This window comes from Streptomyces sp. NPDC023481 (assembly GCF_055560195.1).
This window is the reverse complement of sequence record NZ_JBVHJE010000004.1, coordinates 1-55,409: the sequence shown is the minus strand read 5'-3', so window position 1 is coordinate 55,409 and position 55,409 is coordinate 1. Positions and strand designations below refer to the sequence as shown.

The window sequence follows — 55,409 nt, the reverse complement described above, 5'->3', positions numbered from 1 at the left end:
CCGGGAACATCCTGAAGCCCGCCCTCGCCCGCGGCGAGCTGCACATCGTCGGCGCGACCACGCTGGAGGAGTTCCGCCGGATCGAGAAGGACGCGGCGCTGGCCCGCCGCTTCCAGCCGATCCTGGTGCCGGAGCCGACGCCCGAGGACACCATCGAGATCCTGCGCGGCCTTCGCGACCGGTACGAGGCCCACCACCAGGTCCGCTACACCGACGAGGCGCTGCTCGCCGCCGTGGAGTTGTCGGACCGGTATCTCACCGACCGGCGGCTGCCGGACAAGGCGATCGACCTGATCGACCAGGCGGGCGCCCGGGTCCGGCTCGGCGCCCGTACCAAGGGCACGGACGTGCGCGCGATGGAGCGCGAGAGCGAACAGCTGGCCCGTGACAAGGACCAGGCGGTCGCCGACGAGGACTACGAGCAGGCCAAGCAGCTGCGCGACCGGATCGCCGAGCTGAGGCAGCGGATCGCCGAGGCCAGCGGCGGTGAGAAGGCCGACGAGGGGCTGGACCTGGAGGTGACGGCCGAGGCCGTCGCCGAGGTGGTGTCCCGGCAGACCGGCATCCCGGTCAGCCGGCTGACCCAGGAGGAGAAGGAGCGGCTGCTCGGCCTGGAGCAGCACCTGCACCAGCGGGTGGTCGGCCAGGAGGAGGCGGTCGCCGTGGTGTCCGAGGCGGTGCTGCGCTCCCGCGCCGGGCTCGCCAGCCCGCGCCGGCCGATCGGCAGCTTCCTCTTCCTCGGCCCGACCGGTGTCGGCAAGACCGAGCTGGCCCGGGCGCTGGCGGAGGCCCTGTTCGGCAGCGAGGAGCGGATGGTGCGCCTCGACATGAGCGAGTACCAGGAGCGGCACACCGTCTCGCGGCTGGTCGGCGCCCCGCCCGGGTACGTCGGCCACGAGGAGGCCGGTCAGCTCACCGAGGTGGTGCGCCGGCACCCGTACTCGCTGCTCCTGCTGGACGAGGTGGAGAAGGCCCACCCGGACGTCTTCAACATCCTGCTGCAGGTCCTGGACGACGGCCGGCTGACCGACTCCCAGGGCCGGACCGTGGACTTCACCCACACGGTCATCGTGATGACCAGCAACCTGGGCTCGGAGGCGATCACCCGGCGCGGTGCCGGCATCGGGTTCGGTCCGGGCGGCGCGGACGCCGACGAGGAGGCGCGGCGCGAGCAGATCCTGCGGCCGTTGCGCGAGCACTTCCGGCCGGAGTTCCTCAACCGGATCGACGAGATCGTGGTGTTCCGGCAGTTGACGAGTGAACAGCTGCGGCAGATCACGGATCTGCTGCTGGAGGGCACCCGGCGGCTGCTGGACGGGCAGGGCGTGTCGGTGGAGTTCACCGGCGCGGCCGTCGACTGGCTGGCCGAGCGCGGCTACCAGCCGGAGTACGGTGCCCGGCCGCTGCGCCGCACCATCCAGCGCGAGGTCGACAACCAGCTGTCCCGGCTGCTGCTGAACGGCACGGTCACCGAGGGCAGCCGGGTGACGGTGGACGTCAGGGACGGGCGGCTGGACTTCGCCGTCGGGGAAGCCCGGCCGCCCGCACCGGAGTTGTGACACCGCCACGGCCTCCGCACCGGGATGCCGCACCGGATTGTGACCGCCACGGCCCCGCGCCGGGAGGCCGCACCGGAGTGGTGACGGTCACGGCCCCCGTGCCGGGAGGTGTGGCCCCTACCGCTCCGGGTCAACCACCATCGCCGAGCCGCCGCCGCGCCGTACCTTCTCGGCGGCGGCCAGCCACTTCCCGCCCGGCAGCCGCTGCACGCCGGTCGCCGCGCCGATCTCCGGGTTCGGCGTGAAGCGGTGCCCGATGGCCTCCAGCTTCCCCCGCAGGGCGCTGTCGTACAGCGCCGGTTCCAGTTCGGTCCGGGCGGCGTTGCGCTGGCTGGCGCGCGGTGCGGCGATCGCGTCGACCAGCGGCAGATGCCGGTCGAGGAACTCGGTGAGCGTCTGCAGCACGGTGGTGATGATGGTGGCGCCGCCGGGCGAACCGAGCGCCACCACCGGCCTGCCCTGCCGGTCCAGGACGATCGTCGGGGAGATGGAGGACCGCGGGCGCTTGCCCGGGCCCGGCAGGTTCGGGTCGTGCACGGCCGGGTTGGCCGGGGTGAAGGAGAAGTCGGTCAGCTCGTTGTTGAGCAGGAAGCCCCGGCCCGGGACGGTGATGCCGCTGCCGCCGGTCTGCTCGATGGTGAGCGTGTAGGCGACCACGTTGCCCCACTTGTCGGCGACCGTGAGGTGCGTGGTGTTCTGGCCCTCGTAGGTCGTCGGGGCCGCCGTACCGCCCCGGCCGCAGGCCGCCGGGTGGCGCGGGTCGCCGGGCGCGAGCGGGCTGGCGAGCACCGCGTCGTCCTTGATCAGGCAGGCGCGCGAGTCGGCGTACCGCTGGGACAGCAGCTGCCTGGTCGGTACGTCCTCGAAGGCGGGGTCGCCGACCCAGCGCCCGCGGTCGGCGAAGGCGATCCGGCTGGCCTCGATGAAGTGGTGCAGGTACTGCACCTCACTGGCCTTGGACAGGTTCGTCCGTTCCAGGATGTTGAGGGCCTCGCCGACGGTGGTGCCGCCGGAGGACGAGGGCGCGATGGAGTACACGTTCAGACCGCGGTACGACGTCCGGGTGGGCGCCTGGAGTTTGGCGCGGTAGACGGCGAGGTCCTTCTCGGCGAGCTTGCCGGGGCGGGCGTTCCAGCCGGAGGCGGGGTCCACGGGCGGCTTCTCGACGGCCTTGACGATGTCGTCGCCGATATCCCCGCGGTAGAGCGCGCCGACGCCCTTGCGGCCCAGTTCCTCGTAGGTGCGGGCGAGTTCGGGGTTCCTGAGCTTGGAGCCGACGACGGGCAGCTTTCCGCCGGGCAGGAACAGCTTGGCGGTGTCGGGGAAGTAGCGGAACCGGGTCTCGTTGGACGCGGTCTGCGAGCGGAAGGTGTCGTCGACCGTGAAGCCGCCGCGGGCGAGCCGCTCGGCGGGTTTCAGCAGGGTGCCGAGCCGTCGGCTGCCCCACTCGTCCAGCGCCTTCTGCCAGGTGGCGGGCGTGCCCGGGGTGCCGACGCTCAGCCCGCTGCTGACGGCGTCCGCGAAGGCGAGCGGCTTGCCGTTCTCGGTGAACAGGTCCTCGCCGGCGCTCTGCGGTGCGGTCTCGCGGCCGTCGATGGTGTGCACCGAGCGGGTCCGGGCGTCGTAGTAGACGAAGTAGCCGCCTCCGCCGATGCCGGCGGAGTAGGGCTCGGTGACGCCGAGCGCGGCGGCGGTGGCGACGGCCGCGTCCACCGCGTTGCCGCCGCGTTTGAGTACCTCGATGCCGGCGGCGGAGGCGTCCGCGTCGACGCTGGCGACCGCGCCGCCGTAGCCGACGGCCACGGGGACCTTCGCCGGCGCCGCGTGTGCCGGCGCGTTCGCCGTCGCGGCGGGTGGCGCCGCCGCCCCCACCGACACCATGGCGGCCGAGACCGCGAGGACAGCCAGTTTCCGCGTACCAGGACGACCCATCCGTACCTCCCGTCGGGACAGTCCGCGCAGCGTAACCGGATTGCCGGTAATACCGACAGTACCCCTGGGCCCCATGGCCGTCGCCCGCGCCCGGGCCGGAGCCGGGCCCGCTACCATGCGCGGCCATGAACGACGACGTGCGCAACATCGTCCTGGGGGTCATAGCCGCGGGCATCTCCGCCGCGTTGGGCTGGCTCGCCCGCACGTGTCTGTGGCGGCGCGGACTGCGGCGCAAGCAGGCCTTCTTCGGGCTGCCGGACCACTCCGAGTCCCTGCTGGTGGTCAACCGGAACGCGGGCGGGCCGGAACTGGCGGTGATGCGGCACGACGTGTTCGCCCTGCTGGAGCTGTCCGCCCTCATCAAGGACTGCCGCGCGCACGCCCGGGTGGTGGCGCACGACGTGGCACAGCAGGGGGTCGGCGAGCGCACGGAGTTCTGCGTCGGCGGCCCGGCCTCCAACCGCCGGATGGCGGCCCATCTCTCCTCCCTGCTGCCGGGCGTGCGAATGGACGCGGAGGCCGCGGCCGGTCCGGACGTCGGCGCCTTCCGGATCGGCGCGCAGGAGTACCGGATGGACGCGGGCCGCGACGAGTACGTGCTGCTCGCCCGGCTCACCGCGGGCGACCGGCCGGGCACCCGCCCGGTGTTCCTGTTCTGCGGCCAGCGCGCCATCACCAACCAGGCCGCGACCCGCTATCTCGCCCGCGAGCACGAGCGGTTGGCCCGCAGGTACGGTGACGGCTCCTTCGTGCTGCTGCTGAAGGTCGTCAACTCCGAGGCGTACGGCCCCGATGTGGTGGAGCTGGTGGCGGACGTGACGCGGGCGGCGCGGACTCCCCTGCCGGAGGCCGTCACCGGCGCCGGGTGACGCGGGGCGGGCCGGGTGGTGTCGAGTGATGCTTCAACAATCTTTACCCGTACGTAACTTACCGACGGGTTACTTGCGGTAAGAGCGCGCCGTTACCGTCGGGTCACTTTGCACGGACACACGTAAGGAGTGACCCATGGGACAAGGTCGTACCGCTCTGCGCACCTCCGCCGCCGGAGCCGTGTCGGCGGCGCTGATCGCCGGCACCGTGGTCGGCGTGGCACCCGCCGCCGCGGCCGCCCCGGCCATCCGGTTCGTCGACATCGCCGGTGACGGCGGCACCGTACTGAAGGCCAACGTCCTCACGCCCGAGGGCGCCGACGGCACCCGCAGCTACCCGCTCCTCGTGCTGCCCACCAGCTGGGCCCTGCCCCAGGTCGAGTACCTGGCCCAGGCCCAGCAGCTCGCCGACGCCGGGTATGTGGTGCTCACCTACAACGTGCGCGGCTTCTGGCAGTCGGGTGGCGAGATAGAAGTAGCCGGTCCGCCCGATGTGGCGGACGCCTCCAAGGTCATCGACTGGGCCCTGGCCAACACCCCGGCCGACCCCGCCCACGTGGGCATGGCGGGGGTGTCGTACGGCGCCGGGATCAGCCTGCTCACCGCCGCCCACGACAAGCGCGTGAAGGCGGTCGCCGCGCTCAGCGGCTGGGCCGACCTGATCGACTCGATCTACTCCGGGCGCACCCAGCACCTCCAGGCGGCGGCCGTGCTGGACGGCGCGGCCACCCTCACCGGCCGCGAGAGCCCCGAACTGCGCACCATCTTCGACAACCTGTACTCCTCGGACCTGTCGACGGAACAGCAGATGATCGACTGGGGGCGGAAACGTTCCGCCACGACCTACGTCGACCAGCTGAACAGCAACGGCGCCGCCGTCATGCTCGCCAACGCCTGGGGCGACACCGTCTTCCCGGTGAACCAGTACGCCTCCTTCTACGACAAACTGACGGTCCCCAAGCGGCTCGAACTGCGCCCCGGCGACCACGCGACAGCCGAGCTGACCGGCCTGTTCGGGCTGCCCAACGACGTCTGGACGGACACCCGGCGCTGGTTCGACCACTACCTCCGGGGCGCCGACAACGGCGTCGACCGCGAGCAGCCGGTCCGGCTGAAGTCCCGTAGCGCGGGGGGATACGAGGGCTACCCGGACTGGAAGTCGGTCACCGCGACCCGGCGGAAGATCGCCCTGGCGGGCTCCACCACCCTGCACGCGGGCGTCGACTCCGGCGCGGACGGTGGGATCGTCTTCCTCTCCAGCATCCTGGACCAGGTCGCCCACCTGCCGCCCATCGCCTCGATGCCGCTGCTGCCACGCCGTTGGGCGGCCGTGTGGCAGTCGGAGCGGTACGGCGGCACGCAGCGGGTACGCGGCACGGCGAGCCTGCACACCACGCTCACCCCCACCAAGGAGAGCGGCACGCTCATCGCCTACCTGTACGACGTCGGACCCCTCGGCCTCGGAAAACTGGTCACGCACGCGCCGTACACCTGGCACGGGCGGACGCCCGGCGAGCCCTTCGCCGTCGACCTGGACCTGTTCTCCACGGCCTACGACGTCCCCGCCGGGCACCGCCTCGCGCTGGTCGTCGACACGGTCGACCCGCTCTACGCCGAGCACAACCCGTCCGGCGCGCAGCTGACCTTCTCCTCGCCCGTGGACGACCCGTCGTACGTGTCCGTCCCGCTCGGCGAGCAGTGATCTCCGGCTGCCGCCGGACGAGCCTGGCCCGTGTCAACTGCCGCCCCCCTCACGGTCGCGGGGCCGTGGGGGGCACCCCACCCGGCAGCAGCGCCCCCGGCCCGGGTGCGGCGACCGCCACGCCCTTGGTCTTGGGGCTGCGCCGCTCACGCCGGGACACCCAGTCGGCGCACCACGAGAGCAGCGTGCACATCCCGATGCGGATCGGCTCGATCACCATCACCACGGGGATGAACGGCAAATCGTAGTCGAGATCGGCGGCGATGAGCCTCCCGGCATGGAGGAACTCCTCCCGGGCGCTCGACGCGAGGGCCGGTCGGGGGGCGTGGGAGGGGGCGGACGCGGGGCCGACAGGGAGGCGCGGGCGGCCGGTTCGGGGGCCGACAGGAAGGCGCGGGCGGCTGGTGAGGGGGTGGGCAAAGAGGCCGGGGCGGGCCGGTTCGGGGGCCGACAAAGAGGCCCGGGCGGCCGGCGCGGGGGTCGGCAAAGAGGCGCGGGCGGCCGGTTCGAGGGGCGGTAAAGATGCGCGGACGGTTGGCGCGGGGGCCGTCAGGACAGCGCCGGCGGGGCTGGCGCGAGGGTGGGCAGAGAGGCGCGGACGGTTGGCGCGAGGGTCTGGCAGCTGGTGCGGGACGCCGGGGCGGCGTTGTCGGGGTGACCGTCGCCGTGGGCCAACGGGTGCGCGCGACGCGGGGCGTTGCGGCCGGCCGCCTGCCCTCTCCCTCCCGCGGGGGCGTCAGCTCTCGGCGATCTCCGCGTACAGTTGGGACAGTTCGGGGGCGCCGTTCGCCGCCCACTCCTGCCCGGCCGGCACCACCTCCACCACCCGGCCGGAGGCGAGCCGTACGACGGGTTCGCCGTCGGACCGGAGCTCCCAGGCGGCGCCGGGTACGGTGCGCACCACGACCGTGCCCAGGTACAGCCCGGCGTCGTGACCCAGCCCGGGCAGGGTCTCGGGGTCGTCCCGCCAGCGCGGCACCATCTGGTCCAGAGCCTCAAGGGAGGCCGGGGTGTCGTCGAGGCGGACTCCCGCCCGGGCGGCCTGCGAGCGCAGCAGATCGCACTCGGACAGCAGCGCGGCGACCGCCTCCGGGTCGGCGGGCGGCCGCGCGTCACCGTTCTTCTTGTGCCGGTGGTCCCGGAACGGAAGGTGCATGGACCCAGCGTGGCATCACACGTCCAGGTCGACCACCACGGGCGCGTGGTCGGAGGCACCCTTGCCCTTGCGCTCCTCGCGGTCGACGTAGGCGTCCTTGACGGCCTTGGTGAACGGCTGGTTGCCGTACACCAGGTCGATGCGCATGCCGCGGTTCTTCGGGAAGCAGAGCTGGCGGTAGTCCCAGTACGTGAACGGGTGCTCGTACTTCAGCGGGCGCGGCACCACGTCGTCCAGGCCCGCCTCCCGCAGGGCGGCGAGGGCGGCGCGCTCGGCGGCGGTGACGTGGGTGGCGCCCTCGAACGCGGCCGGGTCGAAGACGTCGTCGTCCGTCGGCGCCACGTTGTAGTCCCCCAGGACGGCGAACGGGCGGCTGCCCTGCGCGTCGCCGTACACAGCGGCCTTCAGTGCCTCGAACCACTGGAGCTTGTACGCGTAGTGCGGGTGGCCCACCTCGCGGCCGTTCGGCACGTACACCGACCAGACGCGGACCGGGCCGCAGGTCGCCGACAGGGCTCTGGGCTCGGTCACGCCGTCGTAGCCGGGGTCGCCGGGCAGGCCCTTGACGACGTCCTCCAGGCCGACGCGGGAGAGCACCGCCACGCCGTTCCACCGGCCGGTCGCGTGGACCGCCGCCTCGTAGCCCAGCTCGCGCAGCTGGTCGAACGGGAACTGCTCCTCGGCGATCTTGGCTTCCTGGAGGCAGAGCACGTCCGTGCCGCTGCTCTCCAGCCAGGCCAGCAGCCGGGGAAGGCGGGCGGTGATCGAGTTCACGTTCCAGGTAGCGATGCGCATGCCCCACAACCTACCCGGAGCCTCTGACAACGGGCTCAGAGCTCCGTCCACGCCCCCGGCGCCAGCCGCGCGTGGTCGGTGCCGCCGAGGCGGCCGACGTGGCCGTCGTAGATCGGCCGGGCGAGGTCGGTGAGCAGGGCGTCGTGGACGTCGTAGGCGCGCCGCGGCGCGACCTCGCGGACGTAGTCGATGACCTCGGCGATCTTGCTCCAGGGGGCCATCACGGGCAGCATCAGCGTCTCCACCGGCCGGTCGGGCACGGTGAACGCGTCACCGGGGTGGAAGACCCTGCCGTCGTCGATCAGGTAGCCGACGTTGGTGACGCGCGGGATGTCCGGGTGGATCACCGCGTGCAGCTCGCCGTGGACCTGGACGTCGAAACCGGCGGCGGTGAAGGTGTCACCGTGGCCGACGGTGTGCACACGGCCCGGGAAAGCCGCCGTGAGCCGGTCGGCGACGGACTTCAGCGTCCAGATCCCGGCGGCCGGGTTGTGCTCCATGGCGGCCCGCAGCCGGGACTCGTCGAAGTGGTCCGGGTGCTCGTGCGTGACGAGGATCGCGTCCGCGCCGAACGCGGCGTCCTCCTCGCTGAAGCCGCCCGGGTCGATGACGAGCGTGCGCCCCTCCTTCTCGAGGCGGACGCAGGCGTGGGACTTCTTCGTGAGCTTCATGGCTCCCCATCCTGCCGCCTGCGGCCGCCCGGCGGACGTCACCGGCGCCCGTCACCCGGCGGGCATGTCCCGGCAGGCGTCACTCGGCGGGCATGTCCCGGCAGGCGTCACTCGGCGGGCGTGGTCTCCTCCAGGATGACCTGCCGGGCCACCCGGAACGCGCTGTTCGCGGCGGGTACCCCGCAGTAGACGGCCGCGTGCAGCAGCACTTCCTTGATCTCGTCCGGGGTCAGCCCGTTGCGTAGCGCCGCCCGGGTGTGGACGGCCAGCTCCTCCAGGTGGCCGCCGGCGACCAGCGCGGTGAGCGTGACGCAGCTGCGGGTCCGGCGGTCAAGGCCGGGGCGGTCCCAGACCTCGCCCCAGGCGTAGCGGGTGACGAGGTCCTGGAAGTCCCCGGAGAACCCGTCGGCCTGCGCCAGCACCCGGTCGACGTGCGCGTCGCCGAGCACCTCGCGGCGGACCTTCAGCCCGGTCTCATACCGCTCCGGCGGCCCGGCGGGCCGGTCCGGTACGGCCGCCGGGGCGGCCTCGGCGACCGGTACGGGCTGCGGCGGCGCGGCCAGGACCGCGGCGGCGGGGGCGGTCGGCAACACGCTCTGCCCGGTGTCGAAGGGCTGCTGCCAGGCGGTGGAGAAGTGGTGGACGAGCAGGTCGGTGACGGCGGCGGGCTGCTCGACGGGGACCAGGTGGGAAGCGCCGGGGACGACCGCGAGCCGGGCGTCGGGGATCCCGGCGACCAGGGTACGGGCCTCGGCGGGGCCGGTGACCTGGTCGTCGGAGCCGACCAGCACCAGGGTCGGCACCCCGACCCGGCCCAGCTCGGGCCGTACGTCGAAGGCGGCGAGGGCCTCGCAGGCGGCGATGTAGCAGCCCGGGTCGGTGGTGCGGACCATCTGTACGGCCCACTCGGTGATCGCGGGCTGCGCGGCGGCGAACCCCCCGGTGAACCAGCGGTCGGGCGCCGTCCGGGCGATCGGGTCGAGCCCGTTGGTGCGGACGACCACCCCGCGCTGCCGGAACTCGTCCGCGGTTCCGAACCGGGGCGAGGCCGCGACCAGCGCCAGCGAGGCCACCCGCGCGGGGTGGCGCAGGGCCAGCTCCATGCCGATCGCCCCGCCCAGCGCACAGCCCGCGTAACCGAACCGCTGCACCCCGAGCGCGTCCAGCGTGGCCAGCAGTCGGGCGCTCAGCTCGGCAACCGAACCGGCCGGCTGCGCCGGGGCCCCGCCATGACCGGGCAGATCGAACCGGAGAACCCGCCACTGCCCGGCCAACTCCGGCACCTGGCGGTCCCACATGTGCCATGTGGTACCCAGTGAGGGACCCAAGATCAGGACCGGAGCGTCTTCTGGCCCGTCAAAGCGGTATTGCAGGGTGTTCGGTGGTGTCTCACTCACGCCCCAGACCCTCTCACGTCTCACGACAGCCCCTATGAGCGGGTTCCTGACTGTGGCTGTCTGACCAGGTGAAAGACCTCGCGGGCCGCGTAGCGTTTGAGGCATCGGACGATTTCGCGCCGGGTCTTGCCCTCCTTGATCCGGCGCTCGTAGTAGTCCTGGGTACGCGGGTCGACCCGCAGGCGGGTGAACACGATGCGATGGAGCGCGGCGTTTGCCTGCCGGTCGCCGCCGCGGTTGAGGCGACGGAACTGCCGGCGTCCCGAGGAGCGCTCGACAGGACTGACCCCGCACAGCGCGGCGAACGACGCCTCGCTGTCCAGCCGTTCCGGGTTGTCCCCCACCGTGATCAGCAACGTGACTGCCGTGTCCGGGCCGATGCCCACCACGTCGAGCAGGTGCGGGGCATGGCATTCCACGAGCCGGGCAAGACGAGTCTCCACGTCCCGGATCTGCTCGGAGAGCTGGCCGATCCGGTGAGCCAGCAGACCCAACGTGATCCGAGTGGCCTGCAGCACCGACTCCTCCCCGGCCTCCTCGTGACCGCTCACGTCCGCGAATCGCGCGCAGGTCCGGAGGAGTTCGGCGTTGCCCAGTCCGGCAAGTTCCTCCCGCAAGGCGGGGTCAGCAGTGACGAGGACGGACTTGAGCTGGTTGATGGCCTGGGTGCGGGCTTTGACGGCCGACGCCTTCGTGAGTTTGTACATTCTCGCGATCTGCACCGGCCCGTCGCCCGTTTTGGCCCGGGCGCGGGCTCGCCCGCTCAACACGGCTCGCGCCGCGTTCTGGGCATCGAGCGGATCCGATTTGCCGCGCCGCCGACGATCCGCCTGGTCCATCCAATTCACGTCGAACACGTCCACGCCCTGTGCCAGCAGATAGCGGGACAGGGACGCCCCATAGGAACCGCTCCCCTCCACGCCGGCCCGCCCCACGGTTCCCGACTTCCTGGCCCACTTCAGCAGATCGCGATATCCCGCAGCGGTGGCCGGAAACTCGTCAGTGGCGAGCACCGCCCCCGTCAAGGAGAGCACCGCAGCCACATGGGCGTCCCGGTGCGTGTCCACGCCCAGCACCACCTCCCCCACAGGGCGACAACGGCGGGCCCGCGGAGCAGACGTCGTACTGGACAGTGCCGAACTGCACATGCCCGTTCCCCTTCCGGCCCGATGGCGTATCGCGTTGCCGGTACCGGACCGCGTCGGACGGTCAGAATCGTGAGGACGCCACAACTATCGACAGGCCCCTATCGGGACACACCCGCCGGCCCGGCACCGGCAACGCACCATCCCCGACCTACAGCCGACACCGTGTGATCGAGACACTTCGGTCAGAAATATCATGAGTCAGACCATGGGCCGGGGACAGCACTCGCCCATCCTCCCGCCCCCATCTCGCTCCCGCTCAGGAACCGCAGGACATGCTCAATCCCCTGCACACAACACCCCGAACGTGATCCCGGCCGAGCACAACGGCACACGAAGGTGAACTGCGCGGTCGGGGGTCGCCAGCGGCGAGTTGGGCGCCGACCTCGCCGGCCACCTCAACGGGCCACATCGACAGTCGCCCAGCCCTGCTGTGCCACCGACCCCGACGACCGCACCGCTCAGCTCTCGTCGCACGTCTTCGCGGGCCGGGATTGCCGAGCCCGTAGGCGCATCGGTGGTGTCTGCCTCCGCATCGGCGATCTTGCCGAGCGGCCTCTCCCGCCACCGGTGTGACCGCGCCCATAGCGGGCTTCCGGAACTCGTTCTGGCGTCGCATCGACTCCTGTTGTGGCCGTTCGCCAGGTACGCGTTCTCGTTGGATGAGGGCCAGGTGCCTCGATGCCCGCGCCGCCGTGGCCCCTGCGGTGGCGCGTGCCGCGGGTGCCTGCCCGTCTTCCATGCGTTCACCCAATGCCCGTGCGTCCAGCCCGAAATTGTTCGTCGGCGCCGTGCGGCGTCCTGGAGTTGGGGTGGCCTGGTGATTGCCGCGAGCGGGCTGCGTTGGGTTCTGAGTCTGATGTTCACCGTGCCGGTCCTGTACGGCGTGTGGAGGCTGGTTCTGCCGGGAGCGGGCATCGCGGAGCGGGTGGATCACGCGCTGCACGCGGCCATGGGGGCGTTGATGATCGCGATGGCCTGGCCGTGGGGCATGGACCTGCCGGTCGTGCCGCAGGTCGTGCTGTTCTGTGTGGGCGCGCTGTGGTTCATGGCTGCCGCCCCTTTCCGCACTGAGGGGGCATCACCGGGGCGGGCGGTGCTCGCCGCCTTTCCGCACGTCGTGATGATGGGGGCGATGGCGTGGATGGTGGCGGCGATGGATACGTCCACGACCATGTCCGGCGATGCCGGGGCGAGCGGAATGCATGACATGGCCGGAATGGACATGTCGGGTGGCTCGGGGATCGCCTCCATGAGTCTGACCGGGGTGTGGCCCGTCACGGCGGCGGTGCTTCTCGCGGTCGCCCTGGGGGGTCTTGGACTGACCTGGCTGACCCGTGCACTCGACCGGGCGCGGGACAGGCACGGGGACGGGCGGCATCCGGCGGACGGCCCCGTGACGGAGGCGGGCCACACCGGTGCTCTGGCACCGGCATGTCACGCGGCGATGGCGCTGGGAATGGCGGTCATGTTCGCCCTGCTCGCGTGACGTCACTCGGTCACCGGGGAAGAAACCCGGGGTGCGCCATGCCGGCACGGTGGAGCTTGGAACGGTGATCCTGGTCCGGCTCGCACCCGTCGGCAGCACGCCGCACGAAACCGTCTGCCCGTTGTTTTCCCGGGCTCCGGGTGGGGAGGAAACGGTCGGGCCGACCGGAACGCGGTGGGCGGCACAGCGACGAGGAAACGGGGGTGAGCTGTCGTGCCCGGAACACTCCGCAGGCGGGCGACCTCGGTGGATGGCGCGTGGCCCTGGGAGCCGCCGGTCACCGCTTCGCGAAAATGGTCGGCGGCGGGCGAGTACCTGACCAAGGCGTGGTCCTTGTCCGCGCTCACCACCGTGATGCTCGTCGGCGGATACGCCTGGCTCGGCTCCTTCGTCGACGGGGTGCCGGGGGCCCTCGTCGGGGCCGGCGCGGGGATGGTGACCAGCGGGGTGCTGTACCTGGCGGTGAACCGGGCCGTGTCCGGCCCGCGTGGCCACCGTCCCCTTCCCGGCCCCAGGCGTCCTGGCGCGTGCTGACGAGTGGTCCGCTCTCCCGGCCGCCGAAGCTTGTGTCCGCCGGGCGGCCGAGAAAGGGGATGGATGCGTCAGGCCGCGACCCTTTCGGTGACCTCGTATCCGGCCTCCACGATCGCCGCGCGCACCCGCGTGTCGTCCAGGTCCGTGCCGTCGACGGAGACGGATCCCGCCGTTACGTCGACGTCCACTTCGGTGACACCGGGGATCTGGGAGACCTCCTCGGTGATGCTTGCGGCGCAGTGCTCGCAGCTCATGCCGGTGACGAGGTACTGGTTCCGTGCCATGGCGCAACTCCTGGGTGTCGGTGAGGCGTCCGTACGCCTCCTGGTACGGACGGCACCGGCTCACGTGTTCACCCGGTGCCGTCCCCAAGTGAGTCGTCGCGGATCCGGGGGGAGTTCCCGGACATGGTGCGTGTCACCCCTCAGGAGTATGACCTGCGGCGCCCGCCGTGTTCACCGGGCCGGGGTGGTGTCACGACACGTTCCCCGGCCCAGGGGGCGGTCAGCCGGTGGATGCAGATCCGGGCGTACGGCGACTCCGGAGCGCGCCCACGGCCAGGTCGACTGCGAGGAACGCGGCCAGCGGTATGCCGAACAGGGGAATGACCCAGCCGACCACGGCGACCACGACGATTCCGACGGCGACCGCCCAGGACGGCAGGGCGCGCCAGGCTCCGCGGGCGGGCGGGGCGCCCAGGACGGCACGGCGGTCGGAGCGGGTGGGGCGGCGCTGCCACCACATGCGGTAGCCCCAGACGGTCACGCAGATCAGGCCGGTGGCGAGGAGGGCGAGGAGTATCTGGTTGACGAGGCCGAAGAGGGTGCCCATGTGGGCGTTGATGCCCCAGCGGGTGAGCTTGGCCATCACCGGCCAGTCGGCGAAGGCGATCCGGTCGGTCACATGGTCGGTGGCCGCGTCGACGGCGACACTGTCGCGTCCGACCGGCCAGAGGTTGCGGGTCTGTGTCACGGTCCAGGCGGTGCCGCTGTCCGCGGGTACCGCGATCGACACCGGCCCGTCCACGCCGTCGGCACGGGCCGCCTTCAGGACGCCGTCTATCGCGGCCGGGTCGACGCTCTTCGTGGCGCCGGAGTCTTTCGTGCCGGTCGTCAGGGAGGTGGCCACCGCGGGCGTGTGGGAGTGCAGCGCGTCCAGAGCCTCGCCGAAGTTCGCTCCGGCGTAGCGCGACCATGTCAGGCCGGTGGCCGAGAGGCCCAGCAGGCCGACGGAGAGCCAGAGCCCGGTCGCGGCGTGCCAGCTGCGGGTGCGCCGCACTCCCTTTTTCGCGGTCCTGTCCGGCAGCAGCAGGCGCTGCGCGGTCCGTTTGCCGTGCCGGCGGCGCCACCACAGGACCAGGCCGCCGAGGACGAGGACCCACAGCCAACTGGCCGCGATTTCCGAGTAGTACCGGCCGACGGTCCCGAGGTTCAGGTTGCGGTGCAGGGCGTCCAGCCACGTGGTGAGCGGGGTCTCGGCGTACCAGGTGGTCAGCTGCCCCTTGACCTTGCCCGTGCACGGGTCGACGTAGACGGTGTGGGTCTTCTCGCCGAGTTCGGGCAGGGAGAAGTCCACCTGTGTGGTGTCATCGCCGCTTCCCGGGCGCACGGCGGTCAGCGTGCCCTTCGGATGCTCCGCGCGTGCGGCGGCTATCTGTTCGGACAAGGGCCGGGCGCTGTCGCCGGTGTGGGCGACGTGGAGTTCCTTGCCGTAGACGAGCGAGTCCAGTTGCGGCGTGAAGGTGTACAGCAGGCCGGTGACCGCCGCGACCAGCAGGAACGGCGCCACCATGATCCCGGCGTAGAAGTGCAGCCGTGCCAGCAGGGCGCCGAAGCCCCCCGGTCGCCGGGCGGGGACGGTCGTCGTCGGTTTCGTGGCGGTCGCGGTGGCCGTGGTCTCGGCTCCGTCACCGGCTGGCGCGGGCGGGCTGAGCTTTTCCGAGTCCGTGGATGTCATTGATACCTCGTGCTGGGTGGGCGGTGCGGGGCACACGTGCCGGACGCCCGGCGATCGGACCGCCGTGACGCCGCTCCAGTGGCCCGATTCGGCCGCTGTCTTGAAACAGTCGGATGGAAGGGCGCCCCAGTTCCCGGGCGATCGCTCGAATTTCACCGACGTCGAACCGGTGAGCCCGGAGTGCCGTACCAGCACCGTGCCGACTGGACGGTGGGTGGGCCGTTCTCACATAGTCGTCGAATGGCGCCCGTCGGTTCCCCGGCGTGGCGGGGACAATCCTCACGTGGGACAGTCCGACGTCGGCGCTCCCCGGCACGCCGGCGCCGTGCCACGATGACTGCACCGGGCCACGATGGAATTCGCCTTCCCGAGCGTGGCCCGGCCCGTGCCCGGTGGCCGCCGGCCGTCGGAGCCCGGGCTCCGCGCCGACCCTGTGGACCGGTCGGGGCATCGCCTCGGTACCGGCGATCGCCACCATCCCGTCGGACCGGACTCCCGCCCCGCGGCATACGGGAGTCCGGACGTCAGGTCACCCCCCCGCCGCTCCCTACCGGCGCTCTGCGGCGTCGTGCCGCGCGGGCTGGGAGGAGTCCACCGCCCGTGGCCACACACGGTGGCACGCGCCGGCGTGCGGAGCGGCCGAGGCACGACCGCATCCGTCCATGCGCCGCTTCGCCCCCGATGCCTCTGGTGGACGGCGTCTCCATGGAACCGGTCCGGGCTCGTCGACGACTACTCGGGGAGGCACCGTTGCCGGCTCGGAGAAACGGCCCCGGGAAGCCCCCTTGCCGTCCGTAGCGGGGCACTGGTGTGCGCTGCCATGGCCGACCACCTGACCCTCGGTGTGCTGCTTTTCGAAGACGCCGAAGACCTCGACGTAGTGGGGCCGTGGGAGGTGCTCGGGTTCTGGGCCTCCCACGTCGCGACCGCGTCGGTGCGCGTCCTGGCCGTCGGCCCGTCCGTGGGAGTGGTGCGGGTTTCGAGGGCCTCGGCCTGGTCGCCGACCACGCGCTCGACGGGCGCCGCAGGGAGCGCAGGGAACGACTACTGCAGCGACACCGTACCCGGCCGCACCACCACGGCCAGGACCCTGACCGGGCCGCTGCGTCGGAATTCCAGGGTGAACGGCACGAGATCGCCCGAATGCCACGCGTCCGAAGGCACGGGCACCGTCAGGTCGATCCCGCTCGGCGACATGGCGAGGCTGTCGCCCGCCGCGACGGAGACGGAGCCGGTCTCCGACGGGTAGGCCGCGTTGCCCTGTTTCATGCGATGCCGGGACAGCGTGACGTCGCCGGGGACGTCACGTGCGGTGATCCGGACGAGGGTGTCGGCGGAGCCGCCCTCGTTCGCGATGCGGAAGAACGCCGCCGTCTCCGGGACTCCGGCGGACGGCAGCAGGAGCCGCCCCTGCGTGACGCGGATACGCGCCGGGCTGCCGGCCCTGCCCGTACCGACCCAGGCGGTCAGTCCCGCCAACGCCACACTGCACGCCGCGACGGGCACCAGGACCGCGAGCGTGCCGTCCCGCAACCGCCGCCGGTCGAGGCCGCCCAGCGAGGAGACCCGATCTGTGATCCGCCTCATCGGACACCCACCTTCCCGCCGCGCGTCCCTCCCGTCCCGTGCGCCCGGCCACGGGCCGGTGACGGCTGCCAGGTGCGCAGCCGCAGGCTGTTCGCCACCACGAGCACGGAGCTCACCGACATCGCCGCGGCGGCGACCATGGGATCGAGCAGGCCGACCATGGCCAGCGGCACGGTGACGACGTTGTAGCCGAACGCCCATGCCAGATTGGCCCGGATCGTGCCCAACGTGCGCCGGGCGAGGCGGACCGCGTCGACAAGGGCCTCGATGTCTCCGCGGGCCAGGGTCAGGTCGGCCGCGCCGATGGCCACGTCGGTGCCGCTGCCCATGGCGATGCCCAGGTCGGCGCCGGCGAGTGCTGCGGCGTCGTTCACACCGTCGCCGACCACCGCGACCCTTGCGCCCTCCTGCTTCAGTTCCCGTACGAGGGCTGCCTTGTCCTCGGGGGTGCAGCGGGCGTGCACCTCGTCGATGCCGAGCGCGGCGGCGACGGCCTCGGCAGGCGCCTTGCGGTCGCCGGTGGCCAGCACCGGGCGGATGCCGAGCCGGCGCAGCCGGTCCACCGCCCGGTAGCTGCCGGGGCGCACTATGTCGCCGACGGCGATCAGCGCCTTCGCCCGGCCGTCCACCCGCACCAGAACCGGTGTGTGCGCGGCCTCCTCCGCCGCGGCCAGCGCCTTGGCCAGCGCGCGCGGCAGCTTGCCGTCCGGCGCGCCGACCTCGATCTTCTGGCCATCCACACGGCCGCTGACCCCGTAGCCGGGGATCGCGGCGAAGTCCGTCACCTCCGGCAGTGGTTCGTCCTCCCCCGTACGGCGTGCGTAAGCGGTGATCGCCCGTCCGATGGGGTGCTCGGAGCCCTGCTCCACTGCCCCGGCCAGCCGCACCACCGTCTCCTGCCCGATCGTGCCCGGCAGGGCGGTGACCTTGGCCACCGTCATGTGACCGGTGGTCAGCGTGCCGGTCTTGTCCAGGACGACCGTGTCCACGTGCTGGAGGGCCTCCAGCGTCTGTGGCCCCCTCACCAGCACGCCCAGCTGCGCCCCACGCCCGGTGGCGGCCATCAGGGCGGTCGGTGTCGCCAGCCCCAGCGCGCACGGGCAGGCCACGACGAGAACGGCCACACAGGCGGTGAGGGCCGCCTGCGGATCGGCTCCGGCACCCAGCCAGAACCCGAGCACGGTCACCGCGATGGCGAGGACCACGGGTACGAACGCTCCGGCGACCGCGTCGGCCAGCCGCTGCGCCCGTGCCTTGCCGGCCTGCGCCTCCGTGACGAGGCGGGTGATCCGAGCCAGCTGGGTGTCCGCGCCGACCGCCGTGGCCTCGACGAGAAGCAGTCCACCGGCGTTGACGGCACCACCGACCAGAGCCGAGCCGGGGCTCACTTCCACGGGCTCGCTCTCGCCGGTGACCAGGGACAGATCCACGGCGGAGGTGCCCTGCGTCACCCGCCCGTCGGTGGCGACCCGCTCACCCGGGCGCACCACGAAGACCTGCCCCACGCGCAGCCGCTCGATGGGGATGGACCGCTCGCCGAGCTCGTCGCGTACGGACACCTTCTTGGCCGCCAGCTCGGCGAGCGACCGCAGCGCCGCCCCGGTCCCCCGCCGGGCCCGCCCCTCGAGGAACCGCCCGGTCAGCACGAACAGCGGGACGCTCACGGCCGCTTCCAGATACAGGTGCGCCATGCCCTCCGACGCGGAAGGCAGGAGGCTGAACGACATCCGCATCCCGGGCTCGCCCGCCCCGCCCAGGAACAGCGCGTACACCGACCACGAGAACGACGCCACGACCCCCAGCGAGACCAGGGTGTCCATGGTGGCCGTGGAGTGACGCAGCCCGCGCAGCGCCCTGAGGTGGAAGGGCCAGGCGCTCCACACCGCCACCGGGGCGGCCAGTACGAAACACAGCCACTGCCAGTTGCGGAACTGCAGGGCCGGCGCCATCGACAGCACCAGGACCGGCACGGCCAGCAGCGCGGTGACCGTGATCCGTACCCGCTCGCGCCGGGACTCGGCTTCGTCCTCGTCCGCCGCCTCGGAATCCTCGCCGTCGTCACTCACGGGCAGTGCGGCCTGGTATCCGGCCTGTTCGACCGCGGCGACGAGGGCTTCGGGCGCGACATCGGCCGGGTGGCTGACCCGGGCGAGCCCGGTGGCCAGGTTGACCGTGGCCGTGACGCCTTCCAGCTTGGCGAGCTTCTTCTCCACCCTCCGCACACAGGCCGCGCAGGTCATCCCGCCTACGGTGATGTCGGTGACGACCAGGCTCGCCGTCGGTTCGACCGCCATCACTCACCGCTCCCATGGCTCATCCCGGGCATGTCGTCCATGCCCCCGCCGTTCCCACCGCTCCCGCCGCTGCCCCCGGTTCCTCCGGTGCCGTGCATGCCGGGCGCCACCGGCCCCGCCGCCGACCCGACGGAGTAGGACACCGAGAACAGCAGCACCAGCAGGAGCAGGAATCCGCAGAGTGCGGGAGGCGGCAACAGTCTGCGGCGGGTCACACCGGTAGAGCGGGGTGACAACGGGATATCGGCCATGCCGAGCCTTCCTGGTCGCATCGAACCGTCGTGCAAGTGATGGCAGTAGTAGCCGTACCGTCCCAGTAGTCGGGTCGACGAAGAGTCGAGTTCCGGAATTTAATCGTGACCTGCATCACCATCGCTGGCGCCGTTGACTGAAATTCGCAGAGAAAGGAGCCGCAGGCGGCGGCATCGGTGACGGGACACGGAGGAGTCGGTCAGACAAGGCCGAGTTCTGGCACGCCCTTTGCCGTAGGCCCGAAGAAGACGACCGCTCGGCGCACACCTCACTCGGGCCGAGATCCGCCAGAGCAGCTGCGCACAATGGCGAAGGCGCCGCCGCGGCCAGGCCCAGCACACCCACGATCAACCCGTAACTCCAAGGAGTCGGCTGCGCGCATGAGGCGACATCAGCAAGTACGCCCGAGGCTGACCACGTGCTGCCCGCCGCCGCATAGGTCACTCGGCCCGGATCACCTGGCGATCCGGGCCGACTCCGTACGACCCGTCAGGCCGCTGCCGCCATTGGTGACGAGTGCTCGGCCTCGTCCAGCCACGCGATCAAGGAAGTGCGGGCACGGGCGACCCGCGAGCGCACCGTGCCGATCGGGCAACCGCTGACGAGGGCCGCCTCCGCGTAGGGAAGTCCCACCATCTGGGTGAGGACGAATGCCTCGCGGCGGTCGTCGGGGAGTGTGTCCAGCAGCTCGGTAAGCGCGACGCCCTCGTCGAAGCCTGGCAGGTCGCACGGCTGGGTGCGTTCGGCGGCCGACTCCCAGTCGTCCGTGTCCGACAGGCGGGGGCGGGACGAGCTGTAGCGGATGCTGTCGATGACCGCGCGGCGGGCGATGGAGAGCAGCCACGTCCGGGCCGAGGAACGGCCCTCGAACCGGTGCAGGCTGCCCAGGGCCCGCAGGAAGGTGTCCTGGGTCAGGTCGTCGGCGCTCTGGGGGTCGGCGCCGAGGTACGCCACGTAATGGCGGACGTCTCGGTGCAGGGCGCGTACGAAGAGGTCGACGGCATCGGCGTCACCGCTGCGGGCGGCGAGCGCCCAAGCCGTGATCGAGTCTTCTCTCGAGCTCTCGCTCGACTCTTCGCGCGAGGGAAGCAGGGCAGGAGTGATCACCTGGGATCTGTCCTTCTCGGGAATCAGGCACGCCGGTGTCCGGCCGCCGCACGCCGCAGGGCGGCAGCGGGCGGCACGGTAGAACCGGTGATGGGATGGACGGCCGGGCAGGGAGCGCACGACCGATGCCCGAGGCAGCGAACCGACAGATGGACGGCTGTGGGGGCGGCCTCGGGGAACCGGCTGTCGTCAGGCGACAGCGGTCCCGGTGGGCGGACCCCGATAGGTGATCGCATGGGTGAGGAGCAGGCGGCACGGTGTCCGGTCCGACTCCGCTCGGCGGGCCCGGACGCGCGGCCGTTGCGGCGGCACGGGCAGCCGGAGGAGCAGGCGCAGTGGCGCGAAGAGCCGGCCGGCCATGGCCCGCAGGATGCGGAACGCGGCGCGTTCGCCATACGCGAGCCACAGACCGCACATGAGCGCGGCCAGCAGGTGGGCGACGAGCATGCCGGTCGAGGACATGCCGCCCATGTCATGGCCAAGGGTGCCGGCGGACTCCGCGGAACCCGTGTGGTCCATCGAGCCCATCGAGCCCATGGAGTGCATGGCGGCCATGCCGTGCCCCATGGAGGTCATCCCGTGACCCATGGCGCCCGAACCCGACGGTGAACCGCACAGGAGGTAAGTGAGCCACTGCTGGGCGAGCGACCTCCCGCCGGACGGTGTCGGATGTACGACAGCTTGGGCGAGCGAGAACGACGAGTGGAGCAGGGCCTGGGTGGCCACCGCGACGGAGACGACCAGGAGCGGTCCGCGTTCCCGGGCGGCCAGCCCCCAGGCCATGCCGCCCGTCGCGAGTGCGCCCGTGGCCATGGCCCACCAGGGCACCGCGGTTCCGGACATCATGATGTGGCCCAGGGCGGTGAGCAGCACGGAGACGGCCGCGAACACCGCGGCCCGTACTGTGCGAGAACACCACCCAGCAGTCATGGCGGCCTCATCCTCGCATCCGCGCTTCCATGGTCACCGGGGGGTACGGGAATCGGACTATGCCTCCCTCAACCCGGAACTTGTGACCCAGGCCACATAGTTGGGCCGGAACTCGTCGGAGGTCGAGCCCGACTCCTCTCGAAGCCCCGGAGATTGTCCGGGTGGGGAGGAGGACGTCGGTGACGGCGGACCAGAGGCAGAGTCAGAGTCAGATCCAGACAGTGACGGGAAGCGGCCCGGCACGCGCGACCGGTGCCATGACGGCACTGCTGACCGGCGCCATGGCCTTCTCGATGATGCAGCTGTTCCTGCTCGGCGCGCTCGGACCGCGGCTGGTCGACGACCTGAAGGTGTCGCCGACCGTGCTGGGGCTGACGACGACCGTCGGCTTCGGGGCGGCGGCCGTCCTCTCCCCGGCGGGCGGGCGTGTGGTGGACCGGCTGGGCCCGCGCCGTTGCCTGGTAGCGCTGCTGCTGGTGTCGGCGGTGGCACTGGCGCTGATCGGTTCGGCACCGGGCGCCGGGTTCCTGCTGGCGGCGGTCGCGCTGGGCGGGCTGCCACAGGCGCTGGCGAATCCCGCCACGAACAAGGCGATCCTGGCCGTCGTACCGGCCGAGCGGCGTGGCTCGGTGACCGGGATGAAGCAGTCCGGGGTGCAGCTGGGCGCGTTCGCCGCCGGGCTGCCGCTGGCCGCGCTGGCGGGAGCGGTCGGCTGGCGGGGCGCGGTGTGGACGGCGGCCGCCGCAGCCGTGCCGGCGGCCGTCTGGGCGGCTCGCGCCTTGCCCGCCGACCCGCCGCCGAAGGCCGCGCCCGCCTCGTGGGTGCCGCGAGGCGCCATCGCCTGGCTGGCGGTCTTCTCCCTGCTGCTGGGCTGCGGCATCGCGTCGGTGAACACGTATCTCTCGCTGTACGGCGTGCGGCGGCTCGGGCTCGGGCCGACGGCGGCCGGTGCGCTGGTGGCGGTGCTGGGCATCGCGGGCATTGCCGGGCGGGTGGGCTGGTCGAAGGTGGCGGGGCAGCCGGGCCGGGCGGTGTGGTTGCCGGGCGGGCTGGCCGGTGGTGCTGTGGGGGCTGCGCTGCTGCTGGCGGCCTCGGCGTACGCGCACCCGCTGGCGTGGGGTGCGGCGGTGGCTGTGGGCGTCTTCGCGGTGGCCGCCAACGCGGTCTCGATGGTGCTGGTGATGCAGCGTGCGACGCCCGGCCGGGCCGGGCAGGACTCGGCGCTGGTCTCGGCGGGTTTCTTCGCCGGGTTCGCGATCGGTCCGCCGCTGTTCGGGCTGCTGGCGGACGCCGGGCGGTACGGGACGGGGTGGCTGCTGGTCGCCGGAGAGTTCGCGGGGGCCTGCGTCGTGGCGCTGATGTGGTCGGTGCGTGAGCGGCGTTCGGGCGCGCGGCGATGAGTACGGCCCGTGCGGAGAAGGGCTCGGGCGGGATCGTTCCCCCGCCCTGCCCTGCCGTTCCCGAGTGGGCGGCCCCTGCGCTGGAGACCGTTCTGGAGCGGGCGGCCGTCACCCAGGCCGAGGTAGGCGATCGCTTCCCTCTGTTCGCCGATCCCGGCACCGGCCGGTGGACGACGACGGGGCGCGGCTCGTGGACGGGCGGCTTCTGGGCAGGGCTGCTGTGGCTGCGCGCCCGCTACACAGGGGACGACGGCGCTCGCGAGGCGGCGGCGAAATGCACTCGCCGGCTCGCGAACTGGATACACGCCGACACGGCCGCGCGCGGACTGATCCTCTGGTACGGGACCGCGCTCGCCGACACTCCCGAGGCCGCCGCGCTACGGGACCGCGCGGCCCATGCCTGCCGCGATGCGTATGACGCCGAACTCGGCCTCGTCCCGTGGGGCTCGGCGTTCGGCGGACCCCGCCTCCTGGCCCGCGTGGACGGCGTGCCCGGCATGGTCCCGCTCCTGGCAACGGTGGACGCACAGGCGGCCGAGAGCCATCTGCGTCGCCACCTCGAACTCTGTGTAGGCGAGGGCGCCTTCGGCTGGTCCTGGCGGTACGAGCAGCCTGAGGGCTGGGTCCCGTGCGACGATCCGCCGCCCGGCTGGAGCCGCGGCCGGGCCTGGCTGCTGCTGGCCGCGGCCGACGCCGTACACCGTTTCGGCGCCGCCGATCTGTCGGACGCCGCACGCCACTTGATCCCGGCCCACACCATCCCACCGGCGGACGAGACCCACCCGGGAAGCCCTCTCGACACGTCCGCCGCCGCGATCACCGCAGTGGCCCTGCTCAAGCTCGGCAGACGCGAACGAGCCGTCCAGGTACTGAATGAGCTGGTCCGCACCCATCTCTCGGGCGACGGCCGTCTCCTGGACGGCTGCTACGACCTCACAGCCGGGACGGCGACGCGGCACGAACTGATCTGGGGCGACTTCTTCCTCGCCTACGCGCTCGCCGCGCTCACCGTCCTCCTCGGCACCAATGAAATCTAGGTGGTACGCAGCACCCGGCGCGCGACCGAGGTGATGTGCAGTTCGTCCGGGCCGTCGAGGATGCGGGCCGCTCTGCCGGTGCGGAACAGCGCGGGCAGGGCGGTGTCCGGGCCGAGCCCGGCGGCGCCGTATACCTGGATCGCCGCGTCGGCCACCTGCTGGAGGGTGCGGGCGGCGGCCACCTTGGCCAGGCCCACCTCCACGTGGGCGTCGAGGCCAGCGTCCAGGAGGGCCACGGCCTCGTACACGAGCGGGCGGGTCGTGCGGAGCGCGAGCAGGGATTCGAAGACATGGCGTTGGACGAGTTGGAGGTCTGCGAGCGGGCCTCGGGAGCGGGTGCGGGTCGTCGCGCGTGCGCGCATCAGGTCGAAGGCGCGCCCCGCCTGCCCCAGCCAGCGCAGGCAGCGCAGTGTGCGGCCGAGCTGGAGCCGTTCGGCTGCGACGTCGAGTGCCTTGCCGCGCTCGCCGATCAGGTGGTCGCCGTCGACCACGGCCCGGTCCAGTTCGATCTCCCACTGGCCGCCCGCGCCGAGCACCGGCAGCTCCCGCACCACACGGAAGCCGGGCGAGCTGGTCGGCACCAGGAGCAGCGAGAGTCCCTCGCGGTCCGGCGGTGCGCCCTCCGTGCGGGCCAGGACCGTGACGAGGTCGGCGTCGGCCGCCCCACTGGTGAACCATTTGTGCCCGCTCACCCGCCAGCTCCCATCGTCCCCGGGGGCGGCACGCGTGGTGGTGAGGAAGGGGTCGGTGCCCGGCGTCTCGGGCTCGGTCATGGCGTAGCAGGCGCGTATCTCGCCGGCGACCAGGCGCTCGGCGTACCGCTCTCGGACGGCAGGGCTGCCGTGCCGCCACAGCATCAACACGTCCAGCAGGGGGGCGGAGCCGAGGGCGGCCGGGCCGTGGTCGCTGGCTCCCTCGGCCTCGGCAACATGGGCGTACGACCGCAGCGGCAACCCCTGGCCGCCGAGTTCCGAGGGCAGCGGCAGCGCCCACAGCCCCTCGGCCTTCGCCTCGCTCTGAAGCCTGCGCAGTACGGCGGTCGCTTCCGCGCCGCCTGCGTCCAGCACAGGCTCGCAGGGCGCCACCCGTCTGCGCACGAACTCCGCGACGCGATCCCTCAAGTCCGCCGTGTCCGCAGGGCAGTGGGGCGTACCAGTGATCTCCTCCATGCGGGTCTCCGTCATTTCCTCAAGGTCTGCGGGAACCCCGGCCGCCGGCCGTCCGACTCCCTCTTCCGTGGAACAGGTCGGGGGCGACCGTCCCCGGGTTCCCGCGCGTCAGGAAAGGAGAGGCATGGCAACTCCAGCCACACCGGCCGTCGCGCGGACGGCCGGACCACTCGACGGCCTCCGTCTGGAGCACTCCGGTCCGCCGGGCCCGGCGGACGCTCTCGTCACCGAGCATCTGCGGCTGCTGGGCGCCCGGACGGACGGAGGCTCCGGCAGCCGACTCACCGTCGGCGGACGCGACGTCGGCGGCGTCACCGCCCGCACCACGTGGGGCGAGGCCGCGACCGACGAGGCCACCGTCCAGGCGACCACCGGCATCATGGCCGTGCACGGCCGCCGTGACGGCACCCCGCGCGGCCTCGCCGCCGACTACGCCTCCACCGCCACCGGAGTGCTCGCCGTGCAGGGCCTGCTGGCCGGGCTGCTGGCGCGGGCACGGGGCCTGAACGTCACACAGGTCGAGGTCAGCGTCGAGCGGGTAGGGCTGCTCACGGTCTCCCAGTACCTGGCAGCCGCCGGGGCCGAGGAAGGGGAGGCCACCGAACTCGCCCCGGGCGGACCACCGTTCACATCGGCCGACGGGATCGTCTTCGAGCTGGAGACGCTCGACCCGGGGGTGTGGGCGTCGTTCTGGCGCACCCTCGACGCCCCGGAAGAATCGATACGCCGAGGGTGGCAGCCCTTCCAGTTCCGATACGCCACGGCCTGCGCGCCCTTCCCGCAGACGTTGCACGAGGCGGTGCGGGCAAGCTCCTGGGCGCGGATCCGATACGCCGCCGAGGTGTCCGGCGCCAACGTGTGCCCGTTGCGCTCGCTCGCCGAAAGGGCGGCCGAGTACGACGGTGCGGCGCCTTGGAAGCTGACCCCGCACGACGCGGCGTACACCTCCGGCAGGACCAACCCCCTACCCACCGATGGCCTGCCCCTCGCCGGATTCACCGTCCTCGAAGCCGGGCGGCGCATCCAGGCCCCGCTCGCCGCCCACCTCCTCGGCCTGCTGGGTGCGGAAGTGATCCGGATCGAGCCGCCGGGCGGCGACCCGTTGCGCGGGATGCCGCCCGCCTGCTCCGGCGTCTCGGCACGCTGGCTGGCGCTGAACCGAGGCAAGAAGGCCGTCGAGGTGGACATCAAGTCCGCGGCCGACCGGGAGCGGCTGCGCGAGATGGCCGCCGACGCGGACGTGTTCCTGCACAACTGGGCGCCGGGCACGGCCGCCCGTCTTGGCCTCGACCACGAGCACCTGGCCCGCGCCAACCCCGCGCTCGTCTACGCCTACACCAGCGGCTGGGCGGACCGGCTGCCAGCGGCCCCCATGGGCACCGACTTCATGGTGCAGGCCCGCACCGGGGTGGGCGAGGCGGTGCGGCCCGCCGACGAGCCGCCCGCTCCTTCCCTGATGACGCTGCTGGACGTGCTCGGCGGCCTGCTCGGTGGCGAGGCGATCCTGGCGGGGCTGCTGCTGCGGGAGCGCACCGGCCGCGGCGTACGCGTCGACTCGTCGCTGCTCGGCGCCGCCGACGTACTCACCGCACCCCACCGAACACGCGCCGCGCAGGGGCTCGACCCGCGCCGACCAGCCGGATTCCGCCGCCCGCTGCGCACCGCCGACGGCTGGGTCGCCCTCGCGGATCTGTCCGCGGCCCCCTACGACGTGAGCGAACTGCCCACCGCGCAGGCGCTGGAGCGGCTACGCGACCGCGGCCTGGCTGCCGTCCCGGTCGTCACCGACCTCGCCACCCTGCTCGCCTCCAACTCAGTCAGCCGCGACGCACACGGCGCCCCCGCCGTCCCCGCCCCCTGGAGCTTCGCATGACCGTGGACCTGCACGACCTGCTGCCCGCCGAGCTGCGCCGCACCTGGGCCGTCGACGGCACCTGCCCGGACCTGGACCTCTACAGCCTCTACCGGTCCCGCCAGATCGCCGGCCTGCACCGCACCGCCGTCATCGACGCCAAGGGGGAACTCTGCTACACCGCCCTCGACCGCAAGGCGCGATGTCTGGCCGCCGGTCTGTCCGGGCTCGGCATACGCGCCGGTGACGTGGTCGGCATACAACTCCCGAGCGGCCGGAACGCCGTCATCGCAGACCTCGCATTGGCCGCGCTGGGCGCCATCGCCCTGCCCTTCCCGGTCGGCCGCGGCACACGCGAGGCTGCCTCGCTGCTGGGCCGGGCGGAAGCGGTCGCCGTGATCGCCGTCACCGAGCACCGCGGAAACCACCACGCCGCCGATCTGCTCACCCTCGCCGGTGAACTCCCCACCATGCGCACGGTGGTCGCCGCCGGGCCCGGAGCCCCGGAGGGGACTGTCGCCTTCTCCAGGCTGCTACGCACCGACCCGACGTCCTTCCGCCCGGCACGTCCCGACCCCGACTCCGCCGCCCGCATCCTGGTTTCCTCCGGGTCCGAGGCCGAACCGAAGATGGTGGCGTACTCGCACAACGCGCTGGCCGGCGGGCGCGGCAACTTCCTCGCCTCGCTCATGCTGGACGGACAGCCGCCGCGCTGCCTCTTCCTCGTGCCGCTGGCGTCCGCGTTCGGCAGCAGCGGCACCGCCGTCACGCTCGCCCGGCACGGCGGAACGCTCGTCCTGCTCGACCACTTCACGCCCGAGGCGGCCTTGGACGCGCTCGCCGCACACGAGCCCACCCACGTCCTGGGCGTGCCCACCATGATCCGAATGATGCTCGACCGGATCGCGGAGGGACACCATCCGGCGTTCTCTCCCCCGACGGCGCTCATCGTCGGCGGATCACCGCTCGACGAGGCCACGGCCGAGGAGGCCCGGCGCGTCTTCCGCTGTCCGGTCGTGAACCTGTACGGCTCGGCCGACGGCGTCAACTGCCACACCGGACTGTCCGACCCGCCCCTGCGCGGCGACATGCCGGGCGTCCTCGCCGGCCATCCGGACCCGCTCGTCGCCGACATACGCATCGCCGTCCCCGGCACCCCCGAACTACAGGAGGCGCCGCGCGGCTCGGTCGGCGAGATCGTCGCCCGCGGCCCGATGACCCCGCTGTGCTACGTCGCCGCCCCCGACCTCGACGGCCGCTACCGCACCGCCGACGGCTGGGTCCGCACCGGCGACCTCGGCCTCATCGACGAGGACGGGAACCTGCGGATCGTCGGGCGTCTGAAAGACGTCGTCATCCGGGGCGGGGCCAACATCAGCCCGGCCGAGGTGGAGATCGAGCTGGCGGCACATCCGCTCGTACGGGACGTGGTGTGCGTCGGCGTTTCCGATCCGGTGATGGGCGAGCGGCTGGCGGCCTGCGTCGTGCCGCGAGGCAAGGCGCCGACACTGGCGCAGTTGTGCGCGCACCTGGACGCGCGCGGCCTGGAGCGGCGCAAGCACCCCGAACGCCTGCTGCTCGTACCGGAATTGCCCCTCACCCCGGCAGGCAAGCCGGACCGGGCCCGCCTTCGGGAGCGGTGCTCCGCGCAGGCGCCGGGGCCTCTCGCGCAATCCGTCTGACCCAACGGCAGCGGGCCGCCCGGAATCTCCGGGCGGCCCGCACTCACCTCAGTACGCCCTACGAAGAAGTCATCGCCTTCTTGATGGTCTCGGCGGCGTTCTTGTAGACCGCCAGCAGGTCCAGGTCCTTGCCCGGGTAGTTGACGATCTCCACCTGCCGCGCACCCGAGTCCGGCAGCACCGTCCCCGTCGTCATGTGGACGTTGTCGAAGACGAACGCGGGCTTCTTCTGCTCCAGCTCGGCCAGCTGCTTGGCGGTCACGGCCTGCGGGCCGTACGTGCCGCGCAGCTCCGCGCCCGCCATCTTCGTCGACCAGACGGAGAAGACCTGCGCGACGACGGCCGGCGCCTTGCCGCCCGGCCACGCGGCCTTCAGCTCCTTCTGCAGCGTGCCGTACTCACTCTTGAAGGAGGCATTCCACTTCATGGCGGCGTCCTGGGTGCCGAACAGCTTGCCCAGGCGCGTGACGTCCGCACTCGTGGTGGCCACGTCGTTGTCGAGGTTCATCTCGACCAGCTTCGCGCTCGACCCGGCAGCGTCCTTGATCTTCTTGGCGTACGGTTCGAAGGACGCGTAGAGCACGAAGTCCGCGCCCGCGACCGCGGCGAGGTCGGACGGCTTGGGGTCGTAGTCCGGGGCGTGCTGCACGGACGACGGGACGATGACCTTCACGTCCTTGGCACCGGCGGCCTTGGCGAGGGCTCCCTCCCAGGTGGTGGTGGCTACGACGACGGGGCCACCGCCGTTCTTGTTCGCGGTCTTGCCACCGCTGTCGGCCTTGTCGGAGCCGCAGGCGGTGGCGGTCAGCGCGAGCGCGGTGGTCAGACTCAGTGCGACGAGGGAAGGGACACGGACGATGCGGACGCAGGTGCGCGCCATGAGCGGATTCTCCGTTCGGGGATGAGATGGACGGCCAGGACCAGGACCCCGGCCGTCAGGACGAGCACGGGACCGGGTGGCCAGTCGAGCTTCAGCGCCACGAGGAACCCGGTGAGGTTCACGGCGACGCCGATGCCGACCGCCCAGGCGGTGATGGACTTCAGGGACGTGCCCAGCCGCCGGGCGGCGAGCGCGGGCAACAGCGTCAGCGCGTCGACGAGCAGCGCGCCGGTCAGCTTGATCGCCCCGGCGACGGACACCGCGACGAGCACGAGCAGCAGGAGGGTGAGCCGGTCGACGCGCACCCCGGAGGAGAGGGCGAGTTCGCGGTCGTAGAGCAGCAGCGCGAGGTCGCGGCGGCGCCACCAGAACAGCGCGGGTACGACGACGGCGAGCACGCCCAGCAACCACAGGTCGGAGGTGCCCACCGACAGGATCGAGCCCCACAGCAGCGCGAACGCGCCCTGCGCGTTGACCCCGGAGACGGCCAGGACCAGCAGCGCGGCGGCGATCGCCAGGCTCATCAGCAGGCCCATCGCCCCGGACAGGCCGTCCGGGGTGCGGGCGAGCGGCGCGACACCGGCACCCGCGAGGGCACAGGCGACGAGCGCGCACAGCATCGGATCAAGCCCGGTGAGCAGTCCGACGGCGATGCCGAGCAGAGCGACGTGCATCATGGCGAACCGCACCGGCATGATGTCGAGCCCGACGATCACCACGCCGATCACCGGCAGTCCGGCCGCCGCCAACAGCAGGGCGAGGCCCGCCCGTTGGACGGGTATGAGCTGCAGGAGCGTTCCGAGGTCGGCGGCGGCGAGATTGTTCACCGGGCCTCCCGCAGCTGGCCGGCGGCCATCTCCAGCACCCGGTCGCAGCGGTCGGCCAGCGCACGGTCGTGGGTGACGACCACGACGGTCACCGGCAGCGACAGCAGTACGTCGGCCGCCTCCTCCTGCCCTGCGAAGTCGAGGGCGGCCGTCGGCTCGTCCGCCAGCAGCACCCCCGCCCCGGCGGCGACACACCCGACCGCGCGGGCCAGATACATGCGCTGCAGCTGGCCCCCGGACAGCGTGTGCAGCGGGCGGCCGGTCAGTGGCCCGACGCCGAGCTTGCGCGCCGCCTCCCCCGCTTCGCGCGGCGCCCCACTGCTGGCCAGCAGCTCATCTCCCAGCAGCGGGAAACGGCCCACCGCCGGCTTCTGCGGAATCCACGCGCACGCCCGGCGCCGCCATGCCCACTCGGCCGCCGTACCGGTGCCTCGGCCACCGACCAAGATCTGCCCGTCGGCCTGCCGATGCAGGCCGAGCACGGCACGTATCAGCGTGGTCTTACCCGACCCGTTGGTGCCGGTCAGCGCGACTCGCTCGCCCGCCTCGATGTCGAGGTCCACCCCGCACACGGCCTCGACCCGGCCATGGCGGCACGCGACCTCGCGCATCCGCACATCCAGACCGTCCATCCCACCTCCTGTCCGTTCTCCGAGAGGAGTCGGAAGAAGAGGGCGGTGAGTTCCCGGTCCGCGGACGCATTCTCGCCGCGACGTCCCGGGCTCCTTTCCCGCGTACACCCACATCACGTCATACACAAGTGCGTCACGCGGAACTCTGTGGTCCGCCCAGCCGACCTCCGAGGTGACGGCGTCGGCGTGAACACCCGCACCCGCGGATTCGCACGCCACCCGAGCCCCTTACAGCGCCCGGGAGTTCCCTCATGCACCAGAAGGAGCACAACGTCACCGGCATGAGCTGCGAGCACTGCGCGGCGAGCATCAAGGAAGATCTCGACGACGAGCGGTTGCGCACGGCCATCGTCGAGGCCGGGTACGGCGTCGCCGATCCGGTAGCCGTCTGATCGGACGACGGAGCGCGCAGGAGGCAACCGACCGGCGCCCTGCCGACGGGCTTCCGCCGGCAGGGCGGGCGCGCTACTCGGCCCGGGATCCGGCGGAGCGCCCGCGGACGACGGCGAAGCCCGCCGCTGCCAGGCCCAGCACGCCGACGACCAGCCCGGCGACGCCGAGACCGCGGGCGGTCGAGTCGCTCGCCGAGGCGGTCGGCTTGGCGCTCTCGGAGCTCTTCGAACTCGCGGCCGGGGCGGTCGAAGCGCCGGCTCCGTCCTCCGCGCCCTTGGCGGTGAGCTTGAGGACGGGTGCCGGGTTCTCCGGCTCCTGGCCGCCCTGGGCCTCCTCGATCCAGCGGACGGTCTTGCCGTCGGAGTACGTCTGCAGGGTCTTGAAGGTCAGCTGGTCGACGTCGTCGGGCAGCTGGCCGAAGGCGACGTTGAAGTCCTCGTACTGCCCGGGTGCGATCTTGCCACCGGTGAAGGTGATCTCGGAGGCGGCGTCGGTGATGGTGCCGTCGTCTGTCTTGACGGGGGTCTTGAGCTTGGTGTTGGTGACCTTGGCGGTCCAGCCGTCCTGCGGATGGACCAGGACGCCGAGGACGGGGTGGTCGGTCGGCAGGAAGACCTGGACCTTGGTGGTGGAGGCGTTGTCCTCCTCGTTGGGGACGCGGAAAGTCAGCACGCCGTCCGTGGCGCCCTTGGCGTAGCTGTCGGGGTGGACGGTGACGTGCGCGGAAGCGACGCCCGCGGCGGCGAGGAGCCCGGCGGCGGTGAGGGCGGTGACGGCGCCGGCGCGGCGCAGGGTGGTGCGGGTCCTGGACATGGGTGATGGATCTCCGTACGGATGAGAGAAGGGGATGTCGGGTTCAGATCACGTACGACACGCGTACGACATCCCTGCCGGCGGCCCCCGCCGGTGCACGGCGTACCTCAGCCGTACCTGCCGCAAGGCCCACCGCTCACCGGCGGCCCGACGCACAAGCACTGGCCCGGCCGGCGCGCGCCATGCCTCGCCGGACACCTGCCACCAGGCGGCGAGCCCCGGCACGAACGCGACCGTCCGCCGCAGCAGCGACCACAGTGCCGCCTCGCCGCGCCGCAGCCACCAGGTCAGCAGCAGGGCCGCCCCGACGTGGACGGCGGCGGCGTGCGGCGTCAACGCATGCGCAGAGGGCATCGGCATGCCGTGCATGACCATCGCAGCGTGGTGTGGCTGCACGGCGTGGAAGACAAGGTGCAGCCCGCCCTGGGAAGCCAGAGTCCCCATGCCGATGGCGGCCAGCGACCGCTCACGGCCGCCCCACAGACAGCCCACCGCGAACACCGGCACAAACCCGGCGGCCTGCACCCACACCGGCGGCGCCATGCCCGTTGCCAGGGCATGCCCTCCGGCAGCGAGCAGCACGCACAGCGCGGCAAACACCGCCGCGCGCACGCTCCGCACCACCAGGGACACACTCACGACACCTGATGCTGCCACGCGTCCAAAGGATCTCTCCCCCGGCCCAGGCATACGCATCACCGCCCACGGAGCTGTTGCGTGTTCGACCCGCCTCCTCCTTACGAGTCGGATGCGGGTGCCGTTCAGTTCCCGGCCACCTTGGCGAAATCGAAGCACCGGAAGCACTCCAAGGAGCAGCAGCGCACACCCGCCATCCCCGCGCCCCCTGGATACGTCGGGGTCGCGCGTCCGCCGCATCCGCGCCGGGTATCCCCCGGACAGTCCCCGCGGCACCGGCCCGGACACCGGAGCGCCGCACGCCCATGTCCACGGAGGTGGAGCAGCATGACCGACACCAGCGGGCTGGAGCCCGTGGCCACGTTCTGCGGCAACTGCAACTGCGGCTGTCCCCAGCTATTCGTCGACCCGACCGCCCCCGACGACCGCCGCATCGTCCTGACCGACGACTTCGGCCAGCGCGTCCAGATGAGCGCCGACCAGTTCTCCTCCCTGGTCGACGACGCCAGGAAAGGCAAGCTGGACGGGATCGCCTGATCCATCGCCCCAGGACAAGGCGAAGGCGGCCCGCATCGGCCGACTCCCTGTTCCAGTCGCAGCGCAACGCCGAGGAGTCCCACCGAGTCGGCCGGGCCGTGCATGCGGTCCGGCCGGCCTATGACGTCCACTACCTCGGCCGGCCCCGGCGTTCACAGGCCACTGGGTGCTCCACATCACACCAACGGCGCGGAACTCACCGTTCCGATCAACCGACCGATGAGGTGAGACCCGTACGCCCCGGGAGCAGCGCCCCCGTCCGTCGAACCGCCCACCACCGCCCCACCCCACACGGCCGGCGATTCAGGCGGGTCCGCCCAGGCAGCGGCCCCAGCCAGGACTCGATCGCCGTCGACCCGGCCACTGGCAAGGTCACCGACGTCCTGCGCTTCGCCGACTACCCGATGCCGGCCGAGCTCACCCGGTGGGGCATCGACGCCCACACCGGCACCCTGTTCGGCCTCGCCAACCAGATCGCGCTGGCCGTCCTCGCCCTGGCCCTGGTCCTGCTCACCCTCTGGGGCTACCGCATGTGGTGGCAGCGCGGCCGCGGCTCCGCCTTCGGCCGCCCGATCCCCCGCGGCGCCTGGCGGCAGGTACCGGTGTACGTGCTGGTGCCCGGCGCAGCGATGGTCGCCGTGGTCGGCTACTACGTCCCGCTGCTCGGGATCCCACTCGCCGCCTTCCTCGTCGTGGACCTCCTCCTCAGCCGAATCTCTCGCCGCCGCACCGGGCACGCACACGCCTGAACCGACCGGCCGGAGCGACGACCCCACGCCGCACGCCGCACGCCGCACGCCGCCGGGAGGAGTTCCATGAGGGGCAGGTGAACACCAACTCGTCCACAGCCGGACGTGGCGAAAGCTGCATCAGGAAATTCGCCGCCCCAGCCCGGAATCCGTCCTTCTGGTGCCGACTGCTGGACAGCGGAAAAGGCTTCGGCGAATGCGGTCCATCAACACTCCTCCCGGTTCAAGAGCCGCTGTTGGCCCTGTCCGAGACCGGCGGCAATGGCGCGCAGCTGCGATCCTTATCGTGGTCCTGCGCCACTTGCTCCTCGCGACATTGTGCTGTCGGCGCTTGCATCGTGTGACGTGCAGTGGCTCAGCAACGCGGCGAGGGAGCCGTCGACGAGGCGGTAGCGCACGACCCTACCGTCCTTCTCGCCCTCCACCGCGCCCGCGGCCCGCAGCAGACGCAGGGCCTGGGACACGGCGGTGTCCCGCATCCCGGTGACCACGGCGAGGTCAGAGACGGCGATGGGGCCCGCCTCGTGGAGGGCCAGCAGCAGGGACAGGCGTCCGGGATCGGAGAGCAGGGAGAAACGGTCGGCCCAGGCGCGTACCCGCCCGGGCTCGCCGACGGCTGCGATGGCGTCGCAGACCCGATGGCCGTCGATGGTCCGCTGCCCGGCACGTTCCGCGGGGACGAGATGCATGGGCCCATCATCGCAGTCACCGGCACCCTGCCTCCATACCTCATCAGTTGTGCAGCCTTGCAGCCGCGACCTCCTGCCTTCTAGGGTGGGCGGGCCGTGGTGTTCGGGAAGACCGGTGACAGTCCCTCAGGGACTCAGTCCGGAGCGGCCCTCGCCACTGTGATCGGGGAGTTCCCGCCCCAAGCGTTGCCACTGGCCTCACGGCCGGGAAGGCAGGGGCGGGCGCGATGACCCGTCAGCCAGGAGACCGGCCACGGCAGCACGAAACTGATCCACGAGGTGCTGGAGCGTGACCGTATGACCCTGTCCCCAGGCGTGCCCGAAACCACCGCCGCCCCTTCCTTCCGCTGGCGCCGCGAGGACACCGTCCGAACCGCCGGCCTCCTGGCTGTCATCGTCGCCCTGCACGTGGTCGCCTTCGGCATCCTCTTTTTGCTCGTCGTGCCGCACCACTACGAGGTCGGGACCAAGGCGTTCGGGGTGGGTCTGGGCATCACGGCCTACACCCTCGGTATGCGGCACGCCTTCGATGCTGACCACATCGCCGCGATCGACAACACCACCCGCAAGCTGATGGCCGACGGCCAGCGGCCGGTGTCGGTGGGCTTCTGGTTCGCGCTCGGCCACTCCAGTGTGGTGGTCGCCATGGCCGCGCTGGTCGCCGGCGGCGCGAAGCTCGCCGGCACCCTGATGAACGACGGCTCCCACACCCACCAGGTCCTCGGCACCGTCGGCACCACCGTCTCCGGAGGGTTCCTGTACCTGATCGCCGCCCTGAACCTGGTCGCTCTGGTCGGGATCGCGCGCGTCTTCAAGGCGATGCGAGCCGGACGTTACGACGAGGCGGAGCTGGAGGCCCACCTGGACTCGCGCGGCTTCATGAACCGCATTCTGGGCCGGCTCACCAAGTCCATCCGCCGTCCCGGCCAGATGTTCCCGCTCGGCTTCCTCTTCGGCATCGGCTTCGACACCACCACCGAGGTGCTGCTCCTCGCCCTGGCCGGTAACGGCGCCGCGGCCGGCCTTCCCTGGTACGCGGTCCTGTGCCTGCCGCTGCTCTTCGCGGCCGGTATGAGCCTGTTCGACACCCTGGACGGAACCTTCATGAACTTCGCCTACCAGTGGGCGTTCTCGAACCCGGTCCGCAAGGTGTTCTACAACCTCACCATCACCGGCCTGTCCATCGCAGTGGCCTTCTTCGTCGGCACGATCGAGCTGGTCGGGGTGCTGCACGACAAGCTGGGCCTCAGTGACGACGCCTCCGGCTGGATCGCGGGCCTGGACCTGGACAACGTCGGCTACGTCATCGTCGGCCTGTTCGTGGTGGTCTGGGCCGCGGCCATCGGCTACTGGCGGCTGGCCAAGGTCGAGGAGCGGTGGAACGCTCGTACCGCGGACGCAGGTTGACCTGACTCGGGCGGGCGCCGGCCACAGAAAGGCTCCCGCAAGGATCTGCCTTGCGGGAGCCTTTCGTTGTACCGCCTGCCGACGTGAAGGGTGAGAAGACGATCACGAGGCAGGACGCCTGAGGTGTGCTACGGCGTCACGGCTTGAGCAGCAGGCTGTCGCCGCGCTCCTTGGCGGCGGCGTAGCGCTTGGCCACGTCCTGCCAGTTGACGACCTGCCACATGGCCTCGATGAAGTCGACCTTCTGGTTCTTGTACTGCAGGTAGAAGGCGTGCTCCCAGGCGTCGAAGACCAGGACCGGGGTCGAGCCCTGGCCGACGTTGCCCTGGTGGTCATAGACCTGCTCGACGATGAGGCGGTCGCTCAGCGGCTCGTAGGCGAGCACACCCCAACCCGAACCCTGGGTGGTGGCCGCGGCCTTGGTCAGCTGGGCCTTGAAGCCGGCGAAGGAGCCGAAGGACTCGGTGATCGCGTCCGACAGGTCACCGACGCCGTCCTGGGCCAGGGGCTCGCCGCCGCCGTCCTTCGGGCCGGTCATGTTTTGCCAGTAGATCGAGTGCAGGATGTGGCCCGAGAGGTGGAAGGCCAGGTTCTTCTCCAGCCCGTTGATCGAGCCCCACGACTCCTTGTCCCGCGCCTCGGCCAGCTGCTCCAGCGTGTCGTTGGCGCCCTTCACGTACGCCGCGTGGTGCTTGTCGTGGTGCAGCTCGATGATCTCCGGGCTGATGACCGGGGCGAGCGCCGAGTAGTCGTACGGAAGTTCCGGGAGCGTGTAAAGCGCCATGTCCAACGTCCTCCGACGTTATTGCGAGTCGTATGCAGGTGCACGCTAGCAGTAAGAACGGTACCTTGCGATCAGGCGTTGGACCTAGGACCTCGCATGTCGCGCCGGCGCCATAAAGGCAGCCCGTGCACCCGACTCCTCGACCGCGGCGAGAAAGGCAGACACGTGACCGCGACTCCGCCGTCGGCCCACCATGGCTCGGCGACGCCCTCGGAACTCCCCACGCTGCTACGTCTCCACGGCCTGCGCTGCACCGCCAGTCGCCTGTGTACCCTCAGGCTGCTCTCTGCATCGGGAGCCCACCTCTCGTCCGCGGAGGTCTGCAGCGAACTACGTCGGCTGGCCGTGCCGTTCGACCAGGCGACGGTCTACCGAACCCTGGAGACCCTGACCGACGCCGGCCTGACACACGCGGTCCACGGACCGGGGCCCAAGCGTTATGGCGTCAGCTCCGAGCCACACCATCACACGGTGTGCGAAGCATGCGGCCAGGTGGGCGATCTGGCGGCCGATCACCTGAAGGACGCCGTGGAGCGGATCGCGGAACTGGCCGGTCTTCACGTAGGCGCGGCTGGTTCGCTGCTTTTGTACGGCCGATGTGCCCGCTGCAGCGGGTGAAGGCGCGGGCGCCCGAGTGGAGAATTTCCAGCTCGGGCTGAAGCTCGTGTCAGCCTTGGGCAGTGACGACCAGCTGCTCGTTCCTCGCTCAGGACATACACGGCAACCAGAGCGTGAACGGCCTTGCGATCGCAGGAAGAGTGGCTCCGCGGAGAACTTGCCTAAGGTTCGCGCCCGGTTGAGGAGATGGATCTCCCCCATTCAGTGGCCGAGGCGCACCGCTGGCGGTGGGCCTCGTCAGGGTGTCGTCGGCGAACGTGATGTGCGACTCGACCTGCATTCTGTCGATCCTCGCGCCCGGCCGGGGCCCCATCGGTCTCCGTCGCGAGCAGGGCGACCACGGCATGTCGGGCGACGCCGATGACGATCGTCCGGCTCCACCGAACGGAGAGCGACGCCGGTCGGTGCGAGCCGACGCCGCCAGAGGTCCCCTACTCGGCGGCCTGCTGCGCCGGCACCGCGCCGGCCATGCCCGCCTCCCACTTCTCCTCGATGCGGCCGAACTTCCACACCGCGAAGGCGAAGACCCAAGTGGCGAAGAACAGGCCGACGATGACGTAGCCGACGATGTTCAGGTCGAGGCCGGAGATCCAGTCCCAGAACGCGCCGTGAAGGTCGGCCTGGTCCGCCACCAGGCCCAACAGTTCGACCGTGCCGATGATGAGCGCCACCGCTACTGACAGGCCGGTCATGGTGAGGTTGTAGTAGACCTTGCGGACCGGCTTGGAGAACGCCCACTCGTAGGCGAAGTTCATGAACGAGCCGTCGATCGTGTCGAGCAGCGACATGCCGGCCGCGAAAAGAATCGGCAGGCACAGGATGGCGTACCAGGGCAGCCCGGCAGCGGCGCTCGAGCCGGCGAGGACGAGCAGCGCCACTTCGGTCGCGGTGTCGAAGCCGAGACCGAAGAGGAGGCCCACCGGGTACATCTGCCACGGCCTGGTGATCGTCTTCATCGTTCGCCCGAGCAGGCGGTTCATAAACCCGCGATTGTTGAGCTGCTCCTCCAAGGCGGCCTCGTCGAACTGGCCGGCACGCATCTGCCGGAAGACCTTCCAGATACCCACCATGATCATCAGGTTGATGATCGCGATGAGGTAGAGGAAGGTCCCGGAGACGGTCGTGCCGATCCAGCCGGTGATGTCGTGCAGCTCGGAGTTGTCGTTCTCGACGGGACCGGCCAGCGCCTTTACGCCGAGAGAGAGCAGGAACGCGAGGCCGAAGACGACCGTGGAGTGGCCGAGGGAGAACCAGAAGCCGACCGACAGCGGGCGCTTGCCCTCGCCCATCAGCTTGCGGGTGGTGTTGTCGATCGCCGCGATGTGGTCGGCGTCGAAGGCGTGCCGCATGCCAAGGGTGTACGCGGTCACGCCTATGCCTATGCCGAAGGTCTGCTTGCCCAGGCTGTAGTGCTCGGGCGCGACCAGCGCCACCAGCGTGAACCAGCCGATGACATGCAGCGCCAGGATGAAGGCCGCCATCCCGCCGACGCTCGCCCACTCCTTGCGGGTCATCGCGGTACGGATGCGGTGCCACGAGATGCCGCGAACCGCGGCCGGAGCGGTCGGCCGGGCGGAAGCGGGATCAGGTGTGGTGGTCATGGGGAGTGACCCTTACTTCTCGGTGAGCGGCTGTTTTCAGCCGCGCCTTTCAGCTTTCTGCGTATCAGTTGCAGCTACAAGCCTGTCGCAGTAAAGCCCCCGCCACTTCTCGGTCAAAGAATCGGAAAACCCCCTGCTCAGCGGCATCCTCGAACACCTCATCGCACCGCTCACCCTCCAAGGCCAGGTCGGATTCACGTCACGGGCCCACTTATTGCAGAATGTTCGCAATAACTTTAGGTTCGCAGGAAGGTGCATCATGGGCTCTCCGATCGTTCTCGGTATCGAGTCGTCCTGCGACGAGACCGGTGCGGGCCTCGTCCGGGACGGACGCCTGCTCGGCCATGCGGTGGCGTCGAGCATGGACGAACATGCCCGTTACGGCGGCGTGGTGCCCGAGATCGCCTCCCGCGCCCATCTGCAGGCCCTGCGCCCGGTGGTTAGGCGAGCACTGGACCAGGCGGGGCTGCGCCTGTGCGACATCGGTGCGGTCGCCGTCACCACCGGACCGGGCCTGTCTGGCGCGCTCCAGGTCGGCCTCGCAGGGGCGAAGGGGATCGCCTACGCGCTGGGTGTCCCGCTCTACGGCGTGCACCACCTTGCCGGCCACGTCGCTGCCGACACCCTGGAGCACGGCCCGCTGCCCGACCCGTGCATGGTGCTGATCGTCTCCGGCGGCCACACCTCGCTGCTCCTCGTGCGCGACCTGGCCAGCGATCCGATCGCCCACCTCGGCGACACCCTCGACGACGCCGCCGGCGAGTGCTTCGACAAGGTCGCACGGGCCTTCGGCCTGCCGTATCCCGGCGGTCCGGCCATCGACCGCGCTGCCCGCGAGGGCGATCCACGCGCCGTCGGCTTCCCTCGCCCGCTTCCGGGTTCGTACGACTTCTCCTTCTCCGGGTTGAAGACGGCGGCGGCCCGCTGGGCCGAATCCCACGCCGGACGCGAACTGGCCGTCCACGACGGGGCCGCGTCGCTGCAGGAGGCGGTCGCCGACGTCCTGACCCGGAAGGCAGTCGCCGCCTGTGTGGAGCACGGGGTGGGCACGCTGGTCGTCGTCGGCGGGGTCGCCGCGAACTCGCGGGTGCGGTCATTGGCTGAGGAGCGCTGCCGGGCGGCTGGCATCGCACTGCGGGTACCGCCGCTGAGGCTGTGCACGGACAACGGCGCGATGATCGCCGCCGTCGGTGACCTCCTCGTGCGGGCCGGGGCCGAGCCGGCGCCCTTGGACGTGTCGATCGATCCGTCGGCACCGTTGGAGTACGGGGCCCTGCATCCGGTGGCGGCCGGAGCGGTGGCTGCGTGATGGACATCCGTGTCGTCACGTCCGACGCTCTCCTGCCGCACAGCGCGGACCTGCGCTCCGTCTATGCTGACGCGTTCTGCGCACCGCCCTGGAACGAGGACGAGGAGAGGGCGGACGCCTTCGTCGCACGGCTCGCTGCGGACGTACGGCCTCCGGGGTTCACCGCCGCACTCGCCTTCGACGGACAGAATGCCGTGGGTTTCGCTACCGCTTGGGATACGCCCGTACCCTTCCCGGTCGACCGTTGCTATCCGCAGGCGGCCGCCGGTCTGGGGACGAGTCGTACCGAGGAGTGGTTGTGCGGGGCTCGCGAGGTCGACGAGCTCGCGGTCCGTGTCACCGCTCGCGGAAACGGGATCGCGGCCGGCCTCCTGAAGGCGGTGACCGAGGAGGCCCCGGACGGCCGCGCCTGGCTGCTCACCTCCCTCCGGTCGGCCCGGGCCATGGCCTTCTACCGCCGCGAGGGCTGGACCCAGGCCACTCACCCCTCCCCTGGCGGCCACGGAGTCGCGGTCTTCCTTGGGCCCCGCCATCCCGCGCGAACCCTGGCCGCCCAGCCCCTGTAGCCACCCGGGGCCCACCGTGCGCACCTCCGAGATCCGCCGCCGTTTCCTCGACTTCTTCGCCGAGCTCGGCCCCACCGTCGTCCCCAGCGCCCCGTTGCCCACACCGGACCCGACGCTGCTTTTCGTCAACGCGGGCATTGTCCCTTCAAGCCGTACCTGACGGGCGAGGCGACGGCGCCGTGGCCAAGGGCTACGAGCGTGCAGAAGTGCGTACGCACGCTGGACATCGAGGAGGTTGGCCGCACCACCCGGCTCGGAGTCCTCGGTCGGTGCGGGCATGCGCCGCTTGGAGGCCGCCGTCGGTGTCGAAGGCGTCGGGCTGCAGGCCGCGCGGCTGGTCAAGCGGTTCCTGAACGGCAAGAGCGGTGGATCGGCACTACTGGCACAGAGCGGCGGCCTGTCCGCTGACCGTCTACGGAACGTCCTGGAAGGCGTACCGGCAACTCTCGCCGAACGCCGAGGTCTTGCCACTCGCCTCCGTTCGAGCGAATGCCCGGCCGAACGCGACAACCCCACCACAGGTAAGGGGAGAAATAACCACATGACTGTTACCGTTCAGGTCGACACGACCCGCCCCGTGGCCACCCTCATCAACGTGTTCGCGGTGTCCCCGGACCGTCAGGACGAGCTGATCGAGCTGCTCGCCCGTGCGACCGAGGAGACCATGAGGCACCAGCCCGGCTTCGTATGCGCCAACTTCCACGCCTCACTCGACGGCGAACGAGTGATCAACTACGCCCAGTGGGAGACCGAGGAGCACTACAAGGCGATGCTTGAGAACCCTGAGGCCCGTGTGCACATGGACCAGGCAGCCAAGATCGCGACTGACGTGCAACCACGGCTCTTCTCGGTCGAGTCGGTCCATCCGCGATAGCGCTCCATGCGGAGTGCTGTGGAAGAACTCGGTGATGTGCGTGCTCGAGCCATGCGGGAAGTACGCAAACTCGACGTCAACGCCGCGTCTGGCTTGCAGGCGATGCCTGTCGCCCCACGAATCCGTAGTGAAGGGTGCGATCGCAAATCCGCGCCCCTGGAGGCATCGCCGGAACACGACCTGCAAGAGGAGCCGATGGGTCACGCCCTGCGAGCCCAGGCGAACTCACGGCGAAGCCGCACAGGAGCACTCCTGTGCGGCTTCGAGTCTCACGGCTCCGCGCAGAAGTCCCGCCAGAACGAACCCCGGCGGAACCTCGCCGTATCACCCGCGTATCACGCAGCCATCACCAACTGGGCGGACCCTCCCGGACCAGGAGGCCCTGACCTGCGATTTCACGCCCACGCCGGACTGGCGTAGACGCCCCTGGACGGTCTCTACAACCTGTGCCATGTGGTACCCAGTGAGGGACCCAGGATCAGGACCGGAGCGTCTTCTGGCCCGTCGAAGCGGTATTGCAGGGTGTTCGGTGGTGTCTCACTCACGCCCCAGACCCTCTCACGTCTCACGAAATCTCACACAGCCAGGTGAACCCGGCGGCTCGTGCCCTCGCGGCGCGGCTCGCGGCGGCCGAGGTGGCGGGTCAGAGCTCGCCAGTTCTTCAGGTGAGCGATGCCTTGCTCGACACGGATGCGCCGTGAGGAAGCCTTCCGCTCAGGAATGATTCATAGCAAACAGGAAATATGGGGAAATAGGAATTCAGTAGGAGGTCGGTCCGATGCCTACCGGCGCGAGTTCGTGGACCGCCCTGAAGACGCCGTACGACGCGGATCGGCTGGTGACCTCACTGATGCACGACCGCGGCTACCCCACCGAAGGCTACGAACAGCTCATCAGCGGCCAGCACACCGGCCGGAGAGAAAGAAGAGCGCCATGATCGCACTTGGCGTCATCCTGCTCATCGTCGGATTCGTCCTGCACATCGGCATTCTGTGGACGATCGGCATCATCCTGCTCGTCATCGGAGCCATCCTGTTCCTCCTCGGCTCCGTCGGCCACGCCGTCGGCGGCCGCCGCCACTACTGGTAGCCCACCGGCCACGTTGGCGACGGGGTAGCGCGAGACTCACGCCGGTCACGGTCGGTGCTCCCTTCTCCCTGACGCTCGTGACCACCGCAGCAGGAGTCGGGCGTGTCTTGATGCTGCGACGGCGCACCGGCGGTGCCCGCGTGCAGCGCGCACTGTGCCCAGTGCGCGCTGTCCACCATGTGGTCGCTGTCGGACGCGGCGCCGGCAAGGCTGGCGCAGCACGCGGCCAGCAGCATGCCACCCGCCACGAAGGGCAGGTTCCGGCGCGCGGGAGGCGGAGCCAGCAGGGCCCGCACCCGCTGGGGAACCGCACCGCCGGTCACGGCCATAGCGAGGGGACGCGGCGCCCCGGCCGAGGCCAGAGCCGCACGGCCGACGGCGTGGGCGACGATCTTGCGGTCACCGACACTCTCGGCGGCCTCTTCGTCGGCCCAGCGTTCCAGGACGAAGCCGCCGGCGACTGCCAACGGCCGCAGCAACGGGTTCAAAGCCGCCGAGAGCCGCCACACACTCTGGAAAGGTGGTGCCGGCCGCGCAGATGTGCCCGTTCGTGCGCGAGCAGGGCCTCGCGTTCACCGTCACCGAGGCAGCGCAGCATTCCCCGGGATACCACGATGCGTCCCGGCGTGCCGGGCAGCGCGAAGGCCAGGGGGGCGTCGTCGTCCACCACCACCAGGTCCGTGTCTCACCCTCGGTAGCAGGTTACGCCAATCCAGTGACAAGCGGTAAAAATGGAGATGATCACGGGCGGTGGGTAATTGCGTCGCCGACCTGGGGCTTCGTCGAAAGCGACAGACGTTTCCGCGACTCCCGACCTTGCTTCGACATGCCGCTCCGCCGCGCTCGGGCCAGCCTGGATTCGCGAGCCGCCCGAACGGCCGACTCGCCCCAGGGGGGAACTCCGACGAATCAGGAGACCCACGATGACCACCACCCGAAGCCGCCACGCCCGTGCGCTCGCCGCCGGTGCTCTGTCCGCCGCCCTGCTGTCCACCGGTACGGCCGGAGCCGTCGCCGCGACCGGGACGCCGGCCCCCAAGCCCTCCACGACCCGCACCGGCATGCCGAGCATGAAGCCGTCGCGGACGACGACCGCGATGGGCTCGATCACCGTCTCGGCCGACCGCAAGGCCGTCAAGGTGGGCAACGCCGTGGTGTTCTCCGGCCGGGTCAGGGGCATCAAGTCCGGTTCGACGCTGGTGCTCCAGCACATGCACAACGGCAAGTGGACCACGCTGAAGACCACGGTGGCCGTCAACAAGAACGGCACCTACACGATCAAGCGGACGTTCACCAAAAAGGGCACCGAGCAGGTGCGGGTGGCGACCAAGTCGGGCACGTTCCACTCCTCGCCGGTCACCGTGAAGATCAGCTGACGGTGAGCTGACGCGGGTCTGCGGCCGGTCGCAGCGTCTTCGTACCGGCAGGGGCTGGGCAAGGTTGATCTTGTCCAGCCCCGCTGCCGTGTCAGCCGAATCGGTCTTCACGCCGTCCCCTCGCCGCGCACCGGCACGAGCAGCGTGAAGGCGGTCGGTGTGCTGCCGGTCAGCGAGAGCCGACCGCCCAGGGACACCGCGAGATCTCGGGCGAGGCCGAGGCCGATGCCCGTCCCCTGCCCCCCACTGGTGTGGCCACGATCGAAGAGCTGTGCCGCCGGGCCGTGTACCTCGCCCTCGTCGGTGACATCGAAGGCGAGGGCGTCGTCGAGGTCGCGTACGACCAGGCGGACCGAGCCCCTTCCATGGACGCGGGCGTTGTCCAGCAGGATGTCGAGGATCTCCGCGACGGGCCCGCCGGGGACGGGGATGTCGCCCAGGACATCCCTCGCGTGGCACTCCAGGCGCCGGCCGGCCTGGGCGAACGGGCCGTGCCAACGTTCCTCCGTCGCCCTCAGCACCCGGCCCAGCGGCCGGTCGGCCGCAGGTGCCCGGGGCAGACCACGGGACGAGGACAGGCGAAGCACCTCCTGCACCGTGCGGTGCAGCCGTCGCGTGGTAGCGAGCGCCTCGGTGAGGACGGGCCGCAGCCGGGCGTCGTCGTCCTGTACCAGGCCCGACTCGAGCGTGAGCTGGAGGCCGGTCAGGGGTGTGCGCAACTGGTGGGAGGCGTTGGCGGCGAAGTCGCTTTCCCGGCGCAGGAGTTCGGACAGGCTGTGGAGCATCTCGTTGTGGGTGCGGGCGACCTGGTCGATCTCGGTGATGCTACTGGGTGCCGCCCGGGCGTTCAGGTCCCCTTCGGTGACGGCCCGGCAGTGGCGGGAAGGGTCCTCCAGCGGCGTGGCCAGTGCTCGTGCCTGTCGGCGGGCGACGAGCACGCCGACGGCCAGCGCGACCGCGGCCACATGGCAGCACACGCACGGACGTACGCGATGGTGGGTCTGGGGCTCGTCGCGGCGGTGACAGCCGGCTGTTCCGGATCCGGCCCGACGGCTTCCAAGGCCCCTCCGCCCTCGAGCTCGTCCTCGTCGTCCTCGGCCCCCGGCGCGCAGAACAACGCGGCGCCCACCGAGTCCAACCCGCCCGGTGACATCCCCGACAACCAGGTCTACGTCGCCTTCGGCGGATCCGGCTTCACCGTGAAGGTGCCCGAGGGCTGGGCCCGTACCCAGCAGGGCGGCGCCACCGCGTTCACGGACAAGCTGAACACCGTACGGATGCAGGTGGCCAGGGAGGCCACCGCACCCACGGTCGGCTCGGTCACGCACACCGTCCTGCCCCGGCTGCGTTCACAGGTACCGAAGTTCGCCTCGCCCAAGGTGTCCGAGGTGACGCTGGTTCGGTTCCACCAAAACCCTCGACGTCACCATGGCCGCCCTGCGCCGCCGCCTCACCGACGCAGCCGAGCCACTTCCCGTCCCCGCCCGCCTGCCCCGCATCACCACACTGAGAGGACATGGCTACCGCCTGGAGCTCTGACCGGCCGGGCAGGGACGACCGACCTCGGTGCCCTGACCTGTTACTACGCGCCCGCCCTTGACTGACGGGGACGCCCAGTCCTCAGTTCCCTGCCGGCACATTGGTGGCGTCGGACACGGGGTACGGCACGAAGGTGCTCGTGTTCTGGTCGATCAGCAGCTGATGACCAAGGGGTGGGGCGGCACGTTGGGGGCAGTCGAGGCGTTCGCAGACGCGGCAGCCCATGCCGATCGGGGTGGCGGCGGAGGTGCTGGTGAGGTCGAGGCCGTCGGAGTAGACGAGGCGGTGGGCGTGGCGGATCTCGCAGCCGAGGCCGATGGCGAACGTCTTGCCGGGTTCGCCCCAGCCGCCGCGGTGCCGGGTGACGGCTCGCGCGGTCCACAAGTAGCGCTGCCCGTCGGGCATTTCGGCGATCTGGACGTGGATGCGGCCGGGGGCGGCGAACGCCTCGTAGATGTTCCACAGCGGGCAGGTGCCGCCGGCCCGGGAGAAGTGGAAGCCGGTGGCCGACTGCCGCTTGGACATGTTGCCGGCGCGGTCGACGCGGACGAAGGAGAAGGGCACACCTCGCAGGCGGGGGCGCTGGAGGGTGCTCAGGCGGTGGCAGACGGTCTCGTAGCCGAGGCCGTAGCGGTCGGTGAGGCGCTCGATGTCGTAGCGCACCTCCTCGGCGGCCGCGTGGAAGGCTCCGTACGGCAGGATCAGGGCCGCCGCGAAGTAGTTGGCGATGCCGATGCGGGCCAGCGCGTGGGCGGGCGAGCCGGCCTGGAAGTCTTCGGCGGCCTGCCGGTCCAGTTCCTCGCCGTACTCGAGCAGGGCGAGCTGCGTAGCCATCCGGAAGGCTCGCTGACCGGGGCGCAGGCGGCTGGACATACAGAGGGTGCGGGTGGCTTCGTCGTAGCGGTGGAGGTGGTCGCCGGCATCGGCCGAGAGGTGGATGCCGTGCCTCTTGGTGAGGCGGTTCGTCAGGGCCTGTACGACCTCGCCGGGCCGGATGCCGACCTCGTCGGCAAGCCGCTCGGCCGCGAGGTCGGTGTCGTGGAGGTAGTTCCGGCGGCGGTAGAAGAAGTCGCGGATCTCCTCGTGGGGTGAGCGGGGTGTCTCCCCTGTCGGGTCGCGGCCGTCAGTCGTGCCGGTCAGGCGCTCGGCCAGCAGTTGGTTGCGGCGGCCCAGGTCGAGGAGGACCTGCGCGACCGCAGGCAGCCGCGAGGCCAGTTCGGCGAGGTCGGAAGAGGAGATGCGGGCGTTCGCGATGTCGCGCGTCAGCGCCTCGCGCAGGTCGGCGACCAGACGGGTCGTGTCGCGTTCCGAGAAGAAGCCCGGGTCGACGCCGAACGTCTCCGTCAGCCTGAGCAGAACGGGCACGGTGAGCGGACGGGAATCGTGCTCCATCTGGTTGAGGTAGCTCGGCGAGATGCCCAGCACGCGGGCGAGTTCCGCCTGGCTCATGCGGCGCTCTTCGCGCAGCCGCCGCAGGCGCGCTCCCGCGTAGGTCTTGCCCACCGTGATCCTCCCTGTCCGCCGCCTCGGGAGTGTAGGCCAAACGGCGGCACCGACAGCCTTCGCAAGATTGGCAAAAGACGTCGAGAAGATTCGCAGAGGTTGGCAGACGTCCACGGTTGATGGCACTCAGTGCCAGTGTCAGAGTTCCAGTGCGGCCCGCCGGACCTTGGCAGGCATCGCCTGATCCGGGACTCAACTCAGTGCCCTGACATTGGGTTTCCGGTAGTGGCGGTGGTCTGCGACAGCATTGCTCGCTTTCGCTCCTTCGAGGAGACGGCGGGCCGCACCTCAGGGCGACGACACACCGTGCCGTCCGTGAATCGAGCAGCGCAGGCTTGGCAACAGCCTGGATCGAAGGAGACGTGACAGTCATGGCAGAGGCGAGGACACAGGCGGCCGAGGAACTCACGCGGCGCTGGGCCACCGACCCGCGCTGGCAGGGCATCGAGCGCACGTACAGCGCCGACGACGTCGTCCGGCTCTCCGGCAGCGTCCGCGAGGAGCACACCCTGGCCCGGCGCGGTGCCGAGCGGCTGTGGCGCCAGCTGCACGAGCGGGACTACGTCCACGCGCTCGGCGCCCTGACCGGTGGCCAGGCCGTCCAGCAGGTCAAGGCCGGTCTGCAGGCCATCTACCTGTCCGGCTGGCAGGTCGCCGCCGACGCCAACCTGGCCGGCCACACCTACCCCGACCAGAGCCTCTATCCCGCCAACTCCGTTCCCCAGGTGGTCCGCCGGATCAACAACGCGCTCCTGCGCGCCGACCAGATCGCCACCGCGGAGGACGCCGGGGACACGACGGACTGGCTGGCCCCGATCGTCGCCGACGCCGAGGCCGGTTTCGGTGGTCCGCTGAACGCCTTCGAGCTGACCAAGGCGATGATCGCGGCGGGCGCGGCGGGTATCCACTACGAGGACCAGCTGGCCTCGGAGAAGAAGTGCGGCCACCTCGGCGGCAAGGTCCTGGTGCCGACCTCGCAGCACATCCGCACCCTGAACGCGGCCCGCCTCGCCGCGGACATCGCCGACGTGCCCACGGTCGTCATCGCCCGCACCGACGCCCTCGCCGCGAACCTGCTCACCACCGACGTCGACGAGCGCGACGCCGAGTTCGTCACCGGCGAGCGCACCGCCGAGGGCTTCTACCGGGTCCGCAACGGCATGGCACCCGTGATCGCCCGCGGCCTGGCGTACGCCCCCTACGCCGACCTGATCTGGGTCGAGACGGGCACGCCGGACCTGGCGCAGGCCCGCGAGTTCGCCGAGGCGATCCACGCGCGGTACCCGGACCAGATGCTGGCCTACAACTGCTCGCCCTCCTTCAACTGGAAGGCCGCCCTGGACGACGACCAGATCGCCAAGTTCCAGCGAGAGCTGGGCGCGATGGGCTACCGCTTCCAGTTCATCACGCTGGCCGGCTTCCACTCCCTGAACCACGGCATGTTCGACCTCGCCCGCGGCTACGCCGAGCACGGCATGACCGCCTACGTGGACCTCCAGGAGCGGGAGTTCGCCGCACAGGCCCACGGCTTCACCGCCGTCAAGCACCAGCGCGAGGTCGGCACCGGCTACTTCGACCTGGTGTCCACCGCCGTCAACCCCGCCTCCTCGACCACCGCGCTGGCCGGTTCCACGGAGGAGGAGCAGTTCCACTAGGCCGTCCCTTCGCGACCTGACCTGTCTGCCCGAGAGGAGCGGGGGTCGCACGACCGTCCTCGTCCGACCCCCGCTCCCCGAACCCGCCCACTCCGCCCCGCTCGCAGGAGAAGCGATGTCCACCAGTGCCCTGACCCGCCACGTCCGCGTTCTCGCGCCCGCGGGCGAGCGTCACGACGAGATCCTCACACCCGCCGCCCTGGACTTCCTGGGCCACCTGGCCGCCGCCTTCGGTACCCGCCGGAACGACCTGATGAGGGAACGCCGCCGGCAGGTCCTGCGCCTGGCCTCGGGCTCCCCGCTCGACTTCCCGATGGTCACCTCCGCCATCCGTGCCGACCCGTCCTGGCGGGCCGCACCACCCGCGCCCGGGCTGAGCGACCGGCGCGTCGAGATCACGGGCCCCCCGGACCGCCGGATGACGGTCAACGCCCTCAACTCCGGGGCCGCGGTCTGGATGGCCGACTTCGAGGACGCCACCGCGCCCACCTGGAACAACGTCATCAGCGGGCAGCTGAACCTGCTGGACGCCATCGAGCGCCGCATCGACTTCACCACCCCCGAGGGCAAGGAGTACCGGCTCGGCGAACAGCTCGCCACCATCGTCGTACGGCCGCGCGGCTGGCATCTCGACGAGGAGCACCTGGAGTACGACGGCCGCCCCGTGCCCGCCGCGCTCGTCGACTTCGGCCTGTACTTCTTCCACTGCGCCCAGCGGCAGATCGACGCCGGGCAGGGCCCGTACTTCTACCTGCCCAAACTGGAGAACCGCTACGAGGCCCGGCTCTGGAACGACATCTTCGTCACCGCCCAGGAACTGCTCGGCATCCCGCGCGGCACCGTCCGCGCCACCGTTCTCATCGAGACGATCACCGCAGCGTTCGAGATGGAGGAGATCCTCTACGAGCTGCGGGAGCACAGCGCCGGCCTCAACGCGGGGCGCTGGGACTACCTGTTCAGCGTGATCAAGACCTTCGGCCACCGCACCGACTTCCTCCTGCCCGACCGCGCCAAGGTCACGATGACCGCCCCCTTCATGCGCGCCTACACCGAACTCCTCGTCAGCACCTGCCACAAGCGCGGCGCCCACGCCATCGGCGGCATGGCAGCACAGGTGCCGGACAAGGACCCGGCCGCCCATGAGGCCGCACTCGCCAAGGTGCGGCTGGACAAGGAGCGCGAGGCGGAGGACGGCTTCGACGGCTCCTGGGTCGCCCACCCCGGCCTCGTCCCCGTCTGCCGCGAGGTCTTCGACGACGTCCTCGGCGAACGCCCCCACCAGCTCGACCGGACACGCGACGACGTGGAGGTGACGGCGGTCGACCTGCTGTCGGTGCGCCGCATCAGCGGCCCCCCGACCATGGAGGGCGTTCGCACCAATGTCGCCGTCGCCCTGCGCTACTTCGCCGCCTGGCTGCGCGGCCAGGGCGCCGTCGCCCTGTACGGGCTCATGGAGGACGCGGCGACCGCCGAGATCGCCCGCGTGCAGATCTGGCAGTGGCTGCGCCATCGGGTGGTCGACCGGGAGACGGTCCTCGGGCTGCTCGACGACGAGGCCGCCGCGCTCGGCGCCGCATACCCCTGGGCAGATGTCCAAGCGGCCCGCGCGCTGTTCGAACGAACCGCTCTGGCAGCCGAGGTGCCGCTCTTCTTCACCCCTGACGCCTACACCCGGCACCTCGTGCGCCGGACGGAGGCCAGGGCGTGAGCGGGGACATCGGGCGCATCGGCGTCGTGGGTGGCGGTCAGATGGGCGCCGGTATCGCCGAGGTCTGCGCACGAGCGGGGCTGGACACCGTGGTGTGCGAGGTCGACGCCGTCGCGGCCCGAGCCGCGCGGGACCGGGTGGCGGCCTCCCTCGACCGCGCCGTCCGGCGCGGCAAGCTGGAGGAGTCCGCCGCGCGGAACGCCCTCACCCGCCTCGTCTTCACCGGCGACCTCGAAGACCTGGCCGACCGGCAGCTCGTCGTGGAGGCCGTGGTGGAGAACCCGGACGCCAAGACCGAGGTGTTCGCCGCCCTCGACAAGATCATCGAGGACCCCGCCGCCGTCCTCGCCACCAACACCTCCTCCCTCCCGGTCATGCGACTCGGCATGGCCACGAGCCGCGCTGACCGGGTCGTAGGACTGCACTTCTTCAATCCCGTCCCCGTGCTGCCACTGGTGGAGGTCGTGACCTCGCTGCACACCTCGGCCGACACGACCGCCACGGTCGAGGATTTCGCGGCCCGCGTGCTCGGCAAGACCGTCATCCGTTCCCAGGACCGGGCCGGCTTCGTCGTCAACGCGCTGCTCATCCCCTACCTGCTGTCGGCGATCCGCATGGCGGAGTCAGGCTTCGCCACGGCCGCCGACATCGACACCGGCATGGAGCTGGGCTGCGCCCACCCGATGGGCCCGCTGAAGCTCGCGGACCTGATCGGACTGGACACCGTCGCCTCGATCGCCGAATCGCTCTACGACGAGTTCCGCGAGCCGCTCCACGCGCCTCCACCGCTGCTCCAGCGGATGGTGGAGGCCGGACTCCTCGGCCGGAAGACCGGCAGAGGGTTCCACACCTACGAACCGGTCTGAGGGCCCGGTACGGCGCGGGCCGAGGGACCCGCGCCGCCGCAGGGGATGAGGGTCCCCGGGCGGCGTGACAGGGGAAGGGCGGGAAGCGCGTGTGCGGCGGGCTTCCCGCCCTGTGCCCTGCCCGGCGCGCATCGGTCCGCCTCACCGTCCGGATGGTGGACGTCCTGCTCCCTTGTCCGACGGTGGCCCCGTAGGGTGGCGGGTGCAGCTGGTTCGCCCCGTCCGCCAGGCGGGATGCGTCGTAAGAGGGAACCCGGTGGGAATCCGGGACTGCCCCGCAGCGGTGAGCGGGAACGACCGCCGTCATACGCACTGGGCCCGGGAGGGCCTGGGAAGCGACGGCCAGTAGGAGTCCTCCTCGGTGAGGACGTGCCCGCGAGTCCGAAGACCTGCCAACTGCCCGCGCCCGGACCACTCGTGCGCGGACATCCCGGTGACCTCGAGGGCGGGTCGGCGACATACCGGACGGAGGACCGCGCCGTGCCGCGCGAGTTCGTACCCGTCCGGGTCCGTCACCCCTTCGCGCTCTCGTCCCGTCACCAGGGATCTCAGGGATTCATCTCGCGAAGGAGATCTCCGTGACCACCAAGCCCGCAGCCGCGGCAGCACGGTCCACCGTGCACGGCTACCCCCGCCAGGGACAGAGCCGGGAACTGAAGAAGGCGATCGAGGGCTACTGGAAGGGGCGCGTCACCGCCGACGCCCTCCGTGCCACCGCCTCGGAACTGCGCCGTACGAACTGGCGGCAGCTCGCCGAGGCCGGCATCGACGAGGTGCCCACCGGCGACTTCTCGTACTACGACCACGTCCTGGACACCACCGTCATGGTTGGCGCCGTCCCCGCACGCCACCGGGAGGCGGTCGCCGCCGACCCGCTCGACGGCTACTTCGCCATGGCCCGCGGCACCCAGGAGGTCGCACCGCTGGAGATGACCAAGTGGTTCGACACCAACTACCACTACCTCGTCCCCGAACTCGGCCCCGACACCGTGTTCGCCGCCGACACCACCAAGCAGGTCACCGAGCTGAAGGAAGCCCTGGCACTGGGCCTCACCGCCCGGCCCGTGCTGGTCGGCCCGGTCACCTACCTCCTCCTGGCCAAGCCCGCACCCGGCGTACCGGACGACTTCGAGCCGCTCACCCTGCTGGACCGGCTGCTGCCGGTGTACGCCGAAGTCCTCGCCGACCTGCGCGCCACGGGCGCCGAGTGGGTCCAGCTGGACGAACCCGCCCTCGTCCAGGACCGCACCCCGGCCGAACTCGACGCCGGCGGCCGCGCCTACCGCGACCTCGGCGCCCTCACCGACCGGCCCAAGCTGCTGGTCGCGTCCTACTTCGACCGGCTCGGCGAAGCCCTGCCGGTACTGGCCAAGGCACCGGTCGAGGGCCTGGCCCTGGACTTCACCGAGGCCGCCGCCGCCAACCTCGACGACCTCGCCGCCGCAGGCGGTCTGCCCGGCAAGCGGCTGGTGGCCGGCGTCGTCAACGGCCGCAACATCTGGGTCAACGACCTGGCCAAGTCCCTGTCCACCCTGGGCACCCTGCTCGGACTGGCCGACCGGGTCGACGTCTCCGCGTCCTGCTCCCTGCTGCACGTCCCGCTCGACGCCACCACGGAACGGGACATCGAGCCCCAGATCCTGCGCTGGCTCGCCTTCGCCCGGCAGAAGACGCGCGAGGTCGTCACCCTCGCCAAGGGCCTCGCCCAGGGCACCGGCACGATCACCGCCGAACTGGCCGCCAACCGCGCCGGCCTCGCCTCGCGAGCAGGCTCGCCCATCACCAACGGCCCCGCCGTACGCTCCCGCGCCGCCGCCGTCACCAACGCCGACGCCCGCCGCTCCCAGCCCTACGCCGAACGCACCGCGGCCCAGCGCGCCCACCTCCGCCTTCCCCTCCTGCCGACCACGACCATCGGCTCCTTCCCGCAGACCGGCGAACTGCGCACCGCACGGGCCGACCTGCGCGCCGGGCGCATCGACACCGCCGGCTACGAGGAGCGGATCAAGGCGGAGATCCAGGAGGTGATCGCCTTCCAGGAGAAGGCCGGACTGGACGTCCTCGTGCACGGCGAGGCCGAACGCAACGACATGGTCCAGTACTTCGCCGAACAGCTCACCGGCTACCTCGCCACCCAGCACGGCTGGGTCCAGTCCTACGGCACCCGCTACGTCCGCCCGCCGATCCTCGTCGGCGACATCTCCCGCCCCGAGCCGATGACCGTCCGCTGGACGACGTACGCCCAGTCGCTCACCGACCGCCCGGTCAAGGGCATGCTCACCGGCCCGGTCACCATGCTCGCCTGGTCCTTCGTCCGCGACGACCAGCCCCTCGCCGACACCGCACGCCAGGTCGCCCTGGCGCTGCGCGACGAGGTCGGCGACCTCGAAGCAGCCGGCACCTCGGTCATCCAGGTGGACGAACCGGCGCTACGCGAGACTCTCCCGCTGCGCGCCGCCGACCGTCCGGCCTACCTGGCCTGGGCGACCGAAGCCTTCCGGCTCACCACCAGCGGTGTGCGGCCCGACACCCAGATCCACACGCACATGTGCTACGCCGAGTTCGGTGACATCGTCCAGGCCATCGACGACCTCGACGCCGACGTCATCAGTCTGGAGGCCGCCCGCTCCCACATGCAGGTCGCCCGCGAACTCGCCGCCCACGGCTACCCGCGCGAGGCCGGACCCGGCGTCTACGACATCCACTCCCCGCGCGTTCCGAGCGCCGAGGAGGCCGCCGACCTGCTCCGCACCGGGCTGAAGGCGATCCCGGCCGAACGGCTCTGGGTCAACCCCGACTGCGGCCTGAAGACCCGCGGCTGGCCGGAGACCCGCGCCTCCCTGGAGAACCTGGTCTCCGCCGCCCGCACCGTCCGCGGCGAGTTGCCGGACGCGTGACCTGACCGGACACTTCGGTGGGCCGGGACGCCGTGAGCGTCCCGGCCCTGATGTCTTCGAGCCGGAGGTGGAGCGGACGGCGATCACTGCGGCGTGGGACATACCCGCCGCTGTCTTCTGGCGCCTCGATGTGCCTCCCCTTACGGTGACCGGCTCAGCGGCCGGGCCGGGCGCTGGAATCTGCGGCTCGGGCGCCCCTTGGCCGTGCCGGACGTCGGCCAGGGCTCGTCACCGACATTCAGGACGCCGGATCCCGGTGCCGGCGCAGCAACGCCGCCAGCTCGCAGCGGAGGCAGGAGCCAGTGGCATCTGACTGAGTGGAACTGCGGAGACAGGGCGTCGACGATCTGTGGGCCTGCCCGGTGCAGTCCTCCCCCTGTGAGGCGATCAGGGCCTCCAGGTCATGAAGCAGTTGTTCGGTGCGTTTGGCCTGCTGGGCGAGGACCCGTACCCGGGCGCTCTGGCCACCGATCTGCCGTCGGCTGGCGATGAGTTGGTCGTATTCCTCCCGGGTGAGGGCGACCGCCTCACGGCCGCCGAGGGTGATGTGGCGCGGCTGGGGGGTTCTGGCCACTCGGTTCCTCCGCTCATCGGCCGGGTGGTCCGCGTCGGGGCGGGCTGCACTGTCGAGCCGTACTCACTCTTGCGTCGGACTCGGTGTCCGGAGAACGCCAGAGGGCCCCCGGATGGTTCCGAAGGGCCCTCTGTTGTCCGGAAGGAATCAGTGCGCGGCCGGAACCGCGCGGCCGCTGGTGGCCGCTGCCGGCTTGGGGTTCAGCAGGCGTTCGGCCAGTTCACCGAAGAGCAGGCCGAACCCGCCCCACAGGACGGTCTGGATGGCCAGCGCGGAGAGCCGGAACCGCCACAGCAGGGTGGCCGGGAAGTCGTTCGGCACCTCGTTGACGACGGGCAGGAACGCGTAGGCCAGACCGATCACGACGGCGAA

Annotated in this window: 51 protein-coding genes, 5 pseudogenes and 2 riboswitches (1 of these 58 running past the window's edge); of the genes and pseudogenes, 26 read left to right on the top strand and 30 right to left on the bottom strand. The window is 71.3% G+C overall.

Going from position 1 to position 55,409, the window contains the following annotated elements; genetic code table 11:
• Window positions 1-1,559, top strand: partial view of an ATP-dependent Clp protease ATP-binding subunit gene (locus ACZ3ZD_RS10550; RefSeq protein ID WP_467395795.1) — the 3' portion only. It extends 994 nt beyond the left edge of the window; only the last 1,559 of its 2,553 coding nucleotides appear in the window; the start codon falls outside the window, past its left edge; it ends in the stop codon at window positions 1,557-1,559.
• Window positions 1,560-1,676: 117 nt separating this feature from the next.
• On the opposite strand, the gene ggt is transcribed toward ACZ3ZD_RS10550, so the two are convergent.
• Complete coding sequence (ggt, locus tag ACZ3ZD_RS10545; protein ID WP_467395385.1) at window positions 1,677-3,491, bottom strand: gamma-glutamyltransferase; 1,815 nt, start codon at window positions 3,489-3,491, stop codon at window positions 1,677-1,679.
• A gap of 125 nt (window positions 3,492-3,616) precedes the next feature.
• Here ggt and ACZ3ZD_RS10540 point away from each other — a divergent pair, with 125 nt between their 5' ends.
• Together ACZ3ZD_RS10540 and ACZ3ZD_RS10535 are read left to right on the top strand one after the other, a co-directional pair.
• On the top strand, window positions 3,617-4,360 hold the full coding sequence (locus tag ACZ3ZD_RS10540; protein WP_467395384.1) for a hypothetical protein: 744 nt from the start codon (window positions 3,617-3,619) through the stop codon (window positions 4,358-4,360).
• 136 nt (window positions 4,361-4,496) lie between these two features.
• Window positions 4,497-6,062, top strand: coding sequence for a CocE/NonD family hydrolase (locus tag ACZ3ZD_RS10535; protein ID WP_467395383.1), 1,566 nt, complete (start codon window positions 4,497-4,499; stop codon window positions 6,060-6,062).
• A gap of 49 nt (window positions 6,063-6,111) precedes the next feature.
• Here ACZ3ZD_RS10535 and ACZ3ZD_RS10530 read toward each other — a convergent pair.
• The 6 genes and pseudogenes from ACZ3ZD_RS10530 to ACZ3ZD_RS10505 all read right to left on the bottom strand — a co-directional run.
• Window positions 6,112-6,354: pseudogene (locus tag ACZ3ZD_RS10530) on the bottom strand (amino acid ABC transporter permease); the annotation flags it as partial.
• Window positions 6,355-6,798: 444 nt separating this feature from the next.
• On the bottom strand, window positions 6,799-7,218 hold the full coding sequence (locus ACZ3ZD_RS10525) for a DUF6278 family protein (RefSeq protein ID WP_467395382.1): 420 nt from the start codon (window positions 7,216-7,218) through the stop codon (window positions 6,799-6,801).
• 15 nt (window positions 7,219-7,233) lie between these two features.
• Window positions 7,234-8,013, bottom strand: a complete 780-nt coding sequence (locus ACZ3ZD_RS10520) for an exodeoxyribonuclease III (protein WP_467395381.1) — start codon at window positions 8,011-8,013, stop codon at window positions 7,234-7,236.
• Window positions 8,014-8,048: 35 nt separating this feature from the next.
• On the bottom strand, window positions 8,049-8,684 hold the full coding sequence (locus ACZ3ZD_RS10515; protein WP_467395380.1) for an MBL fold metallo-hydrolase: 636 nt from the start codon (window positions 8,682-8,684) through the stop codon (window positions 8,049-8,051).
• A 107-nt stretch (window positions 8,685-8,791) separates the two neighbouring features.
• Entirely contained in the window at window positions 8,792-10,081 is a 1,290-nt protein-coding gene (gene pcaDC / locus ACZ3ZD_RS10510; protein ID WP_467395379.1) for a bifunctional 3-oxoadipate enol-lactonase/4-carboxymuconolactone decarboxylase PcaDC, read from the bottom strand.
• Window positions 10,082-10,113: 32 nt separating this feature from the next.
• Window positions 10,114-11,214 (bottom strand): IS110 family RNA-guided transposase, encoded by a 1,101-nt coding sequence (locus ACZ3ZD_RS10505; protein ID WP_467395793.1) that lies wholly within the window; start codon window positions 11,212-11,214, stop codon window positions 10,114-10,116.
• A gap of 832 nt (window positions 11,215-12,046) precedes the next feature.
• Between ACZ3ZD_RS10505 and ACZ3ZD_RS10500 the strand changes: the two genes are divergently transcribed.
• Window positions 12,047-12,715 carry a DUF5134 domain-containing protein gene (locus tag ACZ3ZD_RS10500; RefSeq protein ID WP_467395378.1) on the top strand — a complete coding sequence of 223 codons (669 nt, stop codon included), beginning with the start codon at window positions 12,047-12,049 and terminating at the stop codon, window positions 12,713-12,715.
• Window positions 12,716-12,928: 213 nt separating this feature from the next.
• The gene (locus ACZ3ZD_RS10495) at window positions 12,929-13,249 is read left to right on the top strand and encodes a hypothetical protein (protein WP_467395377.1); all 321 of its coding nucleotides are present in this window, start codon (window positions 12,929-12,931) and stop codon (window positions 13,247-13,249) included.
• Window positions 13,250-13,317: 68 nt separating this feature from the next.
• On the opposite strand, the gene ACZ3ZD_RS10490 is transcribed toward ACZ3ZD_RS10495, so the two are convergent.
• The 7 genes from ACZ3ZD_RS10490 to ACZ3ZD_RS10460 all read right to left on the bottom strand — a co-directional run bounded on the left by ACZ3ZD_RS10490 (window position 13,318) and on the right by ACZ3ZD_RS10460 (window position 21,375).
• Window positions 13,318-13,533 carry a heavy-metal-associated domain-containing protein gene (locus ACZ3ZD_RS10490; protein ID WP_467395376.1) on the bottom strand — a complete coding sequence of 72 codons (216 nt, stop codon included), beginning with the start codon at window positions 13,531-13,533 and terminating at the stop codon, window positions 13,318-13,320.
• A 220-nt stretch (window positions 13,534-13,753) separates the two neighbouring features.
• A complete protein-coding gene (locus ACZ3ZD_RS10485) occupies window positions 13,754-15,205 on the bottom strand; it encodes a PepSY-associated TM helix domain-containing protein (RefSeq protein WP_467395375.1) in 1,452 nt (483 codons plus the stop codon).
• Between the two features lie 1,044 nt (window positions 15,206-16,249).
• Window positions 16,250-16,792 (bottom strand): copper chaperone PCu(A)C, encoded by a 543-nt coding sequence (locus ACZ3ZD_RS10480; protein ID WP_467395374.1) that lies wholly within the window; start codon window positions 16,790-16,792, stop codon window positions 16,250-16,252.
• Window positions 16,789-19,086, bottom strand: a complete 2,298-nt coding sequence (locus ACZ3ZD_RS10475) for a heavy metal translocating P-type ATPase (RefSeq protein WP_467395373.1) — start codon at window positions 19,084-19,086, stop codon at window positions 16,789-16,791. The genes ACZ3ZD_RS10480 and ACZ3ZD_RS10475 overlap by 4 nt, the downstream gene beginning before the upstream one ends.
• Window positions 19,086-19,337, bottom strand: a complete 252-nt coding sequence (locus tag ACZ3ZD_RS10470; protein ID WP_467395372.1) for a hypothetical protein — start codon at window positions 19,335-19,337, stop codon at window positions 19,086-19,088. The genes ACZ3ZD_RS10475 and ACZ3ZD_RS10470 overlap by 1 nt, the downstream gene beginning before the upstream one ends.
• 490 nt (window positions 19,338-19,827) lie before the next feature.
• Window positions 19,828-20,445 (bottom strand): sigma-70 family RNA polymerase sigma factor, encoded by a 618-nt coding sequence (locus ACZ3ZD_RS10465; RefSeq protein WP_467395371.1) that lies wholly within the window; start codon window positions 20,443-20,445, stop codon window positions 19,828-19,830.
• Between the two features lie 189 nt (window positions 20,446-20,634).
• Window positions 20,635-21,375 (bottom strand): hypothetical protein, encoded by a 741-nt coding sequence (locus ACZ3ZD_RS10460; protein WP_467395370.1) that lies wholly within the window; start codon window positions 21,373-21,375, stop codon window positions 20,635-20,637.
• A 257-nt stretch (window positions 21,376-21,632) separates the two neighbouring features.
• Here ACZ3ZD_RS10460 and ACZ3ZD_RS10455 point away from each other — a divergent pair, with 257 nt between their 5' ends.
• Window positions 21,633-22,775: an MFS transporter gene (locus ACZ3ZD_RS10455; RefSeq protein ID WP_467395369.1), complete on the top strand. Its 1,143-nt coding sequence runs from the start codon at window positions 21,633-21,635 to the stop codon at window positions 22,773-22,775.
• Window positions 22,772-23,812 carry a sugar ABC transporter permease gene (locus ACZ3ZD_RS10450; RefSeq protein ID WP_467395368.1) on the top strand — a complete coding sequence of 347 codons (1,041 nt, stop codon included), beginning with the start codon at window positions 22,772-22,774 and terminating at the stop codon, window positions 23,810-23,812. Before ACZ3ZD_RS10455 ends, ACZ3ZD_RS10450 begins: the two co-directional genes overlap by 4 nt.
• Here the strand turns inward: ACZ3ZD_RS10450 and ACZ3ZD_RS10445 are convergent.
• Window positions 23,809-24,996 carry an acyl-CoA dehydrogenase family protein gene (locus tag ACZ3ZD_RS10445; RefSeq protein WP_467395367.1) on the bottom strand — a complete coding sequence of 396 codons (1,188 nt, stop codon included), beginning with the start codon at window positions 24,994-24,996 and terminating at the stop codon, window positions 23,809-23,811. The two genes, ACZ3ZD_RS10450 and ACZ3ZD_RS10445, sit on opposite strands and share 4 nt — an antisense overlap.
• A 109-nt stretch (window positions 24,997-25,105) precedes the next feature.
• Between ACZ3ZD_RS10445 and ACZ3ZD_RS10440 the strand changes: the two genes are divergently transcribed.
• Window positions 25,106-26,854: a CoA transferase gene (locus ACZ3ZD_RS10440; protein WP_467395366.1), complete on the top strand. Its 1,749-nt coding sequence runs from the start codon at window positions 25,106-25,108 to the stop codon at window positions 26,852-26,854.
• Window positions 26,851-28,515: a class I adenylate-forming enzyme family protein gene (locus tag ACZ3ZD_RS10435; protein WP_467395365.1), complete on the top strand. Its 1,665-nt coding sequence runs from the start codon at window positions 26,851-26,853 to the stop codon at window positions 28,513-28,515. The genes ACZ3ZD_RS10440 and ACZ3ZD_RS10435 overlap by 4 nt, the downstream gene beginning before the upstream one ends.
• A 58-nt stretch (window positions 28,516-28,573) precedes the next feature.
• Here ACZ3ZD_RS10435 and ACZ3ZD_RS10430 read toward each other — a convergent pair whose 3' ends face one another.
• The 3 genes from ACZ3ZD_RS10430 to ACZ3ZD_RS10420 are packed head-to-tail and all read right to left on the bottom strand — an operon-like array spanning window position 28,574 to window position 30,854.
• The gene (locus ACZ3ZD_RS10430) at window positions 28,574-29,395 is read right to left on the bottom strand and encodes a metal ABC transporter solute-binding protein, Zn/Mn family (protein ID WP_467395364.1); all 822 of its coding nucleotides are present in this window, start codon (window positions 29,393-29,395) and stop codon (window positions 28,574-28,576) included.
• A complete protein-coding gene (locus tag ACZ3ZD_RS10425; protein WP_467395363.1) occupies window positions 29,344-30,222 on the bottom strand; it encodes a metal ABC transporter permease in 879 nt (292 codons plus the stop codon). Before ACZ3ZD_RS10425 ends, ACZ3ZD_RS10430 begins: the two co-directional genes overlap by 52 nt.
• Entirely contained in the window at window positions 30,219-30,854 is a 636-nt protein-coding gene (locus ACZ3ZD_RS10420; RefSeq protein ID WP_467395362.1) for an ATP-binding cassette domain-containing protein, read from the bottom strand. The genes ACZ3ZD_RS10425 and ACZ3ZD_RS10420 overlap by 4 nt, the downstream gene beginning before the upstream one ends.
• Window positions 30,855-31,105: 251 nt before the next feature.
• Here ACZ3ZD_RS10420 and ACZ3ZD_RS10415 point away from each other — a divergent pair, with 251 nt between their 5' ends.
• Window positions 31,106-31,246 (top strand): hypothetical protein, encoded by a 141-nt coding sequence (locus ACZ3ZD_RS10415; protein ID WP_467395361.1) that lies wholly within the window; start codon window positions 31,106-31,108, stop codon window positions 31,244-31,246.
• 73 nt (window positions 31,247-31,319) lie between these two features.
• On the opposite strand, the gene ACZ3ZD_RS10410 is transcribed toward ACZ3ZD_RS10415, so the two are convergent.
• Window positions 31,320-32,060, bottom strand: a complete 741-nt coding sequence (locus tag ACZ3ZD_RS10410) for a YcnI family copper-binding membrane protein (RefSeq protein WP_467395360.1) — start codon at window positions 32,058-32,060, stop codon at window positions 31,320-31,322.
• A 48-nt stretch (window positions 32,061-32,108) separates the two neighbouring features.
• Window positions 32,109-32,699, bottom strand: coding sequence for a hypothetical protein (locus tag ACZ3ZD_RS10405; protein WP_467395359.1), 591 nt, complete (start codon window positions 32,697-32,699; stop codon window positions 32,109-32,111).
• 324 nt (window positions 32,700-33,023) lie between these two features.
• On the opposite strand from ACZ3ZD_RS10405, the gene ACZ3ZD_RS10400 reads away from it, so the two are divergent.
• A complete protein-coding gene (locus tag ACZ3ZD_RS10400; RefSeq protein ID WP_467395358.1) occupies window positions 33,024-33,233 on the top strand; it encodes a hypothetical protein in 210 nt (69 codons plus the stop codon).
• Window positions 33,234-33,445: 212 nt separating this feature from the next.
• A pseudogene (locus tag ACZ3ZD_RS10395) lies at window positions 33,446-33,982 on the top strand (PepSY domain-containing protein); the annotation flags it as partial.
• A gap of 281 nt (window positions 33,983-34,263) precedes the next feature.
• Here the strand turns inward: ACZ3ZD_RS10395 and ACZ3ZD_RS10390 are convergent.
• Window positions 34,264-34,671 (bottom strand): ArsR/SmtB family transcription factor, encoded by a 408-nt coding sequence (locus ACZ3ZD_RS10390; RefSeq protein ID WP_467395357.1) that lies wholly within the window; start codon window positions 34,669-34,671, stop codon window positions 34,264-34,266.
• Window positions 34,672-34,751: 80 nt separating this feature from the next.
• Window positions 34,752-34,941: riboswitch (cobalamin riboswitch) on the top strand.
• A 27-nt stretch (window positions 34,942-34,968) separates the two neighbouring features.
• Here ACZ3ZD_RS10390 and nicT (ACZ3ZD_RS10385) point away from each other — a divergent pair.
• Window positions 34,969-36,078, top strand: coding sequence for a Nickel transporter NicT (gene nicT / locus ACZ3ZD_RS10385; RefSeq protein WP_467395356.1), 1,110 nt, complete (start codon window positions 34,969-34,971; stop codon window positions 36,076-36,078).
• 136 nt (window positions 36,079-36,214) lie between these two features.
• On the opposite strand, the gene ACZ3ZD_RS10380 is transcribed toward nicT (ACZ3ZD_RS10385), so the two are convergent.
• Window positions 36,215-36,862, bottom strand: a complete 648-nt coding sequence (locus ACZ3ZD_RS10380; RefSeq protein ID WP_467395355.1) for a superoxide dismutase — start codon at window positions 36,860-36,862, stop codon at window positions 36,215-36,217.
• 96 nt (window positions 36,863-36,958) lie between these two features.
• Here ACZ3ZD_RS10380 and ACZ3ZD_RS10375 point away from each other — a divergent pair, with 96 nt between their 5' ends.
• Entirely contained in the window at window positions 36,959-37,480 is a 522-nt protein-coding gene (locus tag ACZ3ZD_RS10375; protein WP_467395354.1) for a Fur family transcriptional regulator, read from the top strand.
• A 431-nt stretch (window positions 37,481-37,911) separates the two neighbouring features.
• On the opposite strand, the gene nicT (ACZ3ZD_RS10370) is transcribed toward ACZ3ZD_RS10375, so the two are convergent.
• Entirely contained in the window at window positions 37,912-39,081 is a 1,170-nt protein-coding gene (gene nicT, locus ACZ3ZD_RS10370) for a Nickel transporter NicT (protein ID WP_467395353.1), read from the bottom strand.
• A 259-nt stretch (window positions 39,082-39,340) separates the two neighbouring features.
• Between nicT (ACZ3ZD_RS10370) and tsaD the strand changes: the two genes are divergently transcribed.
• The 5 genes and pseudogenes from tsaD (at window position 39,341) to ACZ3ZD_RS10345 (ending at window position 42,919) form a co-directional block, all read left to right on the top strand.
• On the top strand, window positions 39,341-40,390 hold the full coding sequence (gene tsaD, locus ACZ3ZD_RS10365; RefSeq protein WP_467395352.1) for a tRNA (adenosine(37)-N6)-threonylcarbamoyltransferase complex transferase subunit TsaD: 1,050 nt from the start codon (window positions 39,341-39,343) through the stop codon (window positions 40,388-40,390).
• On the top strand, window positions 40,390-40,956 hold the full coding sequence (locus tag ACZ3ZD_RS10360) for a GNAT family N-acetyltransferase (RefSeq protein WP_467395791.1): 567 nt from the start codon (window positions 40,390-40,392) through the stop codon (window positions 40,954-40,956). The genes tsaD and ACZ3ZD_RS10360 overlap by 1 nt, the downstream gene beginning before the upstream one ends.
• Window positions 40,957-40,972: 16 nt before the next feature.
• A pseudogene (locus ACZ3ZD_RS10355) lies at window positions 40,973-41,214 on the top strand (alanine--tRNA ligase-related protein); the annotation flags it as partial.
• A 19-nt stretch (window positions 41,215-41,233) separates the two neighbouring features.
• On the top strand, window positions 41,234-41,830 hold the full coding sequence (locus ACZ3ZD_RS10350) for an antibiotic biosynthesis monooxygenase family protein (protein WP_467395351.1): 597 nt from the start codon (window positions 41,234-41,236) through the stop codon (window positions 41,828-41,830).
• 933 nt (window positions 41,831-42,763) lie between these two features.
• Window positions 42,764-42,919 (top strand): DUF6131 family protein, encoded by a 156-nt coding sequence (locus ACZ3ZD_RS10345; protein WP_387956046.1) that lies wholly within the window; start codon window positions 42,764-42,766, stop codon window positions 42,917-42,919.
• On the opposite strand, the gene ACZ3ZD_RS10340 is transcribed toward ACZ3ZD_RS10345, so the two are convergent.
• Window positions 42,910-43,428 carry a M48 family metalloprotease gene (locus ACZ3ZD_RS10340; protein ID WP_467395350.1) on the bottom strand — a complete coding sequence of 173 codons (519 nt, stop codon included), beginning with the start codon at window positions 43,426-43,428 and terminating at the stop codon, window positions 42,910-42,912. The genes ACZ3ZD_RS10345 and ACZ3ZD_RS10340 overlap by 10 nt on opposite strands.
• A complete protein-coding gene (locus ACZ3ZD_RS10335; protein WP_467395789.1) occupies window positions 43,404-43,586 on the bottom strand; it encodes a M48 family metalloprotease in 183 nt (60 codons plus the stop codon). Before ACZ3ZD_RS10335 ends, ACZ3ZD_RS10340 begins: the two co-directional genes overlap by 25 nt.
• A gap of 256 nt (window positions 43,587-43,842) precedes the next feature.
• Between ACZ3ZD_RS10335 and ACZ3ZD_RS10330 the strand changes: the two genes are divergently transcribed.
• Window positions 43,843-44,295: a hypothetical protein gene (locus ACZ3ZD_RS10330; protein WP_467395349.1), complete on the top strand. Its 453-nt coding sequence runs from the start codon at window positions 43,843-43,845 to the stop codon at window positions 44,293-44,295.
• Window positions 44,296-44,402: 107 nt separating this feature from the next.
• Here ACZ3ZD_RS10330 and ACZ3ZD_RS10325 read toward each other — a convergent pair whose 3' ends face one another.
• Both ACZ3ZD_RS10325 and ACZ3ZD_RS10320 read right to left on the bottom strand, forming a co-directional pair.
• Window positions 44,403-45,260 carry a sensor histidine kinase gene (locus tag ACZ3ZD_RS10325; protein ID WP_467395348.1) on the bottom strand — a complete coding sequence of 286 codons (858 nt, stop codon included), beginning with the start codon at window positions 45,258-45,260 and terminating at the stop codon, window positions 44,403-44,405.
• Between the two features lie 203 nt (window positions 45,261-45,463).
• On the bottom strand, window positions 45,464-45,619 hold the full coding sequence (locus ACZ3ZD_RS10320) for a hypothetical protein (protein WP_467395347.1): 156 nt from the start codon (window positions 45,617-45,619) through the stop codon (window positions 45,464-45,466).
• A gap of 71 nt (window positions 45,620-45,690) precedes the next feature.
• Here ACZ3ZD_RS10320 and ACZ3ZD_RS10315 point away from each other — a divergent pair.
• Window positions 45,691-45,834, top strand: a pseudogene (locus tag ACZ3ZD_RS10315) (DNA-binding response regulator); the annotation flags it as partial.
• Between the two features lie 81 nt (window positions 45,835-45,915).
• Here ACZ3ZD_RS10315 and ACZ3ZD_RS10310 read toward each other — a convergent pair.
• Window positions 45,916-47,337 (bottom strand): short-chain fatty acyl-CoA regulator family protein, encoded by a 1,422-nt coding sequence (locus tag ACZ3ZD_RS10310; protein ID WP_467395346.1) that lies wholly within the window; start codon window positions 47,335-47,337, stop codon window positions 45,916-45,918.
• A 371-nt stretch (window positions 47,338-47,708) separates the two neighbouring features.
• Between ACZ3ZD_RS10310 and aceA the strand changes: the two genes are divergently transcribed.
• The 5 genes and pseudogenes from aceA to ACZ3ZD_RS10285 form a co-directional block, all read left to right on the top strand.
• Window positions 47,709-48,992 carry an isocitrate lyase gene (gene aceA, locus ACZ3ZD_RS10305; protein ID WP_467395345.1) on the top strand — a complete coding sequence of 428 codons (1,284 nt, stop codon included), beginning with the start codon at window positions 47,709-47,711 and terminating at the stop codon, window positions 48,990-48,992.
• A 115-nt stretch (window positions 48,993-49,107) separates the two neighbouring features.
• Complete coding sequence (gene aceB, locus ACZ3ZD_RS10300) at window positions 49,108-50,700, top strand: malate synthase A (protein ID WP_467395344.1); 1,593 nt, start codon at window positions 49,108-49,110, stop codon at window positions 50,698-50,700.
• Window positions 50,697-51,566, top strand: coding sequence for a 3-hydroxybutyryl-CoA dehydrogenase (locus ACZ3ZD_RS10295; RefSeq protein ID WP_467395343.1), 870 nt, complete (start codon window positions 50,697-50,699; stop codon window positions 51,564-51,566). The genes aceB and ACZ3ZD_RS10295 overlap by 4 nt, the downstream gene beginning before the upstream one ends.
• A 192-nt stretch (window positions 51,567-51,758) precedes the next feature.
• Window positions 51,759-51,977: riboswitch (cobalamin riboswitch) on the top strand.
• A gap of 167 nt (window positions 51,978-52,144) precedes the next feature.
• The gene (metE, locus tag ACZ3ZD_RS10290; protein ID WP_467395342.1) at window positions 52,145-54,463 is read left to right on the top strand and encodes a 5-methyltetrahydropteroyltriglutamate--homocysteine S-methyltransferase; all 2,319 of its coding nucleotides are present in this window, start codon (window positions 52,145-52,147) and stop codon (window positions 54,461-54,463) included.
• A 52-nt stretch (window positions 54,464-54,515) separates the two neighbouring features.
• A pseudogene (locus ACZ3ZD_RS10285) lies at window positions 54,516-54,676 on the top strand (histidine phosphatase family protein); the annotation flags it as partial.
• A gap of 25 nt (window positions 54,677-54,701) precedes the next feature.
• On the opposite strand, the gene ACZ3ZD_RS10280 reads toward ACZ3ZD_RS10285, so the two are convergent.
• Window positions 54,702-55,037, bottom strand: coding sequence for a hypothetical protein (locus ACZ3ZD_RS10280; RefSeq protein ID WP_467395341.1), 336 nt, complete (start codon window positions 55,035-55,037; stop codon window positions 54,702-54,704).
• Between the two features lie 147 nt (window positions 55,038-55,184).
• The coding region (locus ACZ3ZD_RS10275; protein WP_467395340.1) for a CbtA family protein at window positions 55,185-55,409 on the bottom strand (225 nt) is incomplete at its 5' end.

Excerpts from the sequence above, each read along its gene's own strand:
- ggt (WP_467395385.1), bottom strand. The coding sequence starts at position 3,491 with ATGGGTCGTCCTGGTACGCGGAAACTGGCTGTCCTCGCGGTCTCGGCC.
- ACZ3ZD_RS10540 (WP_467395384.1), top strand. The coding sequence starts at position 3,617 with ATGAACGACGACGTGCGCAACATCGTCCTGGGGGTCATAGCCGCGGGC.
- ACZ3ZD_RS10535 (WP_467395383.1), top strand. The coding sequence starts at position 4,497 with ATGGGACAAGGTCGTACCGCTCTGCGCACCTCCGCCGCCGGAGCCGTG.
- ACZ3ZD_RS10525 (WP_467395382.1), bottom strand. The coding sequence starts at position 7,218 with ATGCACCTTCCGTTCCGGGACCACCGGCACAAGAAGAACGGTGACGCG.
- ACZ3ZD_RS10520 (WP_467395381.1), bottom strand. The coding sequence starts at position 8,013 with ATGCGCATCGCTACCTGGAACGTGAACTCGATCACCGCCCGCCTTCCC.
- ACZ3ZD_RS10515 (WP_467395380.1), bottom strand. The coding sequence starts at position 8,684 with ATGAAGCTCACGAAGAAGTCCCACGCCTGCGTCCGCCTCGAGAAGGAG.
- ACZ3ZD_RS10490 (WP_467395376.1), bottom strand. The coding sequence starts at position 13,533 with ATGGCACGGAACCAGTACCTCGTCACCGGCATGAGCTGCGAGCACTGC.
- ACZ3ZD_RS10485 (WP_467395375.1), bottom strand. The coding sequence starts at position 15,205 with ATGACATCCACGGACTCGGAAAAGCTCAGCCCGCCCGCGCCAGCCGGT.
- ACZ3ZD_RS10480 (WP_467395374.1), bottom strand. The coding sequence starts at position 16,792 with ATGAGGCGGATCACAGATCGGGTCTCCTCGCTGGGCGGCCTCGACCGG.
- ACZ3ZD_RS10475 (WP_467395373.1), bottom strand. The coding sequence starts at position 19,086 with ATGGCGGTCGAACCGACGGCGAGCCTGGTCGTCACCGACATCACCGTA.
- ACZ3ZD_RS10470 (WP_467395372.1), bottom strand. The coding sequence starts at position 19,337 with ATGGCCGATATCCCGTTGTCACCCCGCTCTACCGGTGTGACCCGCCGC.
- ACZ3ZD_RS10460 (WP_467395370.1), bottom strand. The coding sequence starts at position 21,375 with ATGACTGCTGGGTGGTGTTCTCGCACAGTACGGGCCGCGGTGTTCGCG.
- ACZ3ZD_RS10455 (WP_467395369.1), top strand. The coding sequence starts at position 21,633 with ATGACGGCACTGCTGACCGGCGCCATGGCCTTCTCGATGATGCAGCTG.
- ACZ3ZD_RS10450 (WP_467395368.1), top strand. The coding sequence starts at position 22,772 with ATGAGTACGGCCCGTGCGGAGAAGGGCTCGGGCGGGATCGTTCCCCCG.
- ACZ3ZD_RS10445 (WP_467395367.1), bottom strand. The coding sequence starts at position 24,996 with ATGACGGAGACCCGCATGGAGGAGATCACTGGTACGCCCCACTGCCCT.
- ACZ3ZD_RS10440 (WP_467395366.1), top strand. The coding sequence starts at position 25,106 with ATGGCAACTCCAGCCACACCGGCCGTCGCGCGGACGGCCGGACCACTC.
- ACZ3ZD_RS10435 (WP_467395365.1), top strand. The coding sequence starts at position 26,851 with ATGACCGTGGACCTGCACGACCTGCTGCCCGCCGAGCTGCGCCGCACC.
- ACZ3ZD_RS10430 (WP_467395364.1), bottom strand. The coding sequence starts at position 29,395 with ATGGCGCGCACCTGCGTCCGCATCGTCCGTGTCCCTTCCCTCGTCGCA.
- ACZ3ZD_RS10420 (WP_467395362.1), bottom strand. The coding sequence starts at position 30,854 with ATGGACGGTCTGGATGTGCGGATGCGCGAGGTCGCGTGCCGCCATGGC.
- ACZ3ZD_RS10415 (WP_467395361.1), top strand. The coding sequence starts at position 31,106 with ATGCACCAGAAGGAGCACAACGTCACCGGCATGAGCTGCGAGCACTGC.
- ACZ3ZD_RS10410 (WP_467395360.1), bottom strand. The coding sequence starts at position 32,060 with ATGTCCAGGACCCGCACCACCCTGCGCCGCGCCGGCGCCGTCACCGCC.
- ACZ3ZD_RS10400 (WP_467395358.1), top strand. The coding sequence starts at position 33,024 with ATGACCGACACCAGCGGGCTGGAGCCCGTGGCCACGTTCTGCGGCAAC.
- ACZ3ZD_RS10390 (WP_467395357.1), bottom strand. The coding sequence starts at position 34,671 with ATGCATCTCGTCCCCGCGGAACGTGCCGGGCAGCGGACCATCGACGGC.
- nicT (WP_467395356.1), top strand. The coding sequence starts at position 34,969 with ATGACCCTGTCCCCAGGCGTGCCCGAAACCACCGCCGCCCCTTCCTTC.
- ACZ3ZD_RS10380 (WP_467395355.1), bottom strand. The coding sequence starts at position 36,862 with ATGGCGCTTTACACGCTCCCGGAACTTCCGTACGACTACTCGGCGCTC.
- ACZ3ZD_RS10375 (WP_467395354.1), top strand. The coding sequence starts at position 36,959 with ATGTCGCGCCGGCGCCATAAAGGCAGCCCGTGCACCCGACTCCTCGAC.
- nicT (WP_467395353.1), bottom strand. The coding sequence starts at position 39,081 with ATGACCACCACACCTGATCCCGCTTCCGCCCGGCCGACCGCTCCGGCC.
- tsaD (WP_467395352.1), top strand. The coding sequence starts at position 39,341 with ATGGGCTCTCCGATCGTTCTCGGTATCGAGTCGTCCTGCGACGAGACC.
- ACZ3ZD_RS10360 (WP_467395791.1), top strand. The coding sequence starts at position 40,390 with ATGGACATCCGTGTCGTCACGTCCGACGCTCTCCTGCCGCACAGCGCG.
- ACZ3ZD_RS10350 (WP_467395351.1), top strand. The coding sequence starts at position 41,234 with ATGCGCCGCTTGGAGGCCGCCGTCGGTGTCGAAGGCGTCGGGCTGCAG.
- ACZ3ZD_RS10345 (WP_387956046.1), top strand. The coding sequence starts at position 42,764 with ATGATCGCACTTGGCGTCATCCTGCTCATCGTCGGATTCGTCCTGCAC.
- ACZ3ZD_RS10330 (WP_467395349.1), top strand. The coding sequence starts at position 43,843 with ATGACCACCACCCGAAGCCGCCACGCCCGTGCGCTCGCCGCCGGTGCT.
- aceA (WP_467395345.1), top strand. The coding sequence starts at position 47,709 with ATGGCAGAGGCGAGGACACAGGCGGCCGAGGAACTCACGCGGCGCTGG.
- aceB (WP_467395344.1), top strand. The coding sequence starts at position 49,108 with ATGTCCACCAGTGCCCTGACCCGCCACGTCCGCGTTCTCGCGCCCGCG.